At 62.9% G+C, this 57,253-nt stretch carries 51 protein-coding genes and 1 tRNA gene (1 of these 52 cut by a window edge); 24 read left to right on the forward strand and 28 right to left on the reverse strand.

Annotated features, from left to right (window positions below):
• Positions 1-102 precede the first annotated feature (102 nt).
• The 3 genes from DM807_RS10775 to epsC all read right to left on the reverse strand — a co-directional run bounded on the left by DM807_RS10775 (position 103) and on the right by epsC (position 4,449).
• Positions 103-1,038 carry an IS110 family transposase gene (locus DM807_RS10775; protein ID WP_179026968.1) on the reverse strand — a complete coding sequence of 312 codons (936 nt, stop codon included), beginning with the start codon at positions 1,036-1,038 and terminating at the stop codon, positions 103-105.
• 246 nt (positions 1,039-1,284) lie between these two features.
• On the reverse strand, positions 1,285-3,246 hold the full coding sequence (gene betT / locus DM807_RS10780; RefSeq protein ID WP_171577237.1) for a choline transporter BetT: 1,962 nt from the start codon (positions 3,244-3,246) through the stop codon (positions 1,285-1,287).
• Positions 3,247-3,516: 270 nt separating this feature from the next.
• Complete coding sequence (gene epsC, locus DM807_RS10785) at positions 3,517-4,449, reverse strand: serine O-acetyltransferase EpsC (RefSeq protein WP_012270034.1); 933 nt, start codon at positions 4,447-4,449, stop codon at positions 3,517-3,519.
• Positions 4,450-4,757: 308 nt separating this feature from the next.
• Between epsC and tcyJ the strand changes: the two genes are divergently transcribed.
• The 9 genes from tcyJ to DM807_RS10830 all read left to right on the forward strand — a co-directional run bounded on the left by tcyJ (position 4,758) and on the right by DM807_RS10830 (position 13,749).
• A complete protein-coding gene (gene tcyJ, locus DM807_RS10790) occupies positions 4,758-5,552 on the forward strand; it encodes a cystine ABC transporter substrate-binding protein (RefSeq protein ID WP_012270033.1) in 795 nt (264 codons plus the stop codon).
• Positions 5,549-6,217: a cystine ABC transporter permease gene (gene tcyL / locus DM807_RS10795; RefSeq protein WP_012270032.1), complete on the forward strand. Its 669-nt coding sequence runs from the start codon at positions 5,549-5,551 to the stop codon at positions 6,215-6,217. Before tcyJ ends, tcyL begins: the two co-directional genes overlap by 4 nt.
• 2 nt (positions 6,218-6,219) lie before the next feature.
• Complete coding sequence (gene tcyN / locus DM807_RS10800) at positions 6,220-6,978, forward strand: L-cystine ABC transporter ATP-binding protein TcyN (RefSeq protein WP_003255850.1); 759 nt, start codon at positions 6,220-6,222, stop codon at positions 6,976-6,978.
• Positions 6,979-7,243: 265 nt separating this feature from the next.
• Positions 7,244-8,485 (forward strand): SfnB family sulfur acquisition oxidoreductase, encoded by a 1,242-nt coding sequence (locus tag DM807_RS10805; protein WP_060493649.1) that lies wholly within the window; start codon positions 7,244-7,246, stop codon positions 8,483-8,485.
• Positions 8,486-8,638: 153 nt separating this feature from the next.
• Positions 8,639-9,820 carry an SfnB family sulfur acquisition oxidoreductase gene (locus DM807_RS10810; RefSeq protein WP_012270030.1) on the forward strand — a complete coding sequence of 394 codons (1,182 nt, stop codon included), beginning with the start codon at positions 8,639-8,641 and terminating at the stop codon, positions 9,818-9,820.
• Positions 9,820-11,211: an LLM class flavin-dependent oxidoreductase gene (locus DM807_RS10815; RefSeq protein WP_012270029.1), complete on the forward strand. Its 1,392-nt coding sequence runs from the start codon at positions 9,820-9,822 to the stop codon at positions 11,209-11,211. The genes DM807_RS10810 and DM807_RS10815 overlap by 1 nt, the downstream gene beginning before the upstream one ends.
• Positions 11,204-12,004, forward strand: coding sequence for a MetQ/NlpA family ABC transporter substrate-binding protein (locus tag DM807_RS10820; protein WP_012270028.1), 801 nt, complete (start codon positions 11,204-11,206; stop codon positions 12,002-12,004). The genes DM807_RS10815 and DM807_RS10820 overlap by 8 nt, the downstream gene beginning before the upstream one ends.
• Position 12,005: 1 nt before the next feature.
• Positions 12,006-13,115 carry a methionine ABC transporter ATP-binding protein gene (locus tag DM807_RS10825; RefSeq protein ID WP_012270027.1) on the forward strand — a complete coding sequence of 370 codons (1,110 nt, stop codon included), beginning with the start codon at positions 12,006-12,008 and terminating at the stop codon, positions 13,113-13,115.
• On the forward strand, positions 13,105-13,749 hold the full coding sequence (locus tag DM807_RS10830) for a methionine ABC transporter permease (protein WP_012270026.1): 645 nt from the start codon (positions 13,105-13,107) through the stop codon (positions 13,747-13,749). The genes DM807_RS10825 and DM807_RS10830 overlap by 11 nt, the downstream gene beginning before the upstream one ends.
• Before the next feature lie 116 nt (positions 13,750-13,865).
• Here the strand turns inward: DM807_RS10830 and dibA are convergent, their stop codons facing one another.
• Positions 13,866-15,761 carry a phosphodiesterase DibA gene (gene dibA, locus DM807_RS10835; RefSeq protein ID WP_069943162.1) on the reverse strand — a complete coding sequence of 632 codons (1,896 nt, stop codon included), beginning with the start codon at positions 15,759-15,761 and terminating at the stop codon, positions 13,866-13,868.
• A gap of 240 nt (positions 15,762-16,001) precedes the next feature.
• Here dibA and desA point away from each other — a divergent pair, with 240 nt between their 5' ends.
• Both desA and DM807_RS10845 read left to right on the forward strand, forming a co-directional pair.
• Positions 16,002-17,186 (forward strand): delta-9 fatty acid desaturase DesA, encoded by a 1,185-nt coding sequence (gene desA / locus DM807_RS10840; RefSeq protein WP_012270024.1) that lies wholly within the window; start codon positions 16,002-16,004, stop codon positions 17,184-17,186.
• Positions 17,187-17,285: 99 nt separating this feature from the next.
• Complete coding sequence (locus tag DM807_RS10845) at positions 17,286-18,314, forward strand: GGDEF domain-containing protein (protein WP_012270023.1); 1,029 nt, start codon at positions 17,286-17,288, stop codon at positions 18,312-18,314.
• Between the two features lie 66 nt (positions 18,315-18,380).
• On the opposite strand, the gene DM807_RS10850 is transcribed toward DM807_RS10845, so the two are convergent.
• From DM807_RS10850 to DM807_RS10870, 5 genes are all read right to left on the reverse strand, one after another.
• Entirely contained in the window at positions 18,381-19,619 is a 1,239-nt protein-coding gene (locus DM807_RS10850) for a response regulator (protein ID WP_060514233.1), read from the reverse strand.
• Between the two features lie 138 nt (positions 19,620-19,757).
• Positions 19,758-21,035 (reverse strand): 4-aminobutyrate--2-oxoglutarate transaminase, encoded by a 1,278-nt coding sequence (gene gabT, locus DM807_RS10855; RefSeq protein ID WP_012270021.1) that lies wholly within the window; start codon positions 21,033-21,035, stop codon positions 19,758-19,760.
• 181 nt (positions 21,036-21,216) lie between these two features.
• Complete coding sequence (gene gabD / locus DM807_RS10860) at positions 21,217-22,659, reverse strand: NADP-dependent succinate-semialdehyde dehydrogenase (protein ID WP_012270020.1); 1,443 nt, start codon at positions 22,657-22,659, stop codon at positions 21,217-21,219.
• A gap of 292 nt (positions 22,660-22,951) precedes the next feature.
• On the reverse strand, positions 22,952-24,628 hold the full coding sequence (locus DM807_RS10865; RefSeq protein WP_069943160.1) for an aryl-sulfate sulfotransferase: 1,677 nt from the start codon (positions 24,626-24,628) through the stop codon (positions 22,952-22,954).
• Positions 24,629-24,645: 17 nt separating this feature from the next.
• A complete protein-coding gene (locus DM807_RS10870) occupies positions 24,646-26,982 on the reverse strand; it encodes a TonB-dependent receptor (protein WP_179027367.1) in 2,337 nt (778 codons plus the stop codon).
• A gap of 192 nt (positions 26,983-27,174) precedes the next feature.
• Between DM807_RS10870 and DM807_RS10875 the strand changes: the two genes are divergently transcribed.
• The gene (locus tag DM807_RS10875; RefSeq protein ID WP_179027368.1) at positions 27,175-28,089 is read left to right on the forward strand and encodes a LysR family transcriptional regulator; all 915 of its coding nucleotides are present in this window, start codon (positions 27,175-27,177) and stop codon (positions 28,087-28,089) included.
• A gap of 118 nt (positions 28,090-28,207) precedes the next feature.
• Here DM807_RS10875 and DM807_RS10880 read toward each other — a convergent pair whose 3' ends face one another.
• Together DM807_RS10880 and DM807_RS10885 are read right to left on the reverse strand one after the other, a co-directional pair.
• On the reverse strand, positions 28,208-29,113 hold the full coding sequence (locus DM807_RS10880; RefSeq protein WP_060514238.1) for a TauD/TfdA dioxygenase family protein: 906 nt from the start codon (positions 29,111-29,113) through the stop codon (positions 28,208-28,210).
• 40 nt (positions 29,114-29,153) lie between these two features.
• Positions 29,154-30,191 (reverse strand): ABC transporter substrate-binding protein, encoded by a 1,038-nt coding sequence (locus DM807_RS10885; RefSeq protein ID WP_060514239.1) that lies wholly within the window; start codon positions 30,189-30,191, stop codon positions 29,154-29,156.
• A 297-nt stretch (positions 30,192-30,488) separates the two neighbouring features.
• Between DM807_RS10885 and DM807_RS10890 the strand changes: the two genes are divergently transcribed.
• The 5 genes from DM807_RS10890 (at position 30,489) to DM807_RS10910 (ending at position 35,642) form a co-directional block, all read left to right on the forward strand.
• On the forward strand, positions 30,489-32,093 hold the full coding sequence (locus tag DM807_RS10890) for an ABC transporter permease (protein ID WP_244965025.1): 1,605 nt from the start codon (positions 30,489-30,491) through the stop codon (positions 32,091-32,093).
• Positions 32,090-32,953 (forward strand): ABC transporter ATP-binding protein, encoded by an 864-nt coding sequence (locus DM807_RS10895; RefSeq protein ID WP_179027369.1) that lies wholly within the window; start codon positions 32,090-32,092, stop codon positions 32,951-32,953. Before DM807_RS10890 ends, DM807_RS10895 begins: the two co-directional genes overlap by 4 nt.
• Positions 32,954-33,065: 112 nt before the next feature.
• Positions 33,066-33,142, forward strand: a tRNA-Arg gene (locus DM807_RS10900).
• Positions 33,143-33,303: 161 nt separating this feature from the next.
• Positions 33,304-35,034 (forward strand): dipeptidase, encoded by a 1,731-nt coding sequence (locus tag DM807_RS10905; protein ID WP_179027370.1) that lies wholly within the window; start codon positions 33,304-33,306, stop codon positions 35,032-35,034.
• Between the two features lie 170 nt (positions 35,035-35,204).
• Entirely contained in the window at positions 35,205-35,642 is a 438-nt protein-coding gene (locus DM807_RS10910; RefSeq protein ID WP_012270011.1) for a CBS domain-containing protein, read from the forward strand.
• A 6-nt stretch (positions 35,643-35,648) separates the two neighbouring features.
• Here the strand turns inward: DM807_RS10910 and DM807_RS10915 are convergent, their stop codons facing one another.
• From DM807_RS10915 to DM807_RS10925, 3 genes are all read right to left on the reverse strand, one after another.
• Positions 35,649-36,287, reverse strand: coding sequence for a hypothetical protein (locus DM807_RS10915; protein ID WP_012270010.1), 639 nt, complete (start codon positions 36,285-36,287; stop codon positions 35,649-35,651).
• A gap of 69 nt (positions 36,288-36,356) precedes the next feature.
• Positions 36,357-36,599 (reverse strand): DUF2789 domain-containing protein, encoded by a 243-nt coding sequence (locus DM807_RS10920; protein ID WP_012270009.1) that lies wholly within the window; start codon positions 36,597-36,599, stop codon positions 36,357-36,359.
• A gap of 61 nt (positions 36,600-36,660) precedes the next feature.
• On the reverse strand, positions 36,661-37,119 hold the full coding sequence (locus tag DM807_RS10925) for an aminoacyl-tRNA deacylase (protein WP_012270008.1): 459 nt from the start codon (positions 37,117-37,119) through the stop codon (positions 36,661-36,663).
• Positions 37,120-37,217: 98 nt separating this feature from the next.
• Here DM807_RS10925 and DM807_RS10930 point away from each other — a divergent pair, with 98 nt between their 5' ends.
• Together DM807_RS10930 and DM807_RS10935 are read left to right on the forward strand one after the other, a co-directional pair.
• On the forward strand, positions 37,218-38,561 hold the full coding sequence (locus DM807_RS10930) for an NfeD family protein (protein ID WP_060493604.1): 1,344 nt from the start codon (positions 37,218-37,220) through the stop codon (positions 38,559-38,561).
• Between the two features lie 2 nt (positions 38,562-38,563).
• Entirely contained in the window at positions 38,564-39,319 is a 756-nt protein-coding gene (locus DM807_RS10935; protein ID WP_179027371.1) for a slipin family protein, read from the forward strand.
• A gap of 71 nt (positions 39,320-39,390) precedes the next feature.
• On the opposite strand, the gene DM807_RS10940 is transcribed toward DM807_RS10935, so the two are convergent.
• From DM807_RS10940 to DM807_RS10950, 3 genes are all read right to left on the reverse strand, one after another.
• Positions 39,391-40,023 (reverse strand): LysE family transporter, encoded by a 633-nt coding sequence (locus DM807_RS10940; RefSeq protein ID WP_179027372.1) that lies wholly within the window; start codon positions 40,021-40,023, stop codon positions 39,391-39,393.
• 134 nt (positions 40,024-40,157) lie between these two features.
• Positions 40,158-40,745: a mechanosensitive ion channel family protein gene (locus DM807_RS10945; protein WP_012270004.1), complete on the reverse strand. Its 588-nt coding sequence runs from the start codon at positions 40,743-40,745 to the stop codon at positions 40,158-40,160.
• The gene (locus DM807_RS10950) at positions 40,745-42,655 is read right to left on the reverse strand and encodes an ATP-binding cassette domain-containing protein (RefSeq protein ID WP_179027373.1); all 1,911 of its coding nucleotides are present in this window, start codon (positions 42,653-42,655) and stop codon (positions 40,745-40,747) included. Before DM807_RS10950 ends, DM807_RS10945 begins: the two co-directional genes overlap by 1 nt.
• A gap of 50 nt (positions 42,656-42,705) precedes the next feature.
• Between DM807_RS10950 and DM807_RS10955 the strand changes: the two genes are divergently transcribed.
• Entirely contained in the window at positions 42,706-43,188 is a 483-nt protein-coding gene (locus tag DM807_RS10955; RefSeq protein WP_179027374.1) for a TIGR02444 family protein, read from the forward strand.
• Here the strand turns inward: DM807_RS10955 and DM807_RS10960 are convergent.
• On the reverse strand, positions 43,164-44,231 hold the full coding sequence (locus tag DM807_RS10960; RefSeq protein ID WP_179027375.1) for an AlgP family protein: 1,068 nt from the start codon (positions 44,229-44,231) through the stop codon (positions 43,164-43,166). The two genes, DM807_RS10955 and DM807_RS10960, sit on opposite strands and share 25 nt — an antisense overlap.
• A 178-nt stretch (positions 44,232-44,409) precedes the next feature.
• Between DM807_RS10960 and DM807_RS10965 the strand changes: the two genes are divergently transcribed.
• Positions 44,410-45,048: an FKBP-type peptidyl-prolyl cis-trans isomerase gene (locus DM807_RS10965; protein ID WP_012270000.1), complete on the forward strand. Its 639-nt coding sequence runs from the start codon at positions 44,410-44,412 to the stop codon at positions 45,046-45,048.
• A gap of 9 nt (positions 45,049-45,057) precedes the next feature.
• On the opposite strand, the gene DM807_RS10970 is transcribed toward DM807_RS10965, so the two are convergent.
• From DM807_RS10970 to DM807_RS10995, 7 genes are all read right to left on the reverse strand, one after another.
• Entirely contained in the window at positions 45,058-45,528 is a 471-nt protein-coding gene (locus DM807_RS10970; protein ID WP_012269999.1) for an Rsd/AlgQ family anti-sigma factor, read from the reverse strand.
• A gap of 231 nt (positions 45,529-45,759) precedes the next feature.
• A complete protein-coding gene (locus DM807_RS10975; RefSeq protein ID WP_012269998.1) occupies positions 45,760-46,266 on the reverse strand; it encodes a disulfide bond formation protein B in 507 nt (168 codons plus the stop codon).
• Positions 46,267-46,487: 221 nt separating this feature from the next.
• Complete coding sequence (locus DM807_RS10980; protein WP_012269997.1) at positions 46,488-47,726, reverse strand: heme biosynthesis protein HemY; 1,239 nt, start codon at positions 47,724-47,726, stop codon at positions 46,488-46,490.
• On the reverse strand, positions 47,723-48,823 hold the full coding sequence (locus DM807_RS27675) for a uroporphyrinogen-III C-methyltransferase (protein WP_012269996.1): 1,101 nt from the start codon (positions 48,821-48,823) through the stop codon (positions 47,723-47,725). Before DM807_RS27675 ends, DM807_RS10980 begins: the two co-directional genes overlap by 4 nt.
• A gap of 45 nt (positions 48,824-48,868) precedes the next feature.
• Positions 48,869-49,636: a uroporphyrinogen-III synthase gene (locus tag DM807_RS27680; RefSeq protein ID WP_012269995.1), complete on the reverse strand. Its 768-nt coding sequence runs from the start codon at positions 49,634-49,636 to the stop codon at positions 48,869-48,871.
• Positions 49,633-50,574, reverse strand: coding sequence for a hydroxymethylbilane synthase (gene hemC / locus DM807_RS10990; protein WP_179027376.1), 942 nt, complete (start codon positions 50,572-50,574; stop codon positions 49,633-49,635). The genes DM807_RS27680 and hemC overlap by 4 nt, the downstream gene beginning before the upstream one ends.
• Positions 50,575-50,749: 175 nt before the next feature.
• On the reverse strand, positions 50,750-51,493 hold the full coding sequence (locus DM807_RS10995) for a LytR/AlgR family response regulator transcription factor (protein WP_012269993.1): 744 nt from the start codon (positions 51,491-51,493) through the stop codon (positions 50,750-50,752).
• A gap of 296 nt (positions 51,494-51,789) precedes the next feature.
• Here DM807_RS10995 and argH point away from each other — a divergent pair, with 296 nt between their 5' ends.
• Complete coding sequence (gene argH, locus DM807_RS11000; protein WP_012269992.1) at positions 51,790-53,184, forward strand: argininosuccinate lyase; 1,395 nt, start codon at positions 51,790-51,792, stop codon at positions 53,182-53,184.
• A gap of 33 nt (positions 53,185-53,217) precedes the next feature.
• Here argH and DM807_RS11005 read toward each other — a convergent pair whose 3' ends face one another.
• The gene (locus DM807_RS11005; protein WP_179027377.1) at positions 53,218-53,880 is read right to left on the reverse strand and encodes a glutathione S-transferase; all 663 of its coding nucleotides are present in this window, start codon (positions 53,878-53,880) and stop codon (positions 53,218-53,220) included.
• Positions 53,881-54,028: 148 nt separating this feature from the next.
• Between DM807_RS11005 and DM807_RS11010 the strand changes: the two genes are divergently transcribed.
• Both DM807_RS11010 and DM807_RS11015 read left to right on the forward strand, forming a co-directional pair.
• Entirely contained in the window at positions 54,029-54,328 is a 300-nt protein-coding gene (locus DM807_RS11010) for a hypothetical protein (protein WP_012269990.1), read from the forward strand.
• A gap of 69 nt (positions 54,329-54,397) precedes the next feature.
• Positions 54,398-54,643, forward strand: a complete 246-nt coding sequence (locus DM807_RS11015; protein ID WP_012269989.1) for a TIGR02647 family protein — start codon at positions 54,398-54,400, stop codon at positions 54,641-54,643.
• 37 nt (positions 54,644-54,680) lie between these two features.
• Here DM807_RS11015 and DM807_RS11020 read toward each other — a convergent pair whose 3' ends face one another.
• Complete coding sequence (locus DM807_RS11020; RefSeq protein WP_060514247.1) at positions 54,681-56,624, reverse strand: cytochrome c/FTR1 family iron permease; 1,944 nt, start codon at positions 56,622-56,624, stop codon at positions 54,681-54,683.
• Positions 56,625-56,732: 108 nt separating this feature from the next.
• Positions 56,733-57,253: the 3' portion of an efflux transporter outer membrane subunit gene (locus DM807_RS11025; protein ID WP_179027378.1), read on the reverse strand. The gene runs 898 nt beyond the window's last position; the window shows 521 of its 1,419 coding nt (coding positions 899-1,419); its start codon lies off the right edge, out of view — the gene reads right to left on this strand; its stop codon occupies positions 56,733-56,735.

Below are 57,253 nucleotides of genomic sequence, written 5' to 3' on the forward strand. Positions count from 1 at the left end.
CTGTGGGAGCAACTGTCTTCTTGTGGAAGCTGGCCTTGCTGGCGATGGGGCGCGTAGCGCCCTTGGCCCGGCTCTGCCGGGCATCGCCAGCATGGCTGACTCTTACGGATGGGCCACCTGCTCCTGCCAAGGTGTTCCGGCCTTTAGCATCGCATTCAGCCGTATGATCAAGACCCGCATGCACGCCACTATCGCCACCTTCGCGCATTTCCCCTCGGCCCGCAAAGCCGCATAGCGGGCTCCGAAGTCTTGGTTGTATCGGATGACGATCCAGCAGGCCATGTACAGCGCTCGCCTGACACGTGACCGGCCACCCCAGATCTCGCGCTTGCCCGCGTGTTTGCCGCTGTCTTGGTTGAACGGTGCAACACCCACCAGTGCCGCGATTTCCTTACGGTCCACCTGGCCCAACTCCGGCAGCAGAGCCACCAGCTTGGTTGCCGTGACCAAGCCAATGCCTTTGACCTCCAAGAGGCGTGGGACACGGTCGTCATTGAGCTTCACGGCCTGTTCAGCGATCTCGAGTTCGAGCGCTTTGATTTCACCTTTCAGGTAAACAATGTGGCGCTCCAGACGGAAGCAGACGCTGGTTGACTGGGCCTGCTTCAGCCGACGTTTGTCATCGTCACGTTGCTGGACGAAGCGATCCCGCTGCATCAGCAACTCGCGCAGCAAGGCCCGTTCAGGCGTCATTACCGTATACCGTTGAGGCGGCAGCACTTCGGCGAAGTGAGCCAGCACCGCAGCGTCGATGGGGTCGGTCTTGGCTTGTTTACCCATGGATTTGGCAAAGGCCCGGACGCGGCTGGGGTTTATCCGGTACGCCGGAAGACCAGCGTCATGTAGAGCCCGCAGGACGTTGCATTCGTAACCGCCGGTCGCTTCAAGGATGATTGCTGAAACCTGATACTCGCCGAGTTTTTCGACAAGCTGACTGAATCCGTTCAGGTCATTGGAAACATTGAAGTTCAAACCTTCGGGGCGGATGTGCACGGCAAGTGTGGTGCTGGAAACATCGATGCCGACAGAGGAAAACATGGCCAAACCCTCTTAGACTCAAGGAGTGAGAGCGCTTTGGCTTGGCCCACGCTTGTGGTTCGAGATTTGGCCCTCATCCAACTGTTCGGGCTCTCGCCAAAGTGGAACGGTGAATGGCAGCTTGTGCTCCCACACGTGCTCGAGGCACCTCGGGCTATCAACTTGCCATTCACCGCTCTCACCTTAGATTCTATTCCCTCCTCAAGACACAAGCGGGTTTACCCGCGAAGAGGCCGGTACAGGTTATTACCGAACCAGATGCAAGTACTGCATGTGCCGCTCGTACTGGTCGAGGATGTCGTTGATGATCTGCTCCTTGCTGTAGCCCACCAGGTCATAGTTCTGGCTGCCTTCGCTCAGGTGCACCTCCGCCCGATAATAACGGCGGTTCTTCAACTCCTGCGTCCCCAGCCCACCCAGGGCGAACGATGGCGTGAAGTAGCCACGCATCTGCACCTGGTAAATGAACGGCTGTTCCTCGCCATGGCCAATCTTCAAGCTGACATTGTCGTGGCTCGGGTCGTCCTGGGTAATCAGCACCAGGCCCTTCTGCTCGAACACTTCCCGCACGTCGGCAATCGCCGGGCGCACCACGTCATCCATGAAACGGTACACCTCATCACGCGACGGGAAATGCACCGCCTGGCTCAGGCGCTGGCGCCAGCCGCCACGGCCGCGACGTGACTGGGCAAACGGCGCCAGCGAGTGCATCTGCGCGATCTGCCGCTGCGACTCGAGGTAGAACGCCTTGTGCAGCCCCCACATCATGCACAGCAGAATCAGCGAGAACGGCAACGAAGTCAGCACCACCGCCGACTTCAGCGAATCGATACTGCCGGCGAACAACAGCGCGCTGGTGATCAGCGCAGTCATCGCGCCCCAGAAGATGCGCAGCCAGTTCGGCCCATCCTCGTCGGCTTCGCCGCCCTTGGCCGACAAGGTCGACAGCACCACGGTGCCCGAGTCGGCCGAGGTAACGAAGAACACGAAGCTGATGAACACCGTGGTGGCGATCACCGCCTTGCTCCAGGGGTAGGTCTCCAGCAGCAGGTACAGGCTCATCGACGGGTTATCCAGGGCCGACTGTCCCAGCGCGGTCATGCCGTGGTTGATCACCTGGTCCAGCGCGCTGTTGCCGAAGATCGACATCCACGCCAGGGTGAAACCGAGCGGAATCAACAGCACGCCAAAGACGAACTCGCGGATGGTGCGGCCACGGGAGATACGGGCGATGAACAGCCCCACGAACGGCGCCCAGGCAATCCACCAGGCCCAATAGAACACTGTCCAGCCACCCAGCCAATCGCGGTTTTCACCGTAGGCATACACGTCGAAGCTCTTGCGTGGCAAAGCGCCCAGGTAGTCGCCCAGGTTCTGGATGAGCGTATTGAACAGGTGCTGGGTAGGCCCGGCGAACAGCACGAACAGCAGCAGTGCGCAGGCCAGGAACAGGTTGATGTCGCTCATCACCCGCACCCCCTTTTCCACCCCGGCGACAGCCACGGCCACGGCCGCGCCCATCATCAGGGTGATGAGGATCACCTGCACCCACTGGCTGTGGCTGATGCCGAACAGGTAGTCGAGGCCGGCGTTCAGATGCAGCACACCAAAGCCCATGTCGGCGCCCAGGCCGAACACCGTGGCGATGATGCCGAAGCCGTCCACCGCGTAGCCGATCGGGCCGTTGATGCGTTTGCCGATCAGCGGGTACAGCGCCGAGCGCAGGGCCAGCGGTAGGTTGTGGCGGTAGGCGAAGTACGCCAGCGCCATACCGACGAAGGCGAAGACGCCCCAGCCATGCAGGCCCCAGTGAAGGAACAGAATCTGCATTGCCTGACGCCCGGCCTCGGCCGTGCCCGCTTCGCCCTGAGGCGGCTGCAGCATGTGGGTCAGCGGTTCGGAGACGCAGAAAAAGAACAGGGTGATGCTGATACCGGCGGCAAACAGCATGCCGGCCCACGACAGGTAACTGAACTCGGGTTCGTCGTGGTCGGCACCGAGCTTGATCTTGCCGTAGCCAGACAAGGCGGTGACCACCACGAAGACCAGGTACAGCGTCATCGCCAGCATGTAGTACCAGCCGACCGTGTTGGCCGCCCAGTTCTGCGCCGCCAGCAACCAGTCACCTGCCGCTTGCGGGTTGGAGATGACCACCAGGCCAAAGATGAGGATGAAACTAGCCGCGAAGTAGAACACCGGGGGGTTCATGCGGATCTTGCCATTGGCAAGGGAAGGGTTCGGTGCACTCATCGGGCGTGCACCTCGTCGAATGACGTAAGGTTCGGAATGAACGGGTTCAGCAAAGGAATCCTCCTGTTGAACACCGGCAGCGGACCAGCGTTTTTTCATTGAACAAGCGTTCAAGTTAAACATGGATCGGATTTCAATGCGAATTGGGCCGCTGATTGGCGTCCTTCTGAACCGGCCCTTTCGCGGGTTTACCCGCTAAGGGCCGGTTAAGGTCAAGCAAATGCCAGATCAGTTCTTGTCCTGGCAATCCAGCTGCAAGTTGGCCTGGGTGATGTTGCTTTCAGCCGGCACACTGCGGGTCAGCCACACATTGCCGCCAATGGTCGAGCCTTTGCCGATGGTAATGCGCCCCAGCACCGTGGCCCCGGCATAGATCACCACATCGTCCTCGACGATGGGGTGGCGCGGCAGGCCTTTGTGCAGGGTCCCCGACTCATCGCTTGGGAAGCGCTTGGCGCCCAGGGTAACCGCCTGGTAGATGCGCACGCGCTCGCCGATGATCGCAGTTTCGCCAATCACCACGCCGGTGCCGTGGTCGATGAAGAAGCTCGGGCCGATTTGCGCCCCTGGGTGAATGTCGATACCCGTGGCCGAATGCGCCAGCTCCGAACTGATCCTCGCCAGCAGCGGCAAGCCGGCCTGGTAAAGGTGGTGCGCCAGGCGGTGGTGGATGATCGCCAGGATACCTGGGTAGCACAGCAGTACTTCATCGACGCTGCGCGCCGCCGGGTCGCCGTGGTAGGCGGCCAGCACATCGGTGTCGAGCAGTACGCGCAGCTCCGGCAACGCAGCCGCGAAGCCCTGGATCAGGCTTAGCGCGTGAGCGTCTACACCTGCCAGCTCAGCCTTGCTTTGGCGAGCGGCATAGCGCAACTCCAGACGCGCCTGGGCCAGCAAGGCGGTCAGTGCGGCATCCAGAGTATGGCCGACGTAGAAGTCTTCGCTTTCTTCGCGCAGGTCCACAGGCCCAAGGCGCATGGGGAACAACGCACCGCACAGTTGCTCCAGAATCTGCCGCATCGCCTCGCGCGATGGCAGTTCGCGCCCGCCCTGCTCACCAATGCTGCGGCCATTGCGGGTGCGCCATTGCTCACGGGCGCCGCGCAGGCCAGTAACGATGTTCTGCAACTGCCAGTGCGCGGATGAAGGTTGTTCGCTCACGGTTTTCTCCTGCCGTATGGGCCATCTCATTTTTTTGCCAGGCCCGCGAAGAAACCAGGCCTGCCTACATGCAATCCACTCTACGGCAAATCCGACCCTTGGAAAAAACAACGCTTTATTCCATCCTGCGCTAAGTCAGGCATAAGCCGCGATGACGGCGTGGGGATCGTCGCCTACCCTCAAAGCAGCCAGCACCTGGCAAAAAGAAAAAAGGGAATAACAAAATAATTTTTTAGTATTTCCTGGCCTAAGCAGCCAACCCTATAGTCGCCACCTCACTACTTACACAACAAGCGCGGGGCTCTGACATGTCGAAATTCGCCAAACCGCTACTCAACGCCAGCCTGGCCCTCCTGCTGGGTGCCGGCCTGCTCGGCCAGGCCTTCGCCGGCGAGCAATTGAAGACTATCCAGGAAAAAGGCGTGATCAACGTCGGCCTGGAAGGTACCTACCCACCGTTCAGTTTCCAGGATGAGAACGGCAAGCTGGCCGGCTTCGAGGTGGAGCTTTCGGAACTCCTGGCCAAGGAGCTGGGGGTCAAGGCCAAGATCCAGCCAACCAAGTGGGACGGCATCCTTGCCGCGCTGGAGTCCAAGCGCCTGGACGTAGTGGTCAATCAGGTGACCATCTCCGAAGAGCGCAAGAAGAAATACGACTTCTCCGAGCCCTACACCGTTTCCGGTATCCAGGCCCTGATCCTGAAGAAGAAAGCCGAGCAGCTGAACATCAAGTCGGCGCAAGACCTGGCCGGCAAGAAAGTCGGTGTGGGCCTAGGCACCAACTACGAGCAGTGGGTCAAGCAGGATGTCCCGAAAGCCGAAGTGCGTACCTATGAAGACGACCCGAGCAAGTTCGCCGACCTGCGCAACGGCCGCATCGACGCCATCCTGATCGACCGCCTGGCCGCGCTGGAATACGCGCAAAAAGCCAAGGACACCGAGCTTGCCGGCGATGCCTTCTCGCGCCTGGAAAGCGGCGTAGCCCTGCGCAAGGGCGAGCCTGAGCTGCTGGCAGCGATCAACAAGGCCATCGACAAGCTCAAGGCTGACGGCACGCTGGCCAAGCTGTCCGAAAAATACTTCGGTGCCGATGTCACCAAATGATCGCTGAAAGCCTGCAACTCGTTGTCGACTCCACGCCCTTCCTGCTGAAGGGCGCGGGTTATACAGTGCTGCTCAGTGTCGGCGGCATGTTCTTCGGCCTGCTGCTGGGCTTTGCCCTTGCGCTGATGCGGCTGTCGAAGATTTTGCCGCTGAACTGGCTGGCGCGGGTCTACGTGTCGTTCTTCCGCGGCACGCCGCTGCTGGTGCAGCTGTTCGTGATCTATTTCGGCATGCCACAGATCGGTATCGAGCTCGACCCGATACCTGCCTCGCTGATCGGCCTGTCGCTGAACATGGCGGCCTACATCTGCGAAATCCTGCGTGCGGCGATTTCCTCGATCGACCGGGGCCAGTGGGAAGCTGCCGCCAGCATCGGCATGACCCGCGTCCAGGCCATGCGCCGGGCGATCCTGCCACAGGCCTTGCGCACCGCCCTGCCACCGTTGGGTAACAGCTTCATTTCGCTGGTCAAGGACACCGCCCTGGCGGCGACCATCCAGGTGCCCGAGCTGTTCCGCCAGGCGCAGCTGATTACCGCACGGACCTTCGAAGTGTTCACCATGTACGTGGCAGTCGCCGTTATCTACTGGGTGCTGTGCAGCATCCTTGCGCACTTCCAGAACCGCATGGAAGCGCGGGTCAACCAGCATGACCAGGAGCAATGAGCATGATTGAAGTCAAAGGCCTGACCAAACGGTTCAAGGGCCAGACCGTGCTCAACGGTATCGACCTGACCGTGCAGCCCGGCGAAGTGGTGGCCATCATCGGCCCCAGTGGCTCGGGCAAGACCACCTTCCTGCGCTGCCTGAACCTGCTGGAAACCCCCGATGCCGGGCAGATCCAGATCGGCGCCATCAGCATCGATGCCAACCGCCCGCTGGGTGGCCAGCAAGGTGCGATTCGGCGTTTGCGCCAGCAGGCCGGGTTCGTGTTCCAGAACTTCAACTTGTTCCCTCACCGCACCGCCCTGGAGAACGTGATCGAGGGGCCGGTGATCGTCAAGAAGACGCCTCGCGAACAGGCCATCGAGCTTGGCCGGCGTCTGCTGGCCAAGGTCGGCCTGGCGGGCAAGGAAGACGCCTACCCACGGCGCCTGTCCGGCGGCCAGCAGCAACGGGTGGCCATCGCCCGCGCCCTGGCCATGGAGCCGGAGGTGATCCTGTTCGACGAACCGACGTCGGCGCTGGACCCGGAGCTGGTGGGTGAAGTACTGGCGACCATCCGCGGCCTGGCCGAGGAAAAGCGCACCATGATCATCGTCACCCACGAGATGAGCTTTGCTCGGGATGTGGCGAACCGGGTGATCTTCTTCGACAAGGGCGTGATCGTGGAACAGGGTGAAGCCAAGGCGTTGTTTGCGGCGCCCAAGGAAGAGCGTACCCGGCAGTTCCTGCGCAAGTTCCTCGGTACCGCGGCTTCCGAATAAGCCTGCTCGGCCCTATTCGCGGGTTCACCCGCGAATAGGGCCGGCACATCTGTAGCAAATCCCTCCTTCTATACATATTCCAAATGGTTAGTTCATAAACAATTTATAAAGCATTAGGGTATATAAACCGGACCACCGGACCAGCACACATTTGTCGCGATCAGCTGTAGCGGCACAACTATTTTGTGAGGTCAGGAATGGTCAGGATCACAATCACCCCAGTGCGTATCGCCAGGGCATTGAGTGCAGCCAAGGAGCGGTACTGATGTCCAGCCAGCCAAATACCCAATTCCACAGCGATCTCGACAGCTCGCCCCTGCTGCTGCCGGCCAAGGTACTGCGCAATGACGCCGAAGCCCTGCAAGCGGCCCGCGAACTGGCCGAGGTTGCCCGCGAGCAAGCTGCCCGCCGCGACCAGCAACGCAAACTGCCTTGGGCCGAGATCGAGCTGTTCACCCGCAGCGGCCTGGGTAGCATCAGCGTACCCAAGGCCCACGGCGGCCCGGACGTATCGTTCGAAACCGTAGCCGAGGTTTTCCGCGTGATCAGCGCCGCCGACCCGGCCTTGGGGCAGATCCCGCAGAACCAGTTCGGCATGTTGCAACTGATTCGCCTGACGGCCACCGAGGCACAGCAGGCGCTGATCTTCCGCAGCGTGCTCGACGGCTGGCGCATCGGTAATGCCGGCCCCGAACGCGGCACCAAGGACACGCTCACCCTCAAGGCCCGGATAACTCGCGCTGGCGACAGCTATCGCATCAGCGGTGAGAAGTTCTATTCCACTGGCGCCCTGTTCGCTCACTGGGTGGCGGTGAAAGCCCTCGACGACGAAGGCCGCCAGCGCCTGGCATTCGTGCGCCGGGGCAGCCCGGGGCTGCGCATCGTCGACGACTGGTCCGGGTTCGGCCAGCGCACTACCGCCAGCGGCACTGTACTGCTGGACCAGGTACCAGTAGACGCCGAGCTGGTGATCGACAACTGGCGCCAGCGCGATATCCCCAACATCCAGGGCGCGGCTTCGCAGCTGATCCAGGCGGCGATCGACGCCGGCATTGCCGAAGCGGCAATCGACGATGCAATCACATTCGTGCGCGAAAAGTCCCGCCCATGGATCGAGGCCAACGTGGACCGTGCCAGCGACGACCCTTATGTGATTGCCGACATTGGCCGCCTGAAGCTCGAACTGCATGCCGCCGAAGCACTGCTGCGCAAAGCCGCGCGGGTACTCGACGAGGTCAATGCCGCGCCAATCGACGCCGCCAGCGCGGCACGCGCCTCGATTGCGGTGGCCGAGGCCAAGGTACTGACCACCGAGGTCGCCCTGCAGGCCAGCGAGAAGCTGTTCGAGTTGGCCGGCAGCCGCGCCACCCTCGCCGAGTTCAACCTCGACCGCCATTGGCGCAATGCCCGGGTGCACACCCTGCATGACCCGGTGCGCTGGAAGTACCACGCGGTGGGCGCGTACCACCTCAACGGCACCCTGCCTGCGCGGCATTCCTGGATCTGATTTTTTAGGCCTTGGGGGCTGCTTTGCAGCCCATCGCGACACAAGGCCGCTCCTACACGGGATCGCGTACCGACATCGGGTCGCGCCCCCCTGTAGGAGCGGCCTTGTGTCGCGATGGGCCGCAAAGCGGCCCCAATGGCCCCGGAGAACAACATGACTACAAATATCATCACCAGCGACACCGAAGCCCTGAATGTCGCCGAAGACATCGCCCAGCAACTGCGCCGCGACAGCGCCCTGCGCGACCGCGAGCGCCGCCTGCCGCACGCCGAACTGGAGCTGTTCACCCGCTCCGGCCTATGGGCCATCAGCGTGCCCAAGGCCTTCGGTGGCGCCGGCGTGTCCAATGTCACCCTGGCCAAGGTCATCGCCCGTATCGCCCAAGCCGACGGCTCGCTCGGGCAGATCCCGCAAAACCATTTCTACGGCCTGGAAGTACTGCGAGTAAACGGCACCCCCGAGCAGCAACAGCGGCTATACGCCGAAGTGTTGGCCGGCCGCCGCTTTGGCAATGCCCTGGCCGAGTTGGGCACCAAGACCGCCAACGAACGCACCACCCGACTGAGCCGTGACGGCGATGGCTTCCGCATCAACGGCCGCAAGTTCTATTCCACCGGTGCCATCTACGCCCAGCGCATTCCCACCTCGGTCGTCGACGACCAAGGCGTGCAGCAACTGGCCTTCGTCCCAGCCGACAGCCAGGGCTTGCAAGTGATCGATGACTGGAGCGGATTCGGCCAGCGCACCACCGGCAGCGGTTCGGTGGTGTTCGACAACGTGTACGTCAGCGCCGCCGACGTGGTGCCGTTCCAGAGTGCCTTCGAGCGCCCTACCCCGGTCGGGCCGTTGGCGCAGATCCTTCATGCCGCAATCGACACCGGCATCGCCCGCGCGGCTTATGAAGATGCCCTGCACTTCGTACGTACCCGCAGTCGTCCGTGGGTCGACTCCGGCCTGGACAAGGCCACGGATGACCCGCTGACGTTGAAAAGCTTCGGCCACCTGGCGATCCGTTTGCACGCCGCCGAGGCCCTGCTGGAGCGCGCCGGCGAGTACCTCGACCGCGCCCGCGACGACAGCACCGCCGACAACGTGGCCGCCGCCTCCATCGCCGTGGCCGAGGCACGCGCCATCAGCACCGAGATATCGCTTGCTGCAGGTACCGCGCTGTTCGAACTAGGTGGCAGCCAGGCAACCTTGGCCGAGCACAACCTCGACCGCCACTGGCGCAACGCCCGTGTGCACACCCTGCACGACCCGGTGCGCTGGAAGTACCACGCCATCGGCAACTACTACCTCAACGATGCCAACCCGCCACGTCGGGGGACCATCTGATGGCCAAGCAGATTCTGCTCAATGCCTTCAACATGAACTGCATCGGGCACATCAACCACGGCCTGTGGACCCATCCACGGGACACCTCGACCCAATACAAGACCCTGGACTACTGGACCCACCTGGCACGCCTGCTGGAGCGCGGCCTGTTCGACGGGCTGTTCATCGCCGATATCGTCGGTACCTACGACATCTACGGGCAGTCGCTGGACGTGCCCCTCAAGGAGTCGATTCAGCTGCCGGTCAACGACCCGCTGCTGCTGGTTTCAGCCATGGCTGCGGTCACCCGCCACCTGGGTTTCGGCCTTACCGCCAACCTCACCTACGAGGCGCCGTACCTGTTCGCCCGGCGCCTATCCACCCTCGACCACCTGAGCAATGGCCGAATCGGTTGGAACATCGTCACCGGTTACCTCGACAGCGCGGCCCGAGCCATGGGCCTTGAGCAACAACCCGAGCACGACCGCCGCTACGACCAGGCCGACGAATACCTGCAGGTGCTGTACAAGCTGCTGGAAGGCAGCTGGGCCGACGACGCCGTGGTCGCAGACCGCACGCAGCGCGTCTATGCCCAACCCGACAAGGTGCGCAAGGTCAGCCACCACGGCGAGTTCTACAACGTCGAGGGCTATCACCTGTGCGAGCCCTCGCCGCAGCGCACCCCGGTGCTGTTCCAGGCCGGCAGCTCGCCGCGCGGCCTGGCTTTCGCTGGCAACCATGCCGAATGCGTGTTCATCAGTGGCCAGGACAAGGCCGCCACCCGCGCCCAGGTCGACAAGGTGCGCGCAGCCGCCCAGGCTGCCGGTCGCGACCCGCAAGCAGTCAAGGTGTTCATGGGCATCACGGTGATCGTCGCGGCCACCGAGCAAGCGGCCCAGGCCAAGCATGCCGAATACCTGCGCCATGCAAGCCCCGAGGCCGGCGTCGCGCACTTCGCCGCATCCACCGGCATCGACTTCGCCGCCTACGCGCTGGACGAGCCAATCGCCTTCAACCAGGGCAACGCCATCCAGTCGGCCACCCGCCAGTTGCAAGACAACGCCTGGACCCGCCGGCGCCTGCTTGAGCAGCACGCCCTGGGTGGCCGCTACGTCACCCTGGTCGGCGCTCCCGAACAGGTGGCCGAACAGTTGATTGCCTGGGTCGACGAAACCGGGCTGGACGGCTTCAACCTGACCCGCACCGTCACCCCGGAAAGCTTCGAGGACTTCATCGACCTGGTCGTCCCGCAACTGCAGCAGCGTGGCCGCTACAAGACCGCCTACGCCGAAGGCACCCTGCGCGAGAAGCTGTTCCAGGCCGACCACCCGCACTTGCCCGTCAGCCACCCTGGCTCGGCTTATCGTTTTACCCCAACCCCTGCCCCGACTGGAGCCCTGCATCATGCTTGAGAAACTGTTCCGGCCCGTCGCGGCCATTGCCTTCACACTGGGCCTGTCCGCCAGCGCCCTGGCAGCCGAACCGCTGAAGATCGGCACCACCTCGGCCTTTGCCATTCCGCTGGAAGCCGCAGTGGAGGAAGCACACAAGCAAGGCCTGGAAGTGAAGCTGATCGAGTTCAGCGACTGGATTGCGCCCAATGTCAGCCTCAACAGTGGCGACATCGACGTGAACTACTTCCAGCACATCCCGTTCCTGGAAAACGCCAAAGCCGCTGCGGGCTTCAACCTGGTGCCCTACGCCTCGGGCATCATCAACAACGTTGGCCTGTACTCGAAAACGTACAAAAGCTTCGCCGACCTGCCAGAAGGCGCCAGCGTGGCCATCGCCAACGACCCGATCAACAGCGGCCGGGGCCTGCAACTGCTGGCCAAGGCCGGGCTGATCACCCTGAAGCCAGGCGTTGGCTACAAGGCCACCGAGGACGACATCGTCACCAACCCGAAAAAGCTGAAAATCCTGCAGGTCGAGGCGGTTCAGCTGGTGCGCGCCTACGATGACGCCGACCTGGTGCAGGGTTACCCGGCCTACATCCGCCTGGCCAATACCTTCGATGCCACCTCGGCGTTGCTGTTCGATGGCCTGGAAAACAAGGAATACGTGATCCAGTTCGTCATCCGCCCACAAAGCAAGGACGACCCACGCCTGGCCAAGTTCGTCGACATCTACCAGCACTCGCCTGTGGTACGCGCAGCGTTGGACAAAGCCCACGGCAAGCTCTACCAAGCTGGCTGGGAAGGCTGACATGAGCCAGGCCAGCGCGCTCAGGGCGCCTACCCCACAACCATTGCCGCCAACGGTCAAGGAACAGGCCCTGCGCCCGGAAGTCAATGAAGCCCATGTGCGCTTCATCGGCCTGGGCAAGACCTACCCTGGCCAGGCACAACCGGCCTTGCAAGGCATCGACCTGAACATCCGCCATGGCGAGATTTTCGGCATCATCGGCCGTAGCGGCGCCGGCAAGTCTTCACTGCTGCGTACCATCAACCGCCTGGAGCAACCCAGCCAGGGCCGGATACTGATCGACCAGGTAGACATCGCCCCCTTCGACGAGGACCGCCTGGTGGCGCTGCGTCGGCGCATCGGCATGATCTTCCAGCACTTCAACCTGATGTCGGCCAAGACTGTATGGCAGAACGTCGAGCTGCCGTTGAAGGTGGCCGGCGTGGCCAAGGCCGAGCGTCAGCACAAGGTGCGCGAGTTGCTGGAGCTGGTCGGTTTGCAGGAAAAGCACCATGTGTACCCGGCGCAGCTGTCCGGCGGGCAGAAACAGCGCGTGGGCATTGCCCGAGCGCTGGTGCACGACCCCGAGATCTTGCTGTGCGACGAGGCCACCTCGGCGCTGGACCCAGAGACCACGGCCTCGATCCTTGAGCTGCTGCGCGACATCAATCAGCGCCTGGGCCTGACCATCGTGCTGATCACCCACGAAATGGCGGTAATCCGTGATATCTGCCATCGGGTGGTGGTGCTAGAGCGCGGTGAGGTGGTCGAGCAGGGCGAAGTCTGGCGGGTGTTCGGCTCTCCCCGCCACGAGGTCACCCGCACCCTGCTCGCACCCTTGCAGGCCAGGCTGCCAGCCGCATTGCAAGCCAGCCTGCAGGCCAGCCCGGCGAGCCATGACAGCGCCGTGGTGCTGAAACTGACAGTGCTCGGTGAGCCAGAGCTGTCTGCCCTGTTCCAAGACTTGGGCGGGCGTGTGCGCCTGCTGCAGGGTGGCGTGGAAACCATCGGCGAGCATGCCCTGGGGCAGTTGATCCTGTCGGTGCAACACTCGCCGCACGACACCCATCAATTGCTGGAACGTGCCCGCCGCTGGGCCGAGGACGTGGAGGTGCTGGGCCATGTGGTTTGATCGTCTGCTGGAAGGCTTGCTCGATACCCTGCTGATGGTCGGCGTTTCGTCGCTGATCGCCCTGCTGGTGGGCGTACCGATGGCGGTGCTGCTGGTCACCAGCGACAAGGGCGGGATCTTCGAGGCGCCGCTGCTGAACCGGGTGCTGGGCGCCTTCGTCAACCTGTTCCGCTCGATCCCGTTCCTGATCCTGATGGTCGCGCTGATCCCCTTCACCCGCCTGGTGGTAGGCACCACCTACGGCGTGTGGGCGGCGGTGGTGCCGCTGACCATCGCCGCCACGCCGTTCTTTGCGCGGATTGCCGAGGTCAGCCTGCGCGAGGTCGACCATGGCTTGGTGGAGGCCGCACAGGCCATGGGCTGCCGGCGCTGGCACATTGTCTGGCATGTGCTGCTGCCCGAGGCACTGCCGGGCATCGTGGGGGGGTTCACCATTACCCTCGTGACCTTGATCAACTCTTCGGCGATGGCTGGGGCGATTGGTGCTGGAGGGTTGGGGGATATCGCCTACCGGTATGGCTACCAGCGTTTCGACAGCCAGATCATGCTGACCGTGATTGCCTTGCTGGTGGCGTTGGTGGCGTTGATCCAGCTGGGCGGGGACCGCTTGGCGAAGGGCTTGAACAAGCGTTGACTGCCGGGGGCTGCTTTGCAGCCCGATCGCGACACAAGGCCGCTCCTACAGACGACCGCATACCCATGTAGGAGCGGCCTTGTGTCGCGACCGGGCCGCAAAGCGGCCCCAAGCTCTCAATCCCAGCGAAGATCCCCAGCCGGCACCGGCCGCCCGAACCAGTACCCTTGGCCCAATTGACACTGCTCCTGCAGCAGGAAACGGGCCTGCTCGGCCTGCTCAATGCCCTCGGCATGCACCTGCATGCCCATGCTGCGGGCCAGGGCGATGATCACCCGCACGATCGCGATGTCATCCTCATCCAGCGGCAAACCGGCAACGAAGCCCTGGTCGATCTTCAGCTTCTGCACGGGCAAACGCTTGAGCCGCAACAGCGACGAATACCCGGTGCCGAAGTCGTCGATGGCCAGGGTCACCCCCAGCTCGCGCAAACGGTGCAGCTGCTCCAGCGCCACCTCAGGGTCTTCCATCACCGCGCTTTCCGTCACTTCCAGCTCCAGCAAGGCTGGGGGCAGGCCAGTTTCATGCAAAACCGCGGCGACTTGCCGGTACAGCTCATGCTGGCCAAACAGGCGGCTGGATATGTTCACCGCCACAAAGGCCAGCTGCCTGCCTTCGGCCTGCCACTGCACCATTTGCCGGCAAGCCTGGCGCAGCACCCAGGTATCGATTTCGGCAATCAGCCCGGTGCGCTCGGCAATCGGGATGAACTCGCCCGGCGGCACCAGGCCCCGCTGGGGATGCTGCCAGCGCACCAACGTCTCGACCCCGACCTGTCGGCCTGTCGCCAGGTCATGTACCGGCTGGAAATACACCCGCAGCTCATCCTGCTCCAGGGCCCGGCGCAGCTCTCCAGCAGTCTCGACCCGGTGTTGGGCGTGGGCAGTCAGCTCTTCGGTGTACAGCGCATAGCAGGCCCGCCCGTTGCTTTTGGCCTTGTACAACGCCGCGTCGGCATTACGCAGCAACTGTTCGGCGCCCAACGCATCGCTGGGGAACAGGCTGATACCGACGCTGGCACTGATGAACAGGCGATTTTCCTCGCACAGGAACGGCTCGCGCATACGCTCGATGATGCACTGCGCCAGCTTGCCCGCCTGGCCGACCTGTTGGCAGTTCTCGGCCAGCACAGCGAACTCGTCGCCGCCCAGCCGCGCCAGGGTCACGCCGCTACCCAGCACCTCACCCAGGCGCTCGCCCACCCGTTTCAGCAACTGGTCACCGATGGTGTGGCCAAGGCCATCGTTGATGCTCTGGAAGTGGTCCAGGTCCAGCAGCAACAGCGCGCAACCGCGCTTGTTGGCCTGTGCCGCCGCCAATGCCTGCTCGACCCGGTCGGTGAACAGCAGGCGGTTGGGCAGGCCCGTCAATGGGTCGTGGTGGGCCAGGTAGGCCAGCTCCTGTTCTGTATGCTTGATCGCACTGATGTCACTGAACACCGCCACGTAATGGCTGAGCTCACCATCGTCATCGCGAATGGCACATATGGTCTGCCACTGCGGATAAATTTCGCCGCTCTTGCGTCGGTTCCAGATTTCACCGCTCCACTCGCCCTGTTCGGCCAGGGTGGCGAAGATCTGCTGGTAGAACGCAAGGCCATGGCGACCGGACTTGAACTTGCTCGGGCGCTGGCCCATCACCTCGTCCTGCTGATAGCCGGTGATGCGCATGAAGGCACGGTTGACGTGCACGATCAGGCCCTGGCGGTCGGTGACCAGTACACCTTCGAGGGTACTGTCGAACACTGCGGCGGCCATGCGCAGCCGCTCACGATCCTCGCAGCGCAAGCGCGCACCAGCACCGATGAAGTTCAGCAGCCGTACCCTGGAAACGTAGATCAGTACGGCACTGAACAACACCCACAGCACGATGTTGATCTGCCGCCCCACGGTCAGTGCCAGGGGGTCGTCAGTCATGCCGTGCAGCATCACCTCGGCGAGCGCCAGCCAGAGGATCGAGAGCACCACATACAGCGCAGCCATGCGCAAGGCGTCGCGAACGGAAACAGACATGTCGGGTGGGATTGCCCATCAGAAAAGAATGGGCATTATAAAGGCTCTGGCGCACTGTGGGAGCGGGTTTACCCGCGAAGATGGCAACGCGGTGGATGGCACCGGCTCTGCCGGTGTTCTCGGCTGAAGCCGCTCCCACATGGATTGCGTGAAATATCGCGTCGTCAGCTTTGACTGGTTTTATTTCCCTGCCAAGGGATAATCAGCCCCTCCTCCTGCATTCCGAGGGTTTTTACACCTATGTGGTACAACGGCCTGCTCGACTTGTCGGCCTGGCAACTGGTGGGCATCACTTTGTTGATGACCCACGTGACCATTGTCAGCGTCACGGTCTACCTGCATCGCTACTCCGCGCACCGGGCCTTGGAGCTCAACGGCGCGCTCAAGCATTTCTTCCGTTTCTGGCTGTGGCTGACCACGGCGCAGAACACCCGCGAGTGGACCGCCGTCCACCGCAAGCACCACGCCAAGTGCGAAACCCCCGACGACCCCCACAGCCCGGTGCACAAGGGCCTGAGTACGGTGTTGCGCAAAGGTGCCGAGCTGTACCGTGAAGAGGCACGCAACCCCGAAACCCTGCGCATCTACGGCAAGAACTGCCCGGAAGACTGGATCGAACGCAACCTCTACTCGCGTTACAAGCTGGGCGGTATCGCACTGATGGCAGTCATCGACCTGCTGCTGTTCGGCACCATCGGCATCACCATCTGGGCGGTGCAGATGATGTGGATTCCGTTCTGGGCCGCCGGTGTGGTCAACGGCCTGGGCCATGCCCTCGGCTACCGCAACTTCGAATGCCGCGACGCCGCCACCAACCTGGTGCCGTGGGGCATCGTCATCGGTGGTGAAGAACTGCACAACAACCACCACACCTACCCCAACTCGGCCAAGCTCTCGGTCAAACGCTGGGAGTTCGACATGGGCTGGGCCTGGATCCGCCTCTTCTGCCTGCTGCGTCTGGCCAAGGTGCAGCGTGTGGCGCCCATCGCTCATCGGGTGGCCGGCAAGGCCAACCTGGACATGGATACCGCCATGGCCATCCTCAACAACCGCTTCCAGATCATGGCCCAGTACCGCAAGCTGGTGATCGGCCCGCTGGTGAAACAGGAGCTGGCACGCGTCGATACCTCGGTGCGTCACCGCTTCCGCCGTGCCAAACGCCTGCTGTCGCGTGAAACCAGCCTGCTGGAAGACCGCCACCACGTGCGCATCGAGTCGATGCTCGCGCACAGCCAGGCACTGAAAACCATCTACGAAAAGCGCCTGGCCCTGCAGCAGATCTGGGCACGCACCAGCGCCAACGGCCACGACATGCTGGCGGCCATGAAGGACTGGGTACACGAGGCCGAAAGCAGCGGCATCCACGCCCTGCGCGACTTCGCGGCACAACTCAAGACCTACTCCCTGCGCCCGACCGGCGCCTGACCACCGTTGATCGGCACGCCCCACCGTGGGGCGTGCCGTCCGGAACTTAGCCCCCACGTTCCCACTCAAATTCGGCACATCGCCCGCGTGGCGGGCCGGATGCTGGCCGCACGCTTTCACGTTGAGACCCGCTTCGTGCACATGGCCAAGAACATTCCAACGACATTGCCCGGCACCCCACCTCCCGAAGCCGCCCAGACGTTACTGGCACTCCTCCACGCCCAAGGCGAGGTTGCCCGCCTGAGTGAGCGCGATCAGCTGTTCAGCTCGCTGCTCGACAGCGTCAATGCGGTGCTCTGGGCCTTCGACTGGGAAACCCGCCAGGTGCTGTATGTGAGCCCCGCCTACGAGCGCATCTTTGGCCGCCCCGTCAGCCTGGTGCTGGCCGACTACAACGAATGGCGTGACAGTATTTACCCCGATGACCTCGAGTTCGCCGAACGCAGCCTGGCTCAGGTGCTGCTCAAGGGCGCAGTGGAAGACCGCGAATACCGTATCCTCAATGCCGACGGGCAACTGCGCTGGTTGAGCGACAAGTGCTACATCAACCAGCAGCACGATGGCGACCGGGTGATCATTGTCGGTATCGCCGAAGACATCACCGAAAAGAAGCAGCTTGAAGGGGAGCTGCAGCGCCTGGCCACCACCGATGTGCTGACCCAGAGCAGCAACCGCAGGCACTTCTTCGAGTGTGCTCAGCAAGCGTTCGACAGCGCCCGCGAAGACGGCACGCCGCTGGCCTTTCTGTTGCTGGATATCGATGACTTCAAGCGCATCAACGACAGTTACGGCCACCAGGAAGGCGATCAGGTGCTGCAACACATCGCCGACAGCGGCAAAGCCGTGCTACGCCGTGGCGACCTGTTCGGGCGCATTGGCGGCGAGGAGTTCGCAGCGGTGTTCCCAGGTTGCAACGCCGAGGTCGCAGAACAGATTGCCGAGCGTTTGCAGCGGCAGATTCAGCGCTTGAGCTTCAGCCATGGGCAGCAGACCTACGGGGTGACGGTGAGCCAGGGGCTGACCGGGCTGACCGAAGAGGATGTAACGCTGGATAGCCTGTATGCCCGAGCCGATGCGGCGATGTACCAAGCCAAGCGGCAAGGCAAGAACCAGATAGTCCGCGGCTGATCAGGCAACGTGCAGGATGGCACCGGCTTTGGCCGGTGTTCGCCGGCTCGCCCGCTCCTACAGGGGCTACACCGGCGGCTCTTCCTGCGGTTTGACTTCGGGGTTTTCCACCTTGCGCAGCCGGTTCAGCTCCGGCAAGCCCAGCTTGAGCAAGCGTGCGGTCTTGCCGCTGGCTACTTTCTCCAGCCCCTGCTCAGCCGGCAGCCGCGACAGCTGCCCTGCCAGGCTCATGGCCAGGATCTCCCGCGAATACACGCCGCCGCCCAACTGGTAGATCGCCGCGATCAATTCGCGCAAGGCCAGCGGCAGCCGCCAACGGGTACGCAGCGCCGAACCGAACGCCGCACCAAACTCATCCAGCGACTGCTGCACATTGCGCTCGTCCAAGTCCCCTCCGGCCAGCCGCCACTCCTGCAGGCAGCGCAACACCGCCAGGTCACCCAGGCAATGCAGCAAGCCCGCGCAGTAACAACGCCCTTCGTCCAGCTCGAGCAGACGCGCCAGGGTGCGGCCATATTCCGCCGTATGCAGCGACAGGTCCCAGTAACGGGCCGCGTGCTCAGCCAGCAATGGGTCGCTGAGGCGTGCGCTGCGCTTGAGGGTCATGCCCAGGATCAGGTTCATGCTCTGGGTGCTGCCAAGCTTGTTCAGGGCTTGCAGCAACGTCTGCACCGGCGCCTCACGGTGCAAGGCCGCGCTATTGGCCGCTGCGATCAATACCGCCGTGACCTGCGGGTCGTTACGCACCTCCTCTTCGAGCACCTTCAGGTTCAGGCCCTGGGGGTTGAGCGCGCGCTTGATAGCCACCTGCACATCGGCCAACAGCGGCCCGCCATCGGCGTTAGCGCGACGCTGTTCAAGGTAGGCCGGCAGGCTGGCACCCGGCTGCAAGGCCGGCATTGGGCAGGCGATCTCTTCGCCAACGGCCACCAGCAGCTCTTCCAGGCGCTTGCGCAGGTTGTCCAGGTTCAACGGTTTGCTCAGGTAGGCCGTGGGGTGCAGGGGCAATGCCTCGCGCACACTGGCACTGTCGCTGCGGTTGCTCATGAGAATGAACGGCAGCCCCGGCCCTTTGGCGCGCACCTTGCGCAACAGGTCGAGGCCATCGACACCGGCCAGCTCGCGGGCGGCGATGATCAGGTCAGGCTTACTGGACAACGCACTGAGCGCTTGCGAGCCGTCGGCGCATACCTGCAGGCGCGCGTCACAGCGCACGCTGAGCAGCATTTCGCTGAGCATGTCACGTACCCAGGGATCGCCCTCGACAATCAGTACGTTTGGTGCGGTGGGGTTTGCAGCGCTCATCGCCAACTACTCCTGAATAGCCTGACACACAGTCCGTCGCAGCTTCCCAAGCAAATCCTCCGCTAACCATAGCGCCCCAAGCCTTTTCTGGGCACAAAAAAAACCCGCCGAAGCGGGTTTTTTCAGAAGCGCGTCACATCAAGCGAGTTCAGCGAAGCACTCTTCGATGATGGCCAGACCTTTGTCCAGCAGTGCGTCTTCGGCAGTCAGCGGTACCAGGATACGCAGAACGTTGCCGTAGGTACCGCAGGACAGCAGGATCAGACCCTTTTCGCGTGCCTTGGCAACCACCTGGCCAACAGCAGCAGCGTTCGGGGTGTGAGTGCCTTTCTCGAAGACTTCAACAGCGATCATCGAGCCCAGACCACGGACGTCGCCGATGATCGGGTGCTTCTTCTGGATTTCGCGCAGGCCGGTGGTCAGGCGCTCACCCACAGCCTTGCTGCGGTCCAGCAGTTTTTCTTCTTCGAACACTTCGATCACGGCCAGGGCCGCGGCGCAAGCGATCGGCGAACCGGCGTAGGTGCCGCCCAGGCCGCCCGGAGCGATCGCGTCCATGTACTCGGCCTTGCCGCACACACCGGCCAGCGGGAAGCCGCCAGCGATGGATTTGGCGAAGGTGGTCAGGTCAGGCGCAACGCCCATCTGTTCCATGGCGAAGAAGGTGCCGGTACGGCCAGCGCCAGTCTGTACTTCGTCGGCGATCAGCAGGATGCCGTGCTGGTCGCACAGGGCGCGCAGGCGCTTCATCAGCTCTTTAGGCGCTGGCAGGAAGCCGCCTTCGCCTTGTACTGGCTCGAGGATGATCGCGGCGATGTCGCGTGGCTCGGCGTCGTTCTTGAAGATGCGCTCGACCGAAGCGATGGCGTCGTCAACGCTGATACCGTGCAGTTCGCTCGGGAACAGGGCGCGGAAGATACCGCCTGGCATCAGGCCCATGCCAGCGGAGTACGGCACAACCTTGCCGGTCAGGCCCAGGGTCATCATGGTACGGCCGTGGTAGCCGCCGGTGAAGGCGATGACGCCAGCGCGGCCGGTGGCGGCACGGGCGATCTTCACGGCGTTTTCAACGGCTTCGGAGCCGGTGGTGACCAGCAGGGTCTTCTTGTCGAAGTCGCCTGGGACCAGCTTGTTGATCTTTTCGCACAGCTCTACGTAAGGTTCGTAAGCCAGTACCTGGAAGCAGGTGTGGCTGACCTTGGTCAGTTGCTCTTGCACGGCCGCAACCACTTTCGGGTGCAGGTGGCCGGTGTTCAGCACTGCGATGCCGCCGGCGAAGTCGATCAGTTCGCGGCCTTCAACGTCGATCACAGTCGAGTTCTTCGCGGTGTCGACGAAGATCGGGTGGATCTGGCCAACGCCACGTGGGACGGCAGCTACACGACGTTGCATCAAGGATTCGTTGGTCTTGCTCATAATGCCCTCATTGCGCCGACAGGAATGGCGCTTTTATTCGGGGGGGCTGGGAGTGCTCGCGAACAGTATTCGTTGATCGACTGCCGCAAACGCCCTGGCCACCAGGTACTGCGATGTAAAAAAGGCCAGCGAGACGTCGCTCTCGCGCCCCGCTGGCAGAGGTAAAGCCTTTACCGTGCTATCAGACGCTGATGCACAGGTATTTGATTTCGAGGTAGTCCTCGATACCGTACTTGGAACCTTCGCGGCCCAGGCCCGAAGCCTTGATGCCACCGAACGGCGCCACTTCGTTGGAGATCAGGCCGGTGTTGATACCCACCATGCCGTATTCCAGCGCTTCGGCAACACGGAACACGCGGCTCATGTCGCGGGCGTAGAAGTACGAGGCCAGGCCGAACTCGGTGTCGTTGGACATGGCGATGACTTCGGCTTCGTCTTTGAAGCGGAACAGCGGCGCCAATGGGCCGAAGGTCTCTTCCTTGGCGACAGCAGCAGTCTTCGGCACGTCAACCAGAATGGTCGGCTCGAAGAAGTTGCCTTCGATCAGCTTGCCACCGGACAGCACCTTGGCGCCTTTGCCAACGGCGTCTTCGATGTGTTCCTGAACCTTGGCGACAGCCTTGCCGTCGATCAGCGGGCCAGTGGTGGTGCCTTCTTCCAGGCCGTTACCGATCTTCAGCTTGGCCACAGCAGCGGCCAGCTTCTGGGCGAACGCGTCGTAGACGCCGTCCTGCACGTAGATACGGTTGGCGCAGACGCAGGTCTGGCCGTTGTTGCGGTACTTGGAGATGATCGCGCCTTCGACCGCCTTGTCCAGATCGGCGTCGTCGAACACGATGAACGGGGCGTTGCCACCCAGCTCCAGGGAAACCTTCTTGATGTCCTTGGCACATTCTTCCATCAGCTGGCGACCGATTTCGGTCGAGCCGGTGAAGGACAGTTTGCGTACCAGGGAGTTGCCGGTCAGCTCGCCGCCAACTTCACCAGCGCTACCGGTAACCACGCTCAGCACGCCAGCCGGGATACCGGCACGGTGGGCCAGCTCTACCAGGGCCAGGGCGGAGTAAGGGGTTTGCGAAGCAGGCTTGAGCACCATGGTGCAGCCAGCGGCCAGGGCCGGGCCGGCTTTACGGGTGATCATGGCGGCCGGGAAGTTCCACGGCGTGATGGCCGCGGTAACACCGATTGGCTGCTTGATGACGATCAGGCGCTTGTCTGGCTGGTGGCCAGGGATGGTGTCACCGTAGATGCGCTTGGCTTCTTCGGCGAACCACTCGATGAACGAGGCGGCGTAGGCGATTTCGCCCTTGGCTTCGGCCAGTGGCTTGCCTTGCTCGGTGGTCATCAGGCGAGCCAGGTCGTCCTGGTTCTCGATCATCAGTTCAAACCAGCGACGCAGCTTGGCCGAACGCTCTTTGGCGGTCAGGGCACGCCAGGCCGGCAGGGCCTTGTCGGCGGCTTCGATGGCACGGCGGGTTTCCGCGGTACCCATCTTCGGCACGGTACCGATGACTTCACCGGTGGCCGGGTTGGTCACCTTGATGGTCTGGCCGTTGTCCGCATCCAGCCACTCACCATTGATATAGGCTTGCTGGCGGAACAACTGAGCGTCTTTGAGCTGCATGTCGGCTTCCCGAATTGTTGATTGTTGAAAAGCGCCCAAGGCAGGGCATCGAGCGTTTGAAATCTCAAACGAATGCTAAGCGGCTGCTGGGGTGTTGGACAATAGGCTGTTCGAAAAAAAGAACGAATGGTTGAACAGCCGAGTGGAAAATTCATCATCCCGCATGATGGCAACCGGCCTCGTCGCGGACTCATCAGGGCGCCGAACCGCCGCGAAGAGGCCGGTACAGGTTAGACGAATCAACTGAAGGAAATGTGATGGGAGGACCGACGGCCCTCCCGAAGGGGATGAATCAGAACGCCTTGGCCAAGTCGATCACCAGTGCTCGATAACCGACCGAGCCCGGCTGCCGGCTGTGTACCTTCAGTTCCACCAACACCTCCTGGGTCCCGCGCCGCACCTCGTTGAGCACGGTAGTGGTCAATTTTTCGGGGGTGAGGAAGTTCACCGAAGCCGAGTAGATGAACTGGGTGTCGGTCTCTGGCCGGTAGGCCACCACCGAGGTCACCGGGCTGTACCACTCGTCGCCGCGTGCCTTGCCGTACTCCCACACCTGCTCGACCGTGCCCTCGGCTTCGTCGATGCGGTACTCCACTGCCCGGCTGTAGTTGCCGGCCAGCTTGGTCGGCGCAAAGTCACGCCCCCAGCCATTGTCGAACACGGTCAGCGTGCCTTTGCCGGTCAGCCAGGCGGTGTGCTGGGTCCACGACCAATCGAAGCCCTCACTTTCGACCGGTTTCAGCACCTTCTCACGCAAATGCTGCGGCCAGCCTTGGGGGGAGGCGAGAATCCATTTCACCTGCTTGTCACGGCCGATCTTCACCACGCCCTGGTGACGTGCTGAAACGATGATGCTGTCGTCATCGGCGTCGTAATCAATGGCATTGACGTGTGCCCAGTTACGCCCGGTGCCCACCCCCGGCGTGTCACCAAAGGGCAAGTCGCCCTCGGCCAATTCGTTGGCCAACCGCTCGTCCTGTTTCTGCACCCCAGGCGGCAGTTGGATCGCCGCCTTGCCGAGGGTTTCCAGCAGATCGCCTCGGTAGGGGTCGAGGATTTGGTTGAGGTCCCAGAAATCGAGCACATCCCCGGCCTCGCTGACCTCGATGATATGGTCACGAATCGAGCGCACGCGCTTGCCGTCAGGGCGGCGGTAGTCGCTGGTGCCAACCCGTAGCAAGTAGGTGCCATTGCTGGTTTCGCGGATTTCATGGGAAAAGTCGGCGAACTTGTCGGGCAGGCTGCGCTGCCAGATGCGTCGGCCCAGCAGGTCATACTTGGAATAGGTCTGGCCCTGGCCCCAGATCAGCTTGCCGTCGCGGGTCTGCTGGAAGCCCATGGTGCCGCCCAGGCTATCGCGGCGGTTGGAGTCGTGGATCTGTTCGATATCCAGGTACCAGCGCACATCGCCATTGCTGTCGGCAATCCAGTTGTTGCCGACCTGGTCCCATTCCGCCGCACCACCCAGGGCATTCCACTTGAAGGCGCGGCCGCCCGGAATGTCGCCCTGCAGATGGTTGAACAGGTACAGGCGCTTTTCGAAGCCCGGCGCCACTTTGACCGGTTCCACCTCTGGCAACGCAGCAGTCTGCTTCGCCACCACGGGCAGACGCACGGCGGGGGCGTAGATCTGGTACTGCTCGCGAATGCGCTCGCCATCGAGCTTGTAGGTCACTTCCACCTGGTTGACGTGGTCCGGGTACAGGCCAAATACCGGGATACCGCCGTAGGTCCACAGCGAACGGTCGGACACGTCATAGACGATGTCCACGCCCCGCTCACCGCGCCCCAGCACACGGACATGCGCGTCACTCAGGCTGCGCCCGCCGTCGCGGATGATCGCGGTCAGCGGCGCCAGGCGGTACGGGTTGACCACCACGTCGCCGAGCAGCGCTTCGTCGCGCTCCGGGACTTTTGCGGTCAGGCAGGCGCCTTCAGGCAGTGCAGGGGTTTGGGTCTTGGCATTCATGGCATAGCTCCTTGTGCTCAGAAGTCGTAACGGGCGGTTGCGCCGAAGGTGCGTGGGGTGCCGAGCACGCCGGCGTAACCACCGTTGGCGGAGTTCCACAGGCTGGTGAAGTAGGTTTTGTCGCCGGCGTTTTTCACCCACAGCGACAGGTCGACCACGCCGTCGCCCTGGTCCAGGCGCACACCGGCGGAAAGGTTGACCAGCGCGTAGCTGGGGATCTGGCCGAAATCGGAATCGTCAATGGTGCCCACGGCCTTCGAGCGGAAGGCGTAGCTGGCAGTGACGTAGGGCTCGACATGCTCGGTGGCTTGCCACTTGTATTGGGTGTTGAGGTTGGCGATGTACTTGGAGGCGCCGACCACCTGGTGGCCGGACAGATCGCAGGTGGCAGTGGCATTGGCCAGGCTCACCTCCGGCGGGCATGGGGCGTCCTTGTACTCGGTGTAGCGTACGTCGTTCCACGAACCGTTGAAGTTGACCGTGAGGCCACGAATCGGCAGCGCCGTGGCCTCGAACTCCAGGCCGCGCGAGCGCACGCGCCCAGCGTTGGCCAGGTACTGCACGCGGTTGATCTGGTCGTAGACGTTGGCCTGGTAACCATGCACTTCGGCCCAGAACAGATTGCTGTTGAGTTGCAGGCGGCCGTCGAACAAGGTGCTTTTCAAGCCCAGTTCGGCGTTGTTGACCCGCTCGGTGCCCACCAGCAGCGAATCGGTGCCCAGCCGTGGCGCGGCGCCTACAGTCAGGTTTACACCGCCAGATTTCTCACCGTGAGTCAGGGTGGCGTAGCCCAGCAGTTGCTCGCTGAAGCGGTAGCTCAGGCCCAACAGGCCGGAAGGGCTGAAGCTGTATTGGTTGAGGTCGCCCGAATCATAGGCACCTATCCGGGCCTGGCGCGCAGCGGCAGCGGGCCCATTTACCGCGGCACCGCCGCTGGGCGCATCGCGAGTCACCCAGGCGCTCTTTTCTTCGTAGGTTCCGCGGATACCGGCGGTGAAGTCCAGGCGATCGGTGACATGCCAGGTGCCCTGGGCGAACAGCGCGTAGCTGTCGGTATCGATGTGCCCATCACCAATTGTGTTGACGTTGTTCAGCGCACCGGCCGGGGTCAGGTTCCAGACATCCGCCTGCGGCCCGTAATAGGTGAAGGACTTGTTGTCCAGGTCCTGCTTGAAGTAGTAGGCGCCCAGCACATAGTCGAAAGCACCACCGGTGGGCGATGCCAGGCGGATTTCCTGCGAGTACTGCTTGTCACGCACCGATACACCGGCACTGTAGAACACCGGCACGTTCAGGCCGTCGTCGTTGCGCGGGGTGAAGTCCCACCAGCGGTAGGCGGTGATCGAAGTCAGGGTGAAGTCGTTGGGCAAGGTCCAGTTGGCCTCCACCGAAGTGCCGCCCTGGAACACCGTCACCTGCTGGTCGGCGTCGAAATTGACCTTGCGGTCCTTGCCCGACACCAGCGTCGCGCCCGCCTGGGCGGCCAGGCTTTCGTAGCGGTTGACGCCATTGATGGTCGGCCCGGTGCTGTACAGGCTGAGGATGCCGTTGTTGGAGTCTTCTTCGTTGTACTCGCCTATCCAGCGCAGGTTGAAGGTGTCGCTGGGCTTGAACAGCAGTTGGGTGCGAAAGCCCTGGCGCTTGCCGCCGTTGAGGTCGTCACCGTTGTGGATGTTCTTCACATAGCCATCGTCTTCGGTGCGATAGGCGCTGATGCGCCCGGCCAGCGTCTCGCTGATCGGCCCCGAGAAACTGCCCTGGGTTTGCAGGTAGCCGTCTTCGCCGAACGACTGCTGGATGCTGCCTTCGCGGTGGAAGGTGGGCTTGCGCGTGGTGATGTTCAGCACACCAGCGGTGGTGTTCTTGCCGAACAACGTGCCCTGCGGGCCGCGCAGCACTTCCAGCTGCTCGACATCCAGCAGGTCGAATACCGCCATGCCGGGGCGGCCGAGGTAGACGTTGTCCAGGTAGATACCAACGCTGCCTTCCAAGCCGTCGCTGGCCGGGTTGTTACCCAGGCCACGGATCGAGATGCTCGACTGGCGCGCATGCACATAAGCGACGTTGGTGCTGGGCACCAACTGTTGCAAATCCTGCACGCGGTAGATGCGCTGAGTTTCCAGGGTTTCGCTGTCCAACACGCTGATCGGCGTGGGCACGCTTTGCGCGGTTTCTTCCCGGCGACGAGCATTGACCGTGACGGTGCCGAGCTTGGCTTCCTGTTCCACCGCCGGGGTGGCACTGACCGGCGCTTCGGCAAAGCTTCCGGAGGACGCCGCCAGCAGCACGCCAGCGGCCAAGGGTTGCAAGGTGAAACGCGACGCGCGCGCAGGCCAACGGGAAAGTCCGGACATGCAAATGCTCCTTGAGGCATGGGCCCTGGCGAGCATTTCCGTTGGCGGAACCGAGTCGCGGTCAGACGGGCTTATATTCTTTTAAGTGATATAAATATTTGTAATTCATATTTAGTGGAATAAGTAACACCCTTTATAAGGGGACTCACCCTTGTCAGCAATTGCATTTGACCGAAGGTTTTAATGTAGAAAATGCATATCGATCTGCGTCAACTGCGCCACTACATTGCCCTTGTCGAGCACCGCAGTTTCGTGGCGGCTGCGGCGGCGGTTAACCTGTCGCAATCGGCTTTCAGCCGCAGCATCCAGACCCTGGAGCACAACATCGGCTGCCGCCTGGTGGACCGCGCCAGCAAGGAACTGGCGCCAACCCGCCAGGGGTTGCTGGTGCTGGAGCATTCGCGGCGGCTGGTGCATGGGGCGCACAACCTGGTCAACGAAATTCACCAATTCAACGGCGCAACCACCGGGGTGGTGCGCTTTGGCTCCGGCCCCGCGCCAGCCGGTGGTTTGGTGCCGCGTGCGGTGGCGCGCTTCGTGGCCGAATTCCCGGCGGCGCGCACCTGCTTCCAGGTGGACAACTGGCAGGCGCTGAACCGCAAGCTGGTAGCCGAGGAGATCGAGTTTTTCGTTGCCGACACCCGCCAGTTCGAGTCTGACCCGGATTACCAAGTGCACAAGCTGACGCCGCAACGCTGGCATTTTTGCTGCCGCGCCGGGCACCCGCTGACCAAGCGGCAGAGCGTGCTGGCACGAGACCTGTTCGACTATCCGATGGCCACCACTTTTCGCCCGCCGAATATCCGCAAGATCCTCAGTGACCTTAGTGGGCGGCAGGACTTTTTGCCTGCGGTGGAGTGCGAGCATGGGTACGCGCTGCTGAATGTGGTGATGCACTCGGACACCATCGGCATTGCCTGCAATGCCAATTTGCGGCCTTATCAACGCGACGGCGGGCTGGTGAAGTTGCAGCTGGCGGACCTGACGCCGGAGCAGGAAGAAGCGTGCCATACACGCTATGGAGTGGTGAGCCGGGTGGGGTATGGCTTGTCGCCGTTGGCGCAAGGGCTGGTGAGGCAATTGATTGCCTGTGATTCCGAGATGTAGCTGGGGGCTTCGCCCCCGGATCGCAACACAAGGCCGCTACACATTGGCTCGGCGTGCGCCGTGCTTTTGTGGAAGCGGCCTTGTGTCGCGACAGGGCCGCAAAGCGGCCCCGGCACTCTCAACCTTTACGCGTAGTTCGGCTCAGTTGACCATCCACACCCACCGGCACTTCTCCCGCCAATGTCACCCGGCGCACAACCCGCGGCTGGGTCCCATAATCATCCACCGCATAATGCTGCGTCGCGCGGTTATCCCAAATCGCCACATCCCCCACCTGCCAGCGCCAGCGCACAGTGTTCTCCAGGCGCGTCACATGCCCTTGCAGCACAGCGAACAGGTGCTGCGAATCTGCCAGCGAATAGCCCTTGATGCGTTTAACGAAGTGCCCCAATTGCAGTGCCCGCTCACCACTGATCGGATGCACGCGTACCACCGGGTGCTCGGTTTCGTACACGGTCGATGTGAATACCTTGCGATAACGCTCAAGCTTGGCCGGGTCTACATCTGGCTTGATGCTGGCGTAGTCGTATTCGTTGCTGTGCACCGCCCACAGCTTGTCGGCCAGCTCGCGCAGCGGCTCAGGCAATTCCTGGTAGGCCGCAGCCGTGTTGGCCCACACGGTATCGCCACCGGATGCCGGCGCCACCACGCTGCGCAGGATCGAGGCTTTGGGGTAGGCATCGACGAAGGTCACGTCGGTGTGCCAGGAGTTGGCTCGCTGACCTTCGGCACCATCCAGTTGCAGCAGGTAGCTGGTGCCATCGACCACCGGTACGGTCGGGTGGGCCACCGGCTCGCCGAGCAGTTTGGCAAAACCTTCCTGGCTCTGGTCATCCAGGTGGGTCTGCTCACGGAAGAAGATCACTTTGTGTTGTACCAGGGCCGCCTGAATAGCCTCGACGGTAGCTGCGTCGAGGTCGGCGGACAGTCTTACCCCGCGGATTTCGGCGCCGATACGGCCGGCAACCGGGTGAATGTCGAGTTCAAGGGCTTGTGGCGCGGTGGCCAGGGCAGCATTGCTCATGGTCGTGGTCCTTGCGGTCATTGTCGGGGTTTTTGATGGTTCAGCGGGCGGCCTGCACGGCCTGCTCCTGTTTCAGCGCAGCATCGAGGAAACGCGGTTCGATCCAGTCGGCCACCTGGAAGCCACGGCGAATCAAACGCTCCTTGGCAGCCAGGTCGACGCCTTGCTGCAGTTGGCCGACGAATCCGGCGTCCAGGCGTGGGTCGAAGTAGTGGGCGAGGTCTTCCTTGGCCAGGTCATCGCTGAGGATGCTGCGCGGCCAATTGGCGTTGCTGGCCACCAGATCGATGTAGGCCTGACGGTTGTGTTCGTCGCGCAGCCAGGCACTGGCCTGCTCCTGGGCATTGACCAGGCGCTGCACCAGCTCGGGGTATTGACGGATGAAATCGCCGGTGCCCAGCAGCACTGCCTGGGTGCTGCCGGCGCCTTCGAGGTCACGCGAATTGACCGGTAGCTCGACCAGCCCGCGCTCACGCAGCGATAGCAGGTTGGACAGGCCCCAGGTGGCATCGATCTGCTTGGCCGCCAGCGCAGCGTTGGCGGCGTTGAAATCGAGGTTTATCACCTTCAGCTCACGCTCGCTCAGCCCCTGGCTGGCCAGGGCGCTGGCGAACGACAACTGGTTGGCAGTGCCGCGGAACACCGCCACACGCTTGCCCTTGAGGTCGTGCAGGGTCTTGATGCCAGAGCCCGGTACCACCCCCAGGTAGCTCTTCACCCCGCGCACGCCCGCCGACAGCACGCGGGTATCCAGGCCATTGGCCTTGCCGACGATCGCCGCCAGGTCGCCGAGGTACGCGAAATCAGCCTGGCCGTTGGCCAATGCCTCGTTCACCACCGGCCCGGCACCCTTGAAAAAGCGCCAGTCGATGCGGATGCCGTCCTTGGCGAATTCCTTCTCCAGCAATTGCTGGTCACGCAGTACATCGACCACACCACCGGCGCTGGGCTTGCTGCCGGCGCTCAGGTCGGGGACGGCGATGCGGATGCTTGCTGGCCTGGCCGGTTCAGCCGCGTGGGCACTTAGGGTGAACGCCAGCCCAAGGGCGGTAATCAGGTGACGCAACGGGGTTTTCATGGCAAGGCTCCTTGGCAGGCTGCCACCGGCGATGGCCGGCGCTTTGGCCAGAAGCTAGGCAGGTCTGGTTAGAACCCACAAAGATCAAAATTTCATTTTTTAGTAACTGAAAGGCATAAATCAGGCTGCATGCGGGCCTGAGCGGGGCTTGCGGAAAACGCATGGAAAATATGAGGAAAACGCAACGGCAAGGGGCTTCCCCATGCAGAGGACGCATGCTCTTATCTCTTGAATGCTGATTAAGTTAATTTTTAATTCCATAAGTGAATAACTTAACAACGCTTCGGGAAATGGCCTATGAATGGAGTGCTGAGCAGGAATCGGGGGGGGCCGCTACGCGGCCCATTCGCGGCGCAAGGCCGCTCCCACAGGGACCGCATTCTCTCTGTGCAGCGGGTTCTGCCGTGGTTGCTGCCTGTGCTGATTGCGCTGCTATGGGAGGTGGCCAGCCGGCAGCACTGGATGAGCGAGCAGATACTGCCGGCACCAGCGCTGGTGTGGCAAAGCGCGCTGGAGTTTGGCGCCGGCGAGCTTTGGGGACACCTGTGGATAAGCTTGCAGCGGTTGTTCTGGGGGCTGGCGGTAGGTATCGGCAGCGGCTTGCTGCTGGGTGTATGGCTGGGCGCTTCGCGTCAGGCGCAGACATTGGTGCTGCCAACCTTCGTGGCGCTGGCGCAGATTCCGACCCTGGCCTGGATCCCGTTGTTCATGCTGTTCTTCGGCATCGGCGAGTTGCTCAAGCTGGTGGTGCTGGTGAAAGCCGTGGTGGTCCCCATCACCTTGCACACGCTGGTCGGTGTGCGCGATGCCCAGCCCAAGCTGCGCGAGGCCGCCGCGGCGCTACGCCTGCCTCGCCATCTGCTGTTTCTGCGCCTGTTGCTACCGGCGGCCCTGCCCGCCTTTCTGACTGGCGTACGCCTGGCACTGGCCACCGGCTGGACCTCACTGCTGGCGGTCGAGTTGCTGGCTTCCAGCGAGGGGATCGGTTACCTGATGGTCTGGGGGCGGCAGCTGTTCATGCTCGACCTGGTGCTGCTGTGCATCCTGGTGATCGGCCTGGTCGGTGCCGTGCTGGAGCGCAGTTTTTCGGCCCTGGAACATCGCCTGCTTTACTGGCCGCAACCGGCCACAGGAGAACACCAGCGCGGTGCTGTGCCGCGTGGCTGGCAAAGCCTGCTGCTTCCCTTGGCGATACTGGCGCTGTGGCAGGCCAGCAGCAGCTTCGGTTGGGTCGACCCGAATATCTTGACCTCGCCACTGGAGGTACTGCGCACGCTGCTGGTCGGCCTGGCTGATGGTTCGCTACCACAAGCCTTGCTGCTCAGCCTGCAACGCACCCTGACCGGCTTGCTGCTGGGTGGCGGCGCTGGCCTGCTGGCCGGCTTGGTGCTAGGGCTGTCCCGTAATGCCGAGCGCCTGTTCGGGCCGAGCCTGACAGCCTTGCGCCAGGTGGCGCTGTTCGCCTGGGTGCCGCTGCTCACCGCCTGGTTCGGCCTGGGCGAAGGGGCCAAGCATGTATTCGTCGGGCTGGCCGCGTTCTTCCCGTTGCTGATCGCTACCCAGCGCGGTATCGCCGGCCTCTCACCACAGTTGGGCGAAGCCGCCCGCACCCTGCGTCTGGGTCTGTGGCAACGCTTGCGCCTGCTGGTACTGCCCGGTGCGGCCCCGGGCATTTTCGCGGGCCTGCGCCTGTCGCTGATCTATGCCTGGCTGGGCACCATCGGTGCCGAATACTTCATGCCCTCGGACGGCGGCATCGCCAGCCTGATGATCGGTGCCCAGCAGCTGTTCCGTATGGACCAGGTGATGGCCGCCATGCTGTTGATCGGCCTGGTCGGCGCCCTGCTCGGCACCCTTGGACAACGCCTTGAATCGCGCGCCACGCGCTGGAGAACCGCATGAACGCCTTCAACACTTCGCACCTGCACGCGGCCAACCAGCCCGACGCAACCCCGCCCCTGGTCAGTTTCGAAGGGGTGGGCAAAGTGTTCAGCGTCGATGGCCAACCGCTCGAGGCCATCCGCAACTTCAACCTTTCGATCAACCAGGGCGAGTTCATCGCCATCGTCGGCGCTTCCGGCTGCGGCAAGTCCACCCTGCTGCGCCTGCTGGTGGGGTTGGATACCGACTACAGCGGCAGCATTCGCATCGACGGCCACGCCGTCAGCGGTATTGGTGGCGAACGTGGCATCGTGTTCCAGGAGCATCGGCTGTTTCCCTGGTTGAACGTGGAACAGAACATTGCGCTGGGCCTGGCCAACGAGTCGCTCACCCAAGGTGAGCGCGCCCGGCGGGTACATGAATTCGTACAACTGGTGGGGCTGGTCGGCTTCGAATCGGCCTATCCACACCAGCTGTCCGGTGGTATGGCCCAGCGTGTGGCGATAGCCCGTGGCCTGGTAGCCAGCCCGCGCATCCTGCTGCTCGACGAGCCGTTCGGCGCACTGGATGCGCTGACCCGCCAGCAACTGCAGGACGAATTGCTGGCCATTCGCGAGCGGGCGGGCATCACCACCTTGCTGGTGACCCACGATGCCGAAGAGGCGACGTACCTGGCGGATCGGGTTGTGGTGCTGGAGCCACGGCCGGGTCGCATCAAATCGGTGGTGGGCATAGACCTGCCGCACCCGCGCTTGCGCTCCGGCGTAGCGCTGCACGGCCTGCGCGAAAAGGTGCTGCACCAGATCACCGGCGACGGCGGCTACCTGCCGCCACCGTCACGCCGTGTAGAGGGCCTGAGCCCCGAGTTGATCGCCCTCTGAGAAGTCGGCATGCATCCGGCCTGTAGGGATCTGCACAACCAATAAGGTAAAAACAGCTACAGATCAAGGCGATGGACGTCACCGATTCAGATGGGTATCATGCGTGCGCGTTGCACTCGTAGCTCAGCTGGATAGAGTACTGCCCTCCGAAGGCAGGGGTCGTGGGTTCGAATCCCGCCGAGTGCGCCATATCAAAAAAGCCCTGGGCCTGAGCCCGGGGCTTTTTCGTTTGTGCGACAAGTCGCGTTTCTGGTACTCCCGTGCCACGGGTCATTGGTGTTAGCGTGGGCGTCTTCCCGTTTCCGGACGGGTAACCCATAACAATGATTGGCGAAGGAATGCGCGCAACCATGCACCTGAAAAAACTCACCGCCACCACCCTGCTGCTGGCCAGCATCGGCTTGTTCACTCAGCCAGCCCAGGCCAACCTCACCCAGCAGCAGTCCGCTGCCATCGTCAAAGCCTTCGACGGCAGCGACCCAAGCGACTTCAAGCAGTTCCTCGGCAAGCTCAAAGGCAGCGACTTGGCCAAGGCCGATAACCTCGAGGCAACCCTCGACGCCTACCTGGCCAACACACCATTGGCCGCCGAGCAACAGGACGAAATCAACCGCCTGCTCGGCCTGTATACCCGCATCAAGTACGGCAAGGCTGCAACCGAAACCCTGCGCGAACTGGTGGCCATTCCCACCTTCAACGTCGAGGGCACGCCGCAGTACGAAAACCCTGAGTTCCTCAAGATCGCCGACAAGATCAAGGCCCTGGCCGACAGCTTCGGCCTGGCCTTCCGCAACATCGACAACCGGGTGTACGAAATTTCGCTGGGTAGCGGCAAGGAAGTGATCGGCATCCATGCCCACGCCGACGTGGTACCGGTCAACCCGGACAACTGGAAGCTGGCCGACGGTACGCGCTTGGACCCGTTCAAGGTCACCCTGGTCGGTGACCGCATGTACGGCCGCGGCACCGAAGACGACAAGAACGGCATCGTGGTGGCGATGTATGCACTGAAGGTAGCCAAGGATGAAAACTTGCCGCTCGCCCGGCAGTTCAAGCTGCTGATCGACACCACCGAAGAAACCAGCGGTGATGCCATCCCCTACTATTTCGAGCGCAACCCTACACCTGACTACAACCTGGCCCTCGACGGCGGCTACCCAGTGGTCATCGCCGAAAAAGGCTACGGCACGGTCATGGCCAGCTTCAGCAAGCGCCCGGCCACGGGCAAGGGTGCCGAAATCGTCAACCTGACCGGTGGCCTGGCCACCAACCAGATCCCGACCACATCGGTGGCGACCCTGGTGTCCGACAACCCGGCACAGCTGGCCAAACACCTGCAGCAAGCCGGCAGCAAGTATGTGAAGCAGCACGGAAGCGACTTCAGCATCGATGCCAAGGCCGACGGCAAACAGGTGTTGCTCACCGTGACCGGTGTTTCCGCCCACTCTTCGGAGCCGGAGTCCGGGGTGAACCCGGTTGCTCGCATGCTCGACTTCATCAACGGCCTTGGCCAGCAGGTACCACTCAAGCACAACCAGTTCACCGATGCGGCCCGCTACGCGGCCGACAACTGGGGCCTGGACTACCTTGGCAACAAGCTCGGCGTGGCCTTCAAGGACCCGTTCATGGGCCCACTGACCGCCTCGCTGACCTTTGTCGGCGTGGATGACAAGGGCCTGAAATTGGCGGTGAACCTGCGCATCCCCAAAGGCAAACCCATTGCCACGATCAAGGATGAACTGGCCGACAAACTGGGCAAGTGGACCCGGCAAAGTCACACCTCGGTGGCGTTCGACTATAGCCTGGACGAACCGATGTACCGCAACCCCGAAGGCGAATGGGTGAAAGCTTTGCTTGCTGTGGCCTCCGAGAACCTGGGCATGAAGCATGAGTTCGGCACCTCGGCCGGCGCGACCTCGGTGCACGACTTGCCCAATGGCGTACAGTTCGGCCTGGCCATGCCGGACGTGAAATACACCGGGCACAACGACAACGAGTTCAAGACCGTGGACCAGTTCATGCTGGACCTGCAGGTAGTGAGCGAGATGGTGGCACGGCTCGGGCAAATGCCGAAGCTTTGATTGGCAGTACCGGCCTCTTCGCGGCTAAAGCCACGAGGAGGCCGGCCCAGGCAAACACCCATGCCGTTTTTCAATCGACTCCATGCCGTTTCCTGCATTGCCGTGCAGAGCGCCGTACCGGATGCTTTAGTTACACCGAGACAGCGCTTTTTTCACCCGCAGAGGCCCGTATGAAGACCGTCGAACAAATCCTCAAGACCAAGTCCCAGCACCAGACCGTTTACACCATCGGCCCGGATGACTCGGTGCTCGACGCCCTGAAAATGCTGGCGGAGAAAAACGTCGGTGCGCTGCCCGTGGTCGAGGGCAACCAAGTGGTGGGTATCGTCAGTGAACGGGACTATGCGCGCAAACTCGTACTCAAAGGCCGCTCTTCCGCCGCCACACCGGTGCGCGAAATCATGAGTGCACCGGTGGTCACCGTGGAGCCCAAGCAAAAGCTCGACTTCTGCATGAACCTGATGACCGACCGTCACCTGCGTCACCTGCCGGTGGTCGACAACGGCAAACTGCTCGGCCTGCTGTCGATCGGCGACCTGGTGAAGGAAACCATCGCCGAACAGGCCAGCCTGATTCAACAAATGGAACAGTACATCCGCGGCGAGTGAGCCCCTTCAATGGTAGGCGCGCTCCAGCTCGTCCAGCTGATGGTCAAAACTGCGCAGGCGCGCCGACCAGGTGTACACCAGCACTTCCAGGTCACGGTTCAGTACTGCCGTATTGCCGTGGCCGCTGTGCGTGGGTTCGCCCAGGTCCAGCTGGTAGCGCTCACGGGCCATGGCCTGGGCCACGCTGGACAGGTCGCGGGCGTTGGCCAGCCAGTGGTGATGATGGTCATGGATTTCGCGATCGAGCACCCGGCACTGGCGCTTCAGCGCATCCAGGCTCTGCTCCAGCGGCGTGCCCTTGAGCTCGCCCATGACTTCTTCGAAGGTGCGCCCCGAATGCCAGTAGCTGCCCCAGAAATACCGGTCGAATACGGTTTCGACGCGGCGCAGCGCCACCTTGGTGTTCCAGATGGTCAGCAACGTTCGCCCCTGGATCACTTCGCGCTTGTTCAGGTGCAACTGCTGCCAGGCGATCCAGGTCAGCGCCACCAGTACAACCGCCACGGTGACTGCGGCAGCGGCATACAGGAAATGCACCGCCTGGTTCATCTGTTGCGTCTGCCTGATGCCATAGAAGTAACTGGCCGTCAGGGTGCCCAGGATCGTCACGGAACACCAGAAACCTGGTGCGTAGGGATCTTTCATCGCGCTATCCCCTTATTGTTTTCCTGAGCATAGCAACGGCCGATCACTCGTCAGGTGCCGCTCGGCGCTTTATTTTCGGGGGCGGCGCAACGCTTCGTTGAGTTGATCGAACGGCACCGCCCAATCGGCATCTTCAATGATGCTCTCCTTGAGAAAAGCACGCTGAGAGTCGGTCCAGAACGGCGCATCCACCAGCTTGGTTTCATTCTTCAGCGGCGAATGGCTGGTAATGAACTGATCGATGCTCTTGGGATCGTCGGGCAAGCCCAACTGCTTGAACAGGTCGGCAAAGGGATGGGTCGGCGCTTCCATGGTTCCTCCTAAGCGCCAGGTAGGCCGTCCACGACGCCCGCCTGGCAGTGGTGTGAAAACATCAGCACAGCTCGCGCACTTCAGCGTGCGGCACCAGCTTCATGTACTGCTCCATGCTCATGTGGATCAAGTGATCGTGATCACCCGCCTCCAGGTAGACATCACCCTGGCGGGTTAGGCTCGGGTCGAGCAGCATTTTTATCTGGTAAGCATCGCCAAGGGCCGGCACTGCGCCGCGCTCGCAGTCATTGAACAAGCTTGGCAAGCCACTTTCACGGGTCAGTTGCCAAGCCCCGGACATGCGAACCTTGCTCATGTCCAGATGCCGGTTGGCCGGCAGCACGGCCATGATGTAGTTGCCATGACGGTCATCGAGCATCACCGACTTGGCGACCCGCTCGGCGGGCACGCCGGCCGTGCGGGCCGACTCCAGGCTGGTGGCCGAATGTGGGTGGGGAATGATGTCGTAGTCGCAGTTGGCCTTGTCCAGGCGGGCCTGCAGGGTCTTTGCCATACGCATGATGCACCTCCGGTTTCGCCCCCCAATCTCCAATTTTAGGCCGGGCCGCGGCAGGCAGGGCTAAACTTGTGTAATACAGGCAAACGAGGTGACGACAGGTGATCGCCCGCAGCTGGTGCTGGGTGTTGCTGCTGTTGTTGCTTGGCATCACGCCAGGTGGCCAGGCAGCGCCTGGTGCAGTGTGGGTGCTGGGCATCGATGACGCCATCGGCCCGGCCAGCGCCGACTACCTGGTGCGCAGCCTCGCTCAGGCTCAGGCGCAGCGCGCGCAACTGGTGGTTATCCGCATGGATACCCCTGGCGGGCTGGACAGCGCCATGCGCCAGATGATCAAGGCGATTCTCGCCAGCCCCGTGCCAGTTGCCACCTACGTCGCACCCAGTGGAGCCCGAGCCGCCAGCGCGGGTACCTACATTCTCTACGCCAGCCACGTCGCCGCGATGGCTCCTGGCACCAACCTGGGCGCCGCCACACCGGTGCAAATCGGCGGTCCGCCAGGCCCGGGCAAGGACGACAAGGGCAAAAATGGCGAAGAGGAAACCCTGGCACGCAAGCAGGTCAATGATGCCGCGGCCTACATCCGCGGCCTTGCCCAGCTGCGAGGGCGCAATGCCGAGTGGGCGGAGAAGGCTGTGCGCGAGGCCGTCAGCCTGTCGGCCAGCGAGGCGTTGCGGCTGAACGTGATCGACCAGGTTGCCGATGACCTGCCCGACCTGTTGCGCAAACTCGACGGCAAAACGTTCATGGTCGCCGGCCAGCCTCAGCAACTGCACACCACAGACGCAAGCCTGGTCGAACACCTGCCGGACTGGCGCACACGGGTACTGGCGGTGATCACCAATCCCAGCGTGGCGCTGATCCTGATCATGATTGGCGTGTACGGCCTGCTGTTCGAATTCATGAACCCTGGCTCTGCGGTGGGCGGCGTAGTCGGCGGCGTCTGCCTGCTGATGGCGCTGTACGCCCTGCAGCTATTGCCGGTGAGTTTCGCCGGCGTGGCACTTATCCTGCTCGGCATTGCCTTCATGATCGCCGAAGCCTTCTTGCCCAGTTTCGGCGTGGTCGGCTTTGGCGGCATCGTTGCCTTCGTGGTCGGCGCATTGATCCTGATCGATACAGACGCCCCCGGTTTTGGCATCCCGCTGGCCTTGATCGGCACCCTGGCACTGCTCTCGGCATTACTGATCGGCGGCGTACTAGGCATGGCCCTCAAGGCCCGCCGACGGGCACTGGTCAGCGGGGACGCCGGCCTGGTCGGCAGCCTGGTCACCGTTACCCAGGTAATGCCAGACAATCCGTTCTGTGGCCTTGTGCTGGCCCAGGGCGAGCAATGGCAAGCGCAGTGCGCAACAGTGCTGCAAGCCGGCCAGAACGTGCGGGTAACCGCGCGCCATGGCGTCATGCTGCAAGTGAGCGCTGCCGCCGCCGCGCAAGGAGAATGACCATGTTCATGCAAATGGGTTTCGGCGCCGTGCTGATCGTGCTGGTGATGCTGTTGCTGTCGGCGTTTCGCATCCTGCGCGAATACGAACGCGGTGTAGTGTTCCAGCTGGGGCGCTTCTGGCAGGTCAAGGGGCCGGGGCTGATCCTGCTGATCCCGGTGATCCAGCAAATGGTGCGGGTCGACCTGCGCACGGTGGTGCTGGATGTGCCGCCGCAGGACGTGATCACCCGCGACAACGTCTCGGTCAAGGTCAACGCGGTGTTGTACTTTCGCGTGCTCGACCCCCAGAAAGCGATCATCCAGGTCGAGGACTTTTTGGTAGCGACCAGCCAGTTGGCCCAGACCACACTGCGTGCGGTACTGGGCAAACATGAATTGGATGAGCTACTGGCCGAGCGCGAGCAGTTGAACCTGGACATCCGTCAGGTGCTGGATGCTCAGACAGACGCCTGGGGCATCAAGGTGGCCAATGTCGAGATCAAGCACGTCGACCTCAACGAATCGATGGTCCGCGCCATCGCCCGGCAGGCCGAGGCCGAACGCGAACGGCGGGCCAAGGTGATCCATGCCGAGGGGGAATTGCAGGCGTCGGAGAAGTTGATGCAGGCAGCACAGATGTTGGGCAAGGAGCCTGGGGCGATGCAGTTGCGCTATATGCAGACGCTGGGGGCGATTGCGGGGGACAGGACCTCGACCATTGTCTTCCCGATGCCGGTGGACTTGCTGACGGGGCTGGTAGACAAGCAGAAACAATAAAGGCCGCTATGCAATTCCTGTAGGAGCGGCCTTGTGTCGCGATGGGCTGCAAAGCAGCCCCCGTGGCCCGATCAGAGAGGTGCGCGGCGCAGGGTCGCCAGGAAGGTCGCCGCCCCAATGAACAACCCGGCAAAAGTCCGGTTCAAACGCTTCTGCTGTTTAGGCGTACGCAGCAAGCGCAACACACGCGAAGCCAACCCGGTGTACCCGGCCATCACCAGCATGTCCACAGTGACCATGGTCACGGTGATCGCCACATACTGCGGCAGCAGCGGCGCATGCGGGTTGAGGAACTGCGGCAGCACCGCCAGCATGAAAACCAGCGCCTTGGGGTTGCTGACGTTGACCAAGAAGCCACGCAAGACCAGGCTCAGCGGTTTGCCGATCGGGCGCACGCCGGATTCATCGGTCATGTCCATCGGCAAGGCACGCCACTGCTTGTACGCCAGGTACACCAGGTAGGCGACGCCAAACCATTTGATGACCTGAAACGCCGTGGCCGAGGCAGCCAGGATGGCACCGACGCCGGCAGCGATGATGGCGATCTGCAGGATCAGGCCTAGCTGCAGGCCCAGGGCATTCCAGTAACCACGCCAGAAACCATATTGCAGGCCACTGGACATCGAGGCAATCGCCCCGGCACCGGGTGAAAGGCTGATCACCCAACAGGCGGCAAAGAAGCCCAACCATACTTCCATCGACATCACACACCTCGCTCGAACATTTGTTGCAAAACGTTAAGCTAAGGTTTTGGTGAAAAAATAACCAGCGATTTTTGATGGATTTCTATCGCCTGTACCGGCCTCTTCGCGGGCAAGCCCGCTCCACAAGTACAGGTTCAGTCCGCTTCGCCAGCCGGCTCTTTGTGCATCGTCTGCACCTCAGCCCCGCGCCAGCGCCGCACCGACTTCTGGAAGAACTGGCTATTGGGCACCTGCACCAAGGCCCCACCCGCTTCGGGCATTTCCAGCAGGGTGGTAAACAGCAGGTTGATGGCGATCACCCGGCCTTTCACGCCCGGCTTGTCCAGGGTGTCGACCAGTTCGACCACATCACCGATGCGAAACGGCCCGACCGTGAAGATCAGCACCGCGCACAGCAGGTTGGACAGCACGCTCCACATGGCGAAAAACGCCACCGCCGCCACCGCGACAAAGCCGGACAATGCCGTCCACAGCACGGTCGCCGAAACACCCAGGCGCTCCAGCACGAACAGCAGTGCGCTGCCCATTATCAGCCAGCGCAGGCCGCCACGCACCGGGACCAGCAGTTCTGGCGGCAGCGGGTAACGCTGGCCCAGGCGGCTCAACCCGCGAGCAACGATGCGCTGCAGGAGGAAGGCTGCCACCAGGATCAACAGAATCTGCAAGCCCAGCCAGAAGGTGTCCATCCATTGTCCTGGCAGCAGCGACCGCAGTTCTTCCATCAGGACAACGCCTCGAGCTCGGCCTGCATGCTTTCGAGGGTTTCCAGCGCTTCCATCCAGGCCTCTTCCAGCTCACCTTCGCGTTGCTTGAGCTTGGTCTGGCGCGCCAGCAGGTCACGCAATTCGTCCTTGCGCGCCGCTTCGTAGAGGCCACCATCACCCAGCGCGGTCTCGATCTCGGCCAGTTGCACGTGCACCTGGTTGAGCTCGGTTTCCAGCTTGTCGGCTGCCTTCTTGTGCGGTGCCAGTTGCTGGCGCAAGGCTGCGGCAGCCTGACGCTGGGCTTTCTTGTCGGTCTTGTCCGGGTTGACCGGGGCGGTACTGGCCGGCGCGCTGCGCTGGCGGTACTCAACCAGCCAGCGGCTGTAATCTTCCAGGTCACCGTCGAAGGTATCGACCTTGCCGTCGGCCACCAGCAGGAAGTCGTCGGTGGTGCTCTTGAGCAAATGCCGGTCGTGGGACACCACCACCACGGCACCGGCAAACTCCTGCAGGGCCATGGTCAGCGCCAGGCGCATTTCCAGGTCGAGGTGGTTGGTCGGTTCGTCAAGCAGCAGCAGGTTTGGCCGCTCCCAGGCGATCAGCGCCAACGCCAGGCGGGCCTTTTCACCACCGGAGAAGTTCACCACTGGCTCGTCGCAACGGGCGCCATGGAAGTCGAAGCCGCCAAGGAAGTCGCGCAGGGTCTGCTCACGCTCGGTGGGGGCGATGCGCTGCAGGTGCAGCAGCGGGCTGGCCTTGTCATCCAGCGAGTCCAGCTGGTGCTGGGCGAAGTAGCCTACCGCGAGGTTTTCGCCACGGACCAAACGGCCCGACAAAGGCTCCAACTCACCGGCGAGGTTCTTGATCAGGGTGGACTTGCCGGCGCCGTTGGGGCCGAGCAGACCAATACGAGCACCCGGGGTGAGCTGCAGCTTGACCTTTTCAAGGATGGCCTTGTCGCCATAGCCAAGGCAGCCTTCGGACAGGCTCAGCAACGGGCTGGAAATTTTCTGCGATTCGCGGAAGACAAAGTCGAACGGCGAATCGACATGCGCCGCCGACAACTCCTCCATGCGCTCAAGGGCCTTGATCCGGCTTTGCGCCTGGCGGGCCTTGGTGGCCTGAGCCTTGAAGCGGGCGATGTACTTTTCCATGTGCGCGCGCTGCGCCTGCTGCTTTTCGTAGGCCTGCTGCTGCTGCGCCAGGCGTTCGGCACGGGTGCGCTCGAAGGCGGTGTAGCCGCCTTTGTACAGGTTCAGCTTGCGCTGCTCGACGTGCAACACATGGTCGACCACGGCATCGAGGAAGTCAAGGTCGTGGGAGATCAGCAACAGCGTGCCGGGGTAGCCCTTGAGCCAGTCTTCCAGCCACAGGATGGCGTCCAGGTCGAGGTGGTTGGTGGGTTCGTCGAGCAACAGCAGGTCGGACGGGCACATCAGTGCCTGGGCCAGGTTCAGGCGCATCCGCCAGCCACCGGAGAAGTCGCCGACGCGGCGGTCCATCTGTTCGTTGGTGAAGCCCAGGCCGGCCAGCAACTTGCGCGCGCGGGCGTCGGCGGTGTAGCCGTCGGCGCTTTCCAGTTCACTGTGCAGGCGCGCCAGGGCGGTGCCGTCGTGGGCCTGCTCGGCCGCGGCCAGTTCGGCTTGGACCTTGCGCAGGCGCACGTCGCCGTCGAGCACATAGTCCACGGCCAGGCGGTCGAGGGTGTCGACCTCCTGGCGCATATGGGCGATGCGCCAGTCACCGGGCAGTTGGCAGTCACCGGCATCGGGCGACAGCTCACCGCGCAGCAGGGCGAACAGGCTGGATTTTCCGGCGCCGTTGGCGCCGATCAGGCCGGCCTTGTGACCGGCGTGCAGGGTCATCTCGGCGCCTTCTAGCAAGCGCTGCGGACCACGCTGTAAAGTGAGGTTGGATAGTCTGATCATGATGGTCGCGGAGTCTACCAGCTTCCTCGGCCCATAGCGCGAGTGGAACCATGCACAACGACCTGTGGAGTTACGCCCTGGCCCTGTATGCCAGGCCCGGCGTGGAAGCCGCGTGCCTTGAGCTGCAAGCGCAAGGTGGCGATGTCTGCCTGCTGTTGTGCGCAACCTGGCTGCAGGCACGTGGCGTGGTCATGCTGGACGAGCGCGCGCAAGCGCTGCAGGAAGTTGTCGAGCCCTGGCAGCGTGAAGTGGTGGCCCCGTTACGCAGCCTGCGCCAACAATGGCGGGCGGCAGCGTCGCATGATGCGCAACTGGCTGCGTTGCGTGAGCAGGTGAAGGGGTTGGAGTTGCAGGCAGAAAAAACGTTGCTGGAGCGCTTGCAGGAACGCTCGCGACAGTGGCCCGGGGGCTCCCATGAGCCCTCGGACGACTGGCTGGCCCGGCTGACGCCGGCCCCTGCCCGGCACCACGACGCGCTGGATCAACTGCGCGTCGCGGCGGCTGCGCTTCAGGACGCCGAAGACGGTGCCTGAGCCGGGGTGCTGGCGGGTGTCGACGCGGCTGCCGAAGTGGCCGGGGTCGCCGAGTTGGTTGTAACGGCCGGGGTGCTGCCGGCTGGCGTAGCGGGTTTGGCTTCGGCTGGCTTGCTGGCAACAGGCTTGGCGGCTGGCTTGGTGGCTGTGCGTGCAGGTGCCTTGGCGGTAGCTGGCTTGGCAGCTGGGGCTTTGGCGGCGGGCTTGGCTGCAGGTTTGGCAGCAGCAGTCACTTTGGCAGCTGGCTTGGCTGCAGGTTTGGCGGCAGCGGTCGCTTTGGCGGCGGGTTTGGCTGCAGGTTTGGCAGCAGCGGTCGCTTTGGCGGCGGGCTTGGCTGCAGGTTTGGCGGCAGCGGTCGCTTTGGCGGCTGGCTTGGCTGCAGGTTTGGCGGCAGCCGTCGCTTTGGCGGCGGGCTTGGCTGCAGGTTTAGCAGCGGCGGTCGCTTTGGCGGCTGGCTTGGCTGCAGGTTTAGCAGCGGCGGTCGCTTTGGCGGCGGGCTTGGCTGCGGGTTTCGCAGCAGCGGTCGCTTTGGCGGCGGGCTTGGCTGCAGGTTTCGCAGCAGCAGTCGCTTTGACGGCTGGCTTGGCCGCAGGTTTGGCAGCAGTAGTCGCTTTGGCAGCGGGCTTGGCCGCAGGTTTGGTAGCACGCAGGTCAAGAGCCTTGGCTGCGGCCTCGCGAACTTTACCTACACCTTGGGCCAGTTTGAGGCTGTCCTGGGCGTCGCGCTTGAGTTGCTGAATGTAAGAACGAGTCTGGGTTTGACGTTCCTTGAGGGCGTCGAGCAACTGTTCAAGTTCGCCAATGGCTTTTTGCGCCTTGGTTTGCGCCTTGGCTTTACCCGCCTTGGCCGCGTCTTGCAGTTTCAGGCGACCGTTGTGCAGTTTTTCCTGCGCCTTGCCACGCTGTTTTTCCAACTTGGCCAACAGTTTTTCCGCATCAGCCAGCGCTTGCGAGCAGGCTTCTTCCAAGTGTTCGAGCAAGCTGCCCGAAAGTTGCTGGAGCAGGTGTAACGGCGTACTTACTGGCTTCTTTTTGGCCGACATGGTTTACCTCCTGGCTGACGAGATTGCGGCTCATACTATGCTTCTGCTGCTACCGCCGCTAGGGCATGTTGACCGTAATATTTACGCCGCGTTGCATGCCTGGGCAAAGTTGTTATCTTGCAGCTGCGTGAAAGTGTAGTTGCTGAATTAATCACTGCTGGTATTTGGGAGTCCGGCGTTGCCTCGATATCTTGTTTTAGGTTTATGCCTGCTGGCCCCCATCGCCTTGGCCGACAGCGACGACCATGACCTGGCCTACAGCCTGGGCGCCAGCCTGGGTGAGCGGCTGCGTCAGGAGATGCCGGGCTTGCAGCTGGATGCACTGGTCGAAGGCCTGAAGCAGTCCTATCAGGGGCAACCCCTCAAGCTCGACAAGGCACGCATGCAAGCGGTGCTCCAGCAGCATGAAGCGCAGGAAGGTGACGCCTCGGTGCAAAAGCTGCAGGCCGCAGAAACACGCTTCATGGCCAACGAGCGTGGGCGTTACGGGGTACACGAACTAGCGGAAGGTGTGCTCTACAGCGAACTGCAAGCAGGTACGGGTGCGCAGCCAAAAGCAGGCGGCAAGGTGCAGGTGCGTTATGTGGGCAGGTTGCCTGATGGTTCGGTGTTCGACCAGAACCAAACGCCCCAGTGGTTCAACCTGGATTCTGTAATCGAGGGCTGGCAGGTGGCCTTGCCGAAGATGCACGCGGGCGCCAAATGGCGCCTGGTGATTCCTTCAGCGCAAGCCTATGGCGCCGAGGGGGCGGGTGATTTGATTGCCCCCTACACCCCCCTGGTGTTCGAGATCGAACTGCTGGCGGTTGGCGACTGACGCCAACCTTCAGGCCTGCACCGCGCCTTCTTCCTTGTGCGCGTTGTGCAGCACCTCGATCAGGCAATCTTCAAGTTCGAAGCGCTCATGCAACAGCCCGCCCAACTTGGCCAGCTTTTCGGCAAAGCGCTCGGTGTCCTTGCACTCACCCTTGGCGCAATGGTCATTGAAGGCCAGTGCGATCTGTGTGCTGTCGTTGATCCGTGGGTTGATTTCTTCGGCCAGCTTCAGCGCCTTCTCGTCCCCGAAAGCCTTGGCCTCGCTGGCCAATTGCTCGCAGACTTCGAAGTGCCACGCCGAAACGTAATCGACCAGGAGCGCGCAAAAGTCCCCGTTGGTGTCCTTGTCGGCAAAGGCTGGCTTCACATCGCGCAGGGCGCGAAAAGCCTGCACCAGTTCCTGGCGCTCCTCCAGCCAACGGTCGATCAGCTTGTGAACCCCACCCCAGCGTTCCTGGGCGTTCTGACAACTATCGAGCATGGCGATCTCTTCCCTTCTGGGTAGATGCCGCTGCACCTCGCACCACGACCGCGCAGCACAAAGGTGTCATCAGCAGGACGGCATCGAGCAGTTGTGTTTTCGGTATGCGTGCTGGGAGATTATTCCCGCGCGTGCTGGCCTTCAAGGTACGCAGCACACAAAGTTCATACAAGTGTTTAATACACTGTTATATCGCCATTGGTCGCGCTAATGGCGCAACCTTGCGCCAGGTCATGTTCTTGCCAGGGTGCGGAAACGATACGCCAGCAGGCAACTCAAGGGCAGCACCGCCAGCAGCAGGAAGGCCAACAGGCTCCACTCCGGCAGTGTCAGGTCGAGAAAGCTCCAGGTAAGCGAGCTGCAATCGGGCCCCCCCAGCAACAGTTGCCGCGCCGCCTCGGCCCAGGAGTGCTCGAACACCCGCCCGATCGGCGCCGGGCACATATGGATGACCCCATGAGCACCCTGCAACCAGACATGCCGCGCGGCCAGCACCGCGCCGGCCAGCGAGCAGCCCAGCGCCACCCGCGCATAACGAAGGGTGCCCCGCGTGCCCGGTGCCTGCAGCACCGCCGCGAGGCACAGCAGCGCGTAAAGGCCAAGCAGTAACCGCTGGCTGAAGCACAAGGGGCAAGGCACCAACCCCAGTGTATTTTCCAGGTGGAATGAAACAACCAGTACCGCCATTGCAGCCAGGCAGGCAGGAAGAAAAAGGGTGCGCAAATGGGCCGGAAGCATGGGCTGGGTAAGTCCCGGGGAGATGTTGTGGTTTGAAACGGTAGAGGAAAGACACGCTTTGTTTCAAGGCACGACAGCAGCGACAAGTCGCTGAATCGCGTAGGAAATTTCCAGCGATGGAGTGGGAAGCGCCGGAAGGAGTGGACTACGGATCTAACTGACAGCAATCGATAAATTACCCGCTCCCGAAGCCCGCACCTTGGCGCGGGCCTTGGGGTGGGTCAGGCGCGTACGCCTTCGGGCAAAGGCAGCGCCAGCAGGCGTTCGTCCAGCAGGCCAAGGCCCTCCTGGAACAGCTGGTTGCTGCGCTCGGTCTCGCCCAGCCCCGCGAGCAAGCGAGCCAGCTCGGCACAGGCCTCGGGGTTGCGCTCCATGCGCAGGCTGCTTTCCAGGTAATCACGCGCCTTGCCCCACAGGCGGTTCTGCAGGCTCAGACGGCCCAAGGTCAGCAGCAGGCTGGCGTCTTGCGGGTGGGCCTTGAGCCAACCTTCTGCGGTTTGCAGCTGACGCGCCGGATCATCACCGCGCACCAAGCCATAAAGGCGGGCCAGGTGGCTTTCGTATTCGCGCTTGAGGGCAGTGCGCAGCACGTGCTCGGCCTCGCTCTGGGCACCTACCTGGCGCAATTGCTCGGCGTACGCCAATACCAGCTGTGGCTCTTGGCGCTGGGCTGCGGTCAGCTGTTGCCAGGCGCGCTCCAGGGCCTGACGTGCAGTTTGCGCGTCCTCGCCACGGGTGGTGGCCAGGCTCAGGTTCTGGCCCCAGGCACGCTGCTCCAGGGCGGCCAGCTCGGCGGGCGGCAACACCTTGCCCTTGCGCAGGTCGGGCAGCAGGCGGATCAGTGCGGACCAGTCGCCGCGCTCCAGGTACAGGCGTTGCAGCAGGCGCAACACCTGGCTGTTGTGCGGGTGGCGCTCCTGCATGGCCAGCAGGGTTTCCAGAGCCCCATCGGTTTCACCACGGTCCATTTGCAACTGGGCATGGGTCAGGGCAATGGCCAGTTCCGCTTGCGGCTGGCGCTCCAAGGCACGCTCCAGCAGGTTGTCGCTGTCTTCGGTGCGGCCTTGCTCGTTGGCAGCACGCGCGGCACCGAGGTAATACAGCAGCGGTTGGCGCTCGGCCTCGGCGGCGCGGTGCAGGTGACGCTGAGCGCTGGCCCAGCGACCCTCGGCGAGATCGAGCTGGCCCTGCTCGATGGCCACGCGGATGCGCCGGCTGCGGTTACGCCGCGACCACGGGTTGACCACACCGCTGGAGGTCAGCACCAGGCCGACCAGGTAGCGCAACAGCCACAACAGCGCGACCACGGCCAGCAAGCCGGCCAGGGCCGCCCACAGCCCCGATTGATAGCGGAAACCACCATAGGAAATCAGCACGTAACCGCTGTGCTTGGCGACTGCGATGCCCAGCGCGGCGGCAACCACGATTGCCAGCACGGCCAGCAGGTAGACACGCTTCATGGCTTGCCCCCTTCAGCCTCGGCCGGCAGATGACGCCGCTGAATGTAGGCCTGCACTGCCGCCAGGCTTTCGCTGAGGTCGGGGGTAACCACGGACACGGGCTGATCGGCCAACGCATTGAGGCTGTCGAGCATGGCCTTGCTTTGCGGGTTGTCGGCGTTGAAGTTCGCCAGCAGCACGCTGCGGGCATCATCCAGCGCCTGTGTGTAGACCTTGGCGTCACCATTGAGCGCCGCCCACTGGGCCTGTTCGATGGTCAGGCTCAGGGCCAGGCGCAGCTGGTTCAGCTGCTGCCCGGCCAGCAGTGGCCGCACGTTTTCATCGGCGTTGAAGTCGATCTGGAAGTACTTGGAAATTTCTGCCCACCACTGCGACAGCCGGCTGGCACCATCACCATCGGCGGTCAGGGCGCCAAGCGCATCGGCATTGGTGTCGAATTCGGGCGACTGGGCGCTTAGCTGCTGTACCAGCTCACGCTGTGCTGCCAGTTTCAGGAACAGGCCAGTACGGTCCGGTTGCTGGGTGCTGCCGAGCGTGGCCAGGCTGCGTGCCAGTTGCTCCCGGGCGGCGAAAGCACCCGGGTCGCTCTGCTCGCGCAGAATTTCGTCGGCGCCTTCGACCAAGGCTTTGGCACTGGTGATGTCCTGCAAGGCCGAAAGGCGCAGGGTAGCCAGGCGCAAGAGGTGCTCGGCTTCTGCCAGGCGCCACTCCTTGCGGCTTTCTCCCAGCACGGTTTCCAGGCGCTGGCTGAGGCGCTGCTGGTCGCCCTGCAATTGCGCCACCAGGCGTCGGCGGTCTTCCAGCTCGCTGGCTGCAGGCAAGCTGGCCAGTTGCGCGCTGATCTGCTGTTCGCGCTGCTGCAGGGCTTCGGCGCGCTGGGTCAGCGCCTCGATGTGCTGGCCCTGGTTGAACTCGCTGCCTTGCAGTTGACGCACCTGCCAGACACCCCAGCCACCTACCGCCACCCCGGCCGCGCCAAGCAACAGGGCCAGCGCTGCCAGGCCACTGCCGGAGCGCTTGGCAGGTGGGGCGGTAACGGGTTCCGCCGGCGTCTGTGCCGACGGCTGATCGTTATTGGACAAGACAGTCTCGCTCACGTATCCATCCTTTGCATGGGGGCGCATCGCGTACAGCTTAGCGCCTTAAGAGGCAGGTGCAGCGCTACGCTGCACGGCTGCCAGCAAGGCCGTGGCACTGGCGCCACGGCAATCCACAACCTGTTGGGCCCCGGCGGCCCTGGCCTGCTCGGCGACCCGTGGGCTGGGCACGAACAGCGGCAGGCGTGCCAGCTGCGGCCAATCCGCACCGGCCAGCTGCTGCAAATGTTCAAAACCCTGCCCACTGCTGACCACCAGGCCATTGAGGCGTTCCGCTTCGATGCGGCGCATCAGCGTACCCGCCGGGTATACCGGCAGGCAGCGACGATACAGTTCCAGATATTCGACACTAGCACCTTGCTCTGCAAGACGCTCTGCCAGCAGTTCGCGACCTCCGACGCCGCGAACGATCAACACACGCGGTGCCGGCGCGGCAACTGCCTGGCGCAGGGCCGGCAGCGCCAGCAAGGCTTCGCTGTCATCGCCACGCGGCGGAGCGCTCACCTCCAACCCCGCCCCCTGCAGCACCGCAGCGGTTGCCTCGCCCACCGTGAACCAGCCTTGGCGTGGCGGCTGAAGGCTGGCCTTGGCCAGTTGCTCAAGCAACAGGCGGGCGGCCGGCTTGCTAACCACGATGATTGCCTGGAAGCCGTGCAGGCCTTCCAGTAACAATCGCTGCGGGGTCTCTAACGTAACGGGCTCAATCGCCAGCAGTGGCAGGCAACTGCTGCCCACGCCCTCCTCCGCCAGGCTTTGCGCCAGTGCCGCGCAGTCCTCGGCAGGCCGGGTCAGCAACAGGCGCCATTGGCTCACGGGTGGCCGGCCTCGCCATAGACTTCCTTGAGGATGGCCTCGGCGCCCTGGCTCAGTAAGTCCTCGGCTACCTGTACGCCCAAGGTTTCGGCAGCAGTGCGAGGGGCGCGGGCATCGGCCACCAGCAGCGTTCCGCCACTCGGCTGGCCGACCAGGCCACGCAGCCACAGCTGGTCGCCTTCAAGCACCGCATAGCAGGCGATCGGCACCTGGCAGCCGCCATTCAGGTGCTTGTTCAGGGCACGTTCGGCCACCACCCGGTCGGCGGTATCGGCATGGTGCAGTGGCGCCAGCAATGCATGAGTCTCAACGTCGGCACTGCGGCACTCGATACCCACGGCGCCCTGGCCGCCAGCCGGCAGGCTGTCATCGACGCTGATGGTGGAGGTGATGCGGTCTTCGAAGCCCAGACGGATCAGGCCTGCGGCGGCGAGGATGATGGCGTCGTACTCGCCGGCATCCAGCTTGGCCAGGCGGGTGTTGACGTTGCCCCGCAGAAAGCGGATTTGCAGGTCTGGCCGGCGCGCCAGCAGCTGGGCCTGGCGGCGCAGGCTGGAGGTGCCGACGATGCTGCCGGCAGGTAGTGCTTCGAGGCTGTCGAACGTATTGGAAACGAAGGCGTCACGCGGGTCTTCACGCTCGCAGATGCAGTACAGGCCCAGGCCTTCGGGGAAGTCCATGGGCACGTCCTTCATCGAATGCACGGCGATGTCGGCTTCGTTGTCCAGCAGGGCGGTTTCCAGCTCCTTGACGAACAGGCCTTTGCCGCCGATTTTCGCCAGCGGCGCGTCGAGTAGCTTGTCACCACGGCTGACCATGGGCACCAGGGTCACCAGCAGACCCGGGTGAGCCTGCTCGAGACGGGCTTTGACGTATTCGGCCTGCCACAGGGCCAAGGCACTTTTACGGGTGGCAATGCGGATTTCGCGAGTGGACATGGAACGCCCCGATCCAGAGAAATACCACCGATGATAACAGCATCGCCGGTATCGCTTGCAGATACGGATCAACAGGTCATGTGCGGCTTTGTGTGAAAGCGGCCTTGCGGCCCTTTCGCGACACAAGGCCGCTCCCACAAGGGCAGAACCAGGCCACAGGTTTGCGCAGACGGCCTCAGAGCGTCTGCATCATCTTGCGCACCCCAGCCACATGCCGGCGGCTGACGGTCAGGGCGTCGCCGTCCAGGCCTTTCAGGTACAGCTGAAAGTGCCCCAGCGGGGTGCGCTGCAGGCGTTCGATGCGCTCGCGGGCGACCAACGCATTGCGGTGGATGCGCACGAAGCGTTCGCCAAACTCGTCTTCCAGGGCCTTGAGTGGCTCATCGAGCAGTACTTCCCCGGCTTCGTGGCGCAAGGTCACGTACTTGTGGTCGGCGATGAAATAGATCACCTGGGGTATAGGGATCAATTCGATGCCTTTACGTGTACGGGCACTGATGTGGCTGCGTGGGCCACCACCTTCGTTGGCTGGCCGGGTAAGCGCCGCCAATTGGGCACGGTTGGGTTTTTCGGCCTTGCGCAAGGCATCGCGCAACGCCTGGGGCTGGAAAGGCTTGGTCACATGGCTGAGGGTACTGTCCTTGAATGCCTCGGCACCGTATTCATCGTCCCCGGTGCAAAACACCACCGCCGGCGGCGCCTCGCGTTCGCACAGGCGAGCGGCGACCTGCAGGCCATCCAGGCCTGGCATGCCGATGTCCAGCAGGACCACATCGGGCTTGAGGCTTTCGATCAGCGCCAGGGCCTCCTCGCCGTTGGTGGCGCTGGGCTCCAGCACGGTGTAACCCTCCAGTTCGCCGAGCAGCCGGGTGAGGCGTTCACGGCCTTGGGGTTCGTCATCAACGATCAGGACATTCATAATTGCGCTGGATTCCTGAATGAGTCTCGCACAGGTATAGCGTAGACAGGTGTGGTTCGAGCGACACTGCGGTCACGCTCTAGACCGGTGCGATGGCCAAAGATTCACTCGGACGGCAGATTCACCGCCAGTCCCTTGTCCAACTGTAGACGGTCCGTGGAACACTGCCGTTCATTCCTTAAAATCCTTCTCTGCCATTTTCCGGGCATTTCTCTCGACCGGCGCCCTGCGGCAGCCAGCCCAACCCTGCTATTATCGGCGCCACTTTTTCGTTCACGCCTGCAATGAGTGAATCCATGAGCACCGACAAGACCAATCAGTCCTGGGGCGGCCGCTTCAGTGAGCCCGTCGACGCCTTCGTCGCCCGTTTCACCGCCTCGGTCGATTTCGACAAGCGCCTGTACCGCCACGACATCATGGGTTCGATCGCCCATGCCACCATGCTGGCGCAGGTCGGCGTGCTCAGCGATGCCGAGCGCGACACCATCATCGATGGCCTGAAAACCATCCAGGGCGAGATCGAAGCCGGTAACTTCGACTGGCGCGTCGACCTCGAAGACGTGCACATGAACATCGAAGCACGCCTGACTGACCGCATCGGCATCACCGGTAAGAAGCTGCACACAGGCCGTAGCCGCAACGACCAGGTGGCCACCGACATCCGCCTGTGGCTGCGCGACGAAATCGACCTGATCCTGGCCGAAATAACCCGCCTGCAGCAGGGCCTGCTGGAGCAGGCCGAGCGCGAAGCCGAAACCATCATGCCCGGCTTCACTCACCTGCAAACCGCGCAGCCGGTCACCTTCGGCCACCACCTGCTGGCCTGGTTCGAAATGCTCAGCCGCGACTACGAGCGCCTGGTCGACTGCCGCAAGCGCGCCAATCGCATGCCACTGGGCAGCGCGGCGTTGGCTGGCACCACCTACCCGATCGACCGCGAGCTCACCTGCAAGCTGCTGGGCTTCGAAGCCGTGGCCGGCAACTCGCTGGACGGCGTGTCGGACCGTGACTTCGCCATCGAATTCTGCGCTGCTGCCAGCGTGGCGATGATGCACCTGTCGCGCTTCTCCGAAGAGCTGGTGCTGTGGACCAGCGCGCAGTTCCAGTTCATCGACCTGCCCGACCGCTTCTGCACCGGCAGCTCGATCATGCCGCAGAAAAAGAACCCGGACGTGCCAGAGCTGGTGCGCGGCAAGACCGGCCGCGTGTTTGGCGCTTTGACCGGCCTGCTGACCCTGATGAAAGGCCAGCCGTTGGCCTACAACAAGGACAACCAGGAAGACAAGGAACCGCTGTTCGACGCCGCCGACACCCTGCGCGACTCGCTGCGTGCCTTTGCCGACATGATCCCGGCGATCAAGCCCAAGCACGCCATCATGCGTGAAGCGGCCCTGCGCGGCTTCTCCACCGCCACCGACCTGGCCGACTACCTGGTACGCCGTGGCCTGCCGTTCCGTGACTGCCACGAAATCGTTGGCCACGCGGTGAAGTATGGTGTGGACACCGGCAAGGACCTGGCCGAGATGAGCCTGGACGAACTGCGCCAGTTCAGCGACCAGATCGAGCAAGACGTGTTTGCCGTGCTCACTCTGGAAGGCTCGGTGAATGCCCGTAACCACATTGGTGGTACGGCGCCGGCGCAAGTGCGTGCGGCGGTGGTTCGCGGCAAGGCGCTGCTGGCTTCGCGCTGATCAGAGCCTGGGGCCGCTTTGCGGCCCCGGCCGTTAGCGTTTACCGCTACGAATCATCTCCATGAAGGCCGGCATCGCCGCCTCTTTGTCCGCCACGACCCGCGCCATGTGCGGGTTCTCGTTCATCAGCTGCAGCAACGCCTTGGCCTGCGGGAAGTCCGCCAGGAAGTCGATGTTCAGCACCTTCTTGCCCACGGCATACGCCAGGTCGACCGAGAAGCAGAACATCAGGTCTGCCAGCGTCAGTTGCTCACCCGCTACATAAGGTGCGAATCGCCCATTGCGTTTGAGGGTGGCAAAGCCAGCCAGCAGGTCGGCACGGGCTTTCTCCTTGATCAGTGGCTCCACCGACATGCCAAAGAACGCCTCGGCATAGCAGGTTCGTGCCGGCAGTTCGATATACAACTCGATTTCCTTGCGTAGCTCACGCACCTTGGCCTGCCCGAATGGGTCGGCCGGCAACAGCGCCTTGCCCCCCTGGGTCTGCTCGATGTAGTCGAGGATCACACTGGTTTCGCTGAGGAAGCCATGTTCGGTTTCAAGCACCGGCACCTTGCCACGTGGGCTCACTTTCAGTGCCTGTGGCGCCTGGCCGCCATAGAATGTGACTTCCTCGAAGGGCAGGCCTTTTTCCAGCAGGGCCAGTTTGACCATGTTGTAGTAGTTGCTGACCGAGAATCCATAAAGCTTGAGCATGAGGTAACAGCCTCCAGGCCGTAAGGGGTTGGCCCGGCTTTTATAGACCGTACGCCCGCCCCTGACTAGCGTCATGCACCCCATCAATGCCCAGGCATTGCCGCCACGGGCGTGGCACACTGTCGTATCCCATCACAGGAGTACCGCCATGAGCGAGCCCACCGACCTCGACAATGACGACGAAGCCTTCGCCGAGGCAACGCTGACCCAGGCCATCGAAAACCAGATCGAAAGCGGCGAACCGCCAGCGGCCAAAGCCACTTACAACAAGCTGACCCTGGTCGGCTATGAGCGTGAAGACATTCTCAACCTGATGGCCCATGTGCTGGCCTTCGAGATCGACAACATGCTGGTAGAGGACCGCGCGTTCAACGGCGAGTGGTATGAAAACGCTTTGCGGGCGCTGCCGGAGCTGCCGCCTGAGATGGATCAAGGCGAGGACGAATAACCCGACTACACTCGAAGATCAGGCACCGCTGACGGTGCCGCCATCCTTGTCTGGAAGTCAGGAGCTGCCATGCCTTTTACCCCCGATCTGATCGACGAACTGGAAGTACTCGCGCTGTTCAAACACGACAGCAGCCAGGAAGGCATCAAGATTAACAGTACCGCCGCCCCTGCCCTGATCGCGGCAGCGCAACGCCTGCATGAAAAGGGGCTGACCGATCAACCTGATGGCGGCTACCTGACCAGCCTGGGTCATGACGCCGTTGAAAGCGTGCAATTGCTGCAGAACATTCTCAAGGCGCCACAGCCGGCCTGAGCCGAGATTGAAAAGGGGCTGCCATGCAGCCCCTCGCTCAGTTTGCAGTTGCCCTGCGCTTTTCCGCCAGACGCGAACGCCCGTACAGGAACACGATGGCCAGCAAGGCCACCGCCTGCGCCGACAACGAGTAGGCGTCGGCATGAATCCCCAACCAGTCGAACTCGAAGAACGCTACCGGTCGTGTGCCCAGCACCCCGGCCTCTTGCAGCGCCTTCACGCCATGCCCGGCGAACACCACCGACAGCGCGCACAGCAGCGCGGCGTTGATGCTGAAGAACAGCGAAAGCGGCAGCTTCGCAGAGCCACGCAGAATCACCCAAGCCAAGCCCACCAACAGCACCAGTGCCGTGGCGCCACCCGCCAGCACAGCCTGATGCCCAGCAGGGCCTGCCTGCAACCACAGGGTTTCGTAGAACAGGATCACTTCGAACAGTTCGCGGTACACCGAGAAAAACGCCAGCAGGGCGAAGCCGAAACGCCCGCCGCCGCTAACCAGGCTGCTCTTGATGTAGTTCTGCCAGGCAGCGGCGTGTCGACGGTCGTGCATCCATACCCCTAGCCACAACACCATCACCGCAGCGAACAAGGCCGTGCAGCCTTCCAGCAGCTCGCGCTGAGCCCCACCCACATCGATCACATAGGCCGCCAGCGCCCAGGTGGCGAAGCCGGCAACCAGCGCCAGGCCCCAGCCTATGTTGACGCTGCGTACCGCCGACTGCTGCCCGGTGTTACGCAGGAAGGCCAGGATCGCCGCCAGCACCAGAATCGCTTCCAGCCCTTCGCGCAACAGGATCAGCAAACCGGAGATATAGCTAAGCGACCAGCTCAGGCCATCGCTGCCCAACAGCTTGGCGGCCTGGTCCAGCTTGCGCCTGGCTTCGGCCAGCCGTTGCTCGGCCTGAGCCACGGGCAACCCGTCCTGCAGCGATTGGCGGTAGGCCATGAGGGATTTTTCGGTGTCCTTGCGCGCCTGGGTGTCGATATTGTCCAGTGAGCTTTCCACCAACTCGAAACCTTCCAGGTAGGCCGCCACCGACAGGTCATAGGCCTGGTCATGGTCACCTGCGCGGTAGGCCGCCAGGCTCTTGTCCAGCGTGCTGGCGGTGTATTCGAGCAGTTGCGCCGGGCCACGTTTGACCTGCGGCGGCTGGGCACGCTGCGCGCGGAATGCTTCCAGCACCGCCGCGCCTTCATTGGCAGCGACCTCAGCCGGGGTCTGGCGGGCCAGGTCGGCGATGTTCCAGGTCTTGTCACCTTTGCCAGCTTCTGGCTTGGCGGTGAAGCTGGCGATATAAGCGGCCACATCCCAGCGCTGGCGGTCGTCCAACTGGTCGGCAAAGGACGGCATTTCGGTGCCGTCGATGCCCAGGGCCAGTGTGTTGTACAGGTCGAACAAGCTCAACTGGTCGAGGCGTGCCGCATCACGCAAGTTGGCTGGGGCAGGCTCCAGGCCCACGCCAGCCGGTCCGTCGCCAGCCCCCGTGTCACCGTGGCAGATGGCGCAGTTTTGCGCATACAGCGCCGCGCCACGGGCAGGGTCCGGGGTGATCACCGGGGCCTGACTGACCTCGTAGGCTACAGCCAGGCGCGCGCCCAGCTGGCGGGCCTGCTTGGCGACCGCTGTGCCCTCTTGGCGCTGATCGATGGCCTGGCGCAATGCCTGGACGCCCTGCTCCAGTGCCGCTTGCTCGGCATTTGCGGGAAGGCCTTTGACCAGGTCGCCCAATACCGCGCCAAACTCCTGTTGCTCGCGGTATTCACCCTCGTCGATCACCTTGCCTTCTTGAACGGTCGGTGGGTAATCGGCGCCAATGTAGTCCAGCAGGTGCAAGGCTTTTGCGGCCTCGGCGGGCGACTCGGCCAGCGCCAAGGTGCTACACAGCGCCAGCACCGGGCCAAGCAATAGAGCCGGCAGCCAGGTGAGCAGACGGGAACGGGTATTCATGGCCAGTCTCGAAGGGAATGCGAAAGAGAACATTGTTCACTCCGACTTGGCTTCCCTCAAGGGTGCAGGGCGGATTTCATGAAAAATCTTGGTACAAATCAGATGAAGTGGGGCATGAACATCCACCCCACAAGGATCTCATCAGTGCTTGGCGGTGTCCTTCCAGCCCCCGCCCAACGCCAGGAATACCCCGATTTGCCCCATCGCCACCTGGCTATTGGCCGCCGCCAGCTGAGCACGCATATCAGTGTAAGTCCGCGTCGCCTGCAAATCCGCCAGGAACGACTCACGCCCTGCCTGGTAATAGCGGTGCGTCTGGTCCGCCGCTTCCTTGGCCGATTTCTCCGCCTCGGCCAGCGCATCACGCCGGTCCAGTAGGGCGCTGTACTGCGCCAGGCGCGTCTGAGTTTCGCGAATGGCGTTCAGCACCACCCCATCGAAGTTCGCCAAGGCTGCCTGGGTAGAAGCTTCGGCCATGCGAATGCGCGCGCGGGTACCGTTGGTGGGGATACTCCAGCTGATCTGCGGGCCGAAGCCCCAGCGGTTGGTTGCAGGCTCGCCGAGGTTTTCCAGGATACCGATAGTGCCCACCTGAGCGCCGATGCTGATGTCCGGGTACAGTGCGCCCGTGGCGACGCCGATGGAGGCAGTGGCAGCAGCCA

The organism is Pseudomonas hunanensis (genome assembly GCF_013393325.1).
In the GTDB taxonomy this organism is placed as follows: Bacteria; Pseudomonadota; Gammaproteobacteria; order Pseudomonadales; family Pseudomonadaceae; genus Aquipseudomonas; species Aquipseudomonas putida_P.

Coding starts and splice junctions, on each gene's coding strand:
- DM807_RS10775 (WP_179026968.1), bottom strand. CDS start 1,038: ATGTTTTCCTCTGTCGGCATCGATGTTTCCAGCACCACACTTGCCGTG.
- betT (WP_171577237.1), bottom strand. CDS start 3,246: ATGAACCCCCCGGTGTTCTACTTCGCGGCTAGTTTCATCCTCATCTTT.
- tcyJ (WP_012270033.1), top strand. CDS start 4,758: ATGTCGAAATTCGCCAAACCGCTACTCAACGCCAGCCTGGCCCTCCTG.
- tcyL (WP_012270032.1), top strand. CDS start 5,549: ATGATCGCTGAAAGCCTGCAACTCGTTGTCGACTCCACGCCCTTCCTG.
- tcyN (WP_003255850.1), top strand. CDS start 6,220: ATGATTGAAGTCAAAGGCCTGACCAAACGGTTCAAGGGCCAGACCGTG.
- DM807_RS10805 (WP_060493649.1), top strand. CDS start 7,244: ATGTCCAGCCAGCCAAATACCCAATTCCACAGCGATCTCGACAGCTCG.
- DM807_RS10810 (WP_012270030.1), top strand. CDS start 8,639: ATGACTACAAATATCATCACCAGCGACACCGAAGCCCTGAATGTCGCC.
- DM807_RS10815 (WP_012270029.1), top strand. CDS start 9,820: ATGGCCAAGCAGATTCTGCTCAATGCCTTCAACATGAACTGCATCGGG.
- DM807_RS10820 (WP_012270028.1), top strand. CDS start 11,204: ATGCTTGAGAAACTGTTCCGGCCCGTCGCGGCCATTGCCTTCACACTG.
- DM807_RS10825 (WP_012270027.1), top strand. CDS start 12,006: ATGAGCCAGGCCAGCGCGCTCAGGGCGCCTACCCCACAACCATTGCCG.
- DM807_RS10830 (WP_012270026.1), top strand. CDS start 13,105: ATGTGGTTTGATCGTCTGCTGGAAGGCTTGCTCGATACCCTGCTGATG.
- dibA (WP_069943162.1), bottom strand. CDS start 15,761: ATGTCTGTTTCCGTTCGCGACGCCTTGCGCATGGCTGCGCTGTATGTG.
- desA (WP_012270024.1), top strand. CDS start 16,002: ATGTGGTACAACGGCCTGCTCGACTTGTCGGCCTGGCAACTGGTGGGC.
- DM807_RS10845 (WP_012270023.1), top strand. CDS start 17,286: ATGCTGGCCGCACGCTTTCACGTTGAGACCCGCTTCGTGCACATGGCC.
- DM807_RS10850 (WP_060514233.1), bottom strand. CDS start 19,619: ATGAGCGCTGCAAACCCCACCGCACCAAACGTACTGATTGTCGAGGGC.
- gabT (WP_012270021.1), bottom strand. CDS start 21,035: ATGAGCAAGACCAACGAATCCTTGATGCAACGTCGTGTAGCTGCCGTC.
- gabD (WP_012270020.1), bottom strand. CDS start 22,659: ATGCAGCTCAAAGACGCTCAGTTGTTCCGCCAGCAAGCCTATATCAAT.
- DM807_RS10865 (WP_069943160.1), bottom strand. CDS start 24,628: ATGAATGCCAAGACCCAAACCCCTGCACTGCCTGAAGGCGCCTGCCTG.
- DM807_RS10870 (WP_179027367.1), bottom strand. CDS start 26,982: ATGTCCGGACTTTCCCGTTGGCCTGCGCGCGCGTCGCGTTTCACCTTG.
- DM807_RS10875 (WP_179027368.1), top strand. CDS start 27,175: ATGCATATCGATCTGCGTCAACTGCGCCACTACATTGCCCTTGTCGAG.
- DM807_RS10880 (WP_060514238.1), bottom strand. CDS start 29,113: ATGAGCAATGCTGCCCTGGCCACCGCGCCACAAGCCCTTGAACTCGAC.
- DM807_RS10885 (WP_060514239.1), bottom strand. CDS start 30,191: ATGAAAACCCCGTTGCGTCACCTGATTACCGCCCTTGGGCTGGCGTTC.
- DM807_RS10890 (WP_244965025.1), top strand. CDS start 30,489: ATGAATGGAGTGCTGAGCAGGAATCGGGGGGGGCCGCTACGCGGCCCA.
- DM807_RS10895 (WP_179027369.1), top strand. CDS start 32,090: ATGAACGCCTTCAACACTTCGCACCTGCACGCGGCCAACCAGCCCGAC.
- DM807_RS10905 (WP_179027370.1), top strand. CDS start 33,304: ATGCACCTGAAAAAACTCACCGCCACCACCCTGCTGCTGGCCAGCATC.
- DM807_RS10910 (WP_012270011.1), top strand. CDS start 35,205: ATGAAGACCGTCGAACAAATCCTCAAGACCAAGTCCCAGCACCAGACC.
- DM807_RS10915 (WP_012270010.1), bottom strand. CDS start 36,287: ATGAAAGATCCCTACGCACCAGGTTTCTGGTGTTCCGTGACGATCCTG.
- DM807_RS10920 (WP_012270009.1), bottom strand. CDS start 36,599: ATGGAAGCGCCGACCCATCCCTTTGCCGACCTGTTCAAGCAGTTGGGC.
- DM807_RS10925 (WP_012270008.1), bottom strand. CDS start 37,119: ATGCGTATGGCAAAGACCCTGCAGGCCCGCCTGGACAAGGCCAACTGC.
- DM807_RS10935 (WP_179027371.1), top strand. CDS start 38,564: ATGTTCATGCAAATGGGTTTCGGCGCCGTGCTGATCGTGCTGGTGATG.
- DM807_RS10940 (WP_179027372.1), bottom strand. CDS start 40,023: ATGTCGATGGAAGTATGGTTGGGCTTCTTTGCCGCCTGTTGGGTGATC.
- DM807_RS10945 (WP_012270004.1), bottom strand. CDS start 40,745: ATGGAAGAACTGCGGTCGCTGCTGCCAGGACAATGGATGGACACCTTC.
- DM807_RS10950 (WP_179027373.1), bottom strand. CDS start 42,655: ATGATCAGACTATCCAACCTCACTTTACAGCGTGGTCCGCAGCGCTTG.
- DM807_RS10955 (WP_179027374.1), top strand. CDS start 42,706: ATGCACAACGACCTGTGGAGTTACGCCCTGGCCCTGTATGCCAGGCCC.
- DM807_RS10960 (WP_179027375.1), bottom strand. CDS start 44,231: ATGTCGGCCAAAAAGAAGCCAGTAAGTACGCCGTTACACCTGCTCCAG.
- DM807_RS10970 (WP_012269999.1), bottom strand. CDS start 45,528: ATGCTCGATAGTTGTCAGAACGCCCAGGAACGCTGGGGTGGGGTTCAC.
- DM807_RS10975 (WP_012269998.1), bottom strand. CDS start 46,266: ATGCTTCCGGCCCATTTGCGCACCCTTTTTCTTCCTGCCTGCCTGGCT.
- DM807_RS10980 (WP_012269997.1), bottom strand. CDS start 47,726: ATGAAGCGTGTCTACCTGCTGGCCGTGCTGGCAATCGTGGTTGCCGCC.
- hemC (WP_179027376.1), bottom strand. CDS start 50,574: ATGTCCACTCGCGAAATCCGCATTGCCACCCGTAAAAGTGCCTTGGCC.
- DM807_RS10995 (WP_012269993.1), bottom strand. CDS start 51,493: ATGAATGTCCTGATCGTTGATGACGAACCCCAAGGCCGTGAACGCCTC.
- argH (WP_012269992.1), top strand. CDS start 51,790: ATGAGCACCGACAAGACCAATCAGTCCTGGGGCGGCCGCTTCAGTGAG.
- DM807_RS11005 (WP_179027377.1), bottom strand. CDS start 53,880: ATGCTCAAGCTTTATGGATTCTCGGTCAGCAACTACTACAACATGGTC.
- DM807_RS11010 (WP_012269990.1), top strand. CDS start 54,029: ATGAGCGAGCCCACCGACCTCGACAATGACGACGAAGCCTTCGCCGAG.
- DM807_RS11015 (WP_012269989.1), top strand. CDS start 54,398: ATGCCTTTTACCCCCGATCTGATCGACGAACTGGAAGTACTCGCGCTG.
- DM807_RS11020 (WP_060514247.1), bottom strand. CDS start 56,624: ATGTTCTCTTTCGCATTCCCTTCGAGACTGGCCATGAATACCCGTTCC.